This is a genomic window from Streptomyces sp. NPDC058741 (assembly GCF_042746715.1).
In the GTDB taxonomy this organism is placed as follows: Bacteria; Actinomycetota; Actinomycetes; order Streptomycetales; family Streptomycetaceae; genus Streptomyces.
In genome coordinates this window covers 1-55,379 of sequence record NZ_JBHYQH010000040.1, presented here as the reverse complement: position 1 = coordinate 55,379, position 55,379 = coordinate 1, and the positions used below count along the sequence as shown (strand labels likewise).

Sequence of the window (55,379 nt, the reverse complement as noted above, 5' to 3'; positions counted from 1 at the left end):
GATGGCGCCGAGATGCATGACGATGCCCGCCTTGTCATCGGCCGCGCCACGGCCGTAGAGGCGGTTGCTTGACGTATCGACGACCGGGGTGAACGCCTCCTCCCAGCCGTCGGCGGGATGGACGTCGTAGTGGGCGTACAGCAGGACCGTCGGCGTGTCCGGGGCGGCATCCGCACACCGGTGGTCCGCGTAGACGAGCGGCGCGTGCTGCCTGCCGTCGTCACCGACATCGATGAGCTCGGCCTCGACTCCAGCATCCGCGAGCAGCGCAGTGATGTGCTGGGCGGTCTCGCGAACCTTGGACACGTTGCCATCGGCGGAGATCGAGCGATGCCTGATCAGCTCCGTCAACTGCTGGACGAGAGCGTCCATGCCGGTGTCGATCTTTGACGCGAGATCAGTGACCGTTCTCGTGCTGGGGGAGTTCATTGTTCCTCCTGGGGACGAGGGCGAGCTGTCCGGCTGGTGTTCCAGCCCGGCGGGGCTCACGGGGGAACCCGGCTTCGGATCCGGTTGTCGATCACATCCCGTGGCACGCCTCGTGTGCGGCGGTGCAGGGCGTCGGTGCCCAGCCGTGGATCCTCGGGTTTGCCGTGGATTCCGACGACGGTGTGGTCCGGCAGGGCTCTGGCGCAGTCAGCCGGGGCGGCCGCGTCATGCTGTGTGTGCGGTGGCCCCGCGAGTGGCACGTGTCGACCTCTGCGTTTCACTTGTCGAGCCGTGAGACCCCTTGGTTCCGGGGCCGGGGAGTTCACGTTCCGCACACCGCGCAGGAACCTCGCTATAAGCCTGGGAAGAGTCACAGCGTCGACGTGGAACTCCGTTCCGGTCGAACTCCCCGCATCGAGCGAGCGGACTGACGAGAATTCCCCGCACTCGCCTACTACCGCTTGTCGCCTTTCTACCGTGGTATCACGGTGCCTTCAGACAGGCAAAAGGAGCCTCGACGGTTCAAGCCGCCGCTCGCGCCACCCGCATCGTGATCTCCGCGATGCGTTCCGCGGAGACGTCGGGCGGGGCGACCGGCTGGACGAGGTGACTGACCGTCAGGCGGACCACCGCTTCGACGGCCAGGTCACGGGAGTGGGCGTCGATGTCCGGCCAGGCCTCCACCGCGTACGCGGTGAGCATGCCGATGGCGGTGTCGAGGAGGGGCTCGGAGGAGGTCGTCAGATGGGCGAGCAGGCCCTCGTCGCCGCCCCGGCTGCTGGTCAGGATCGCCTTGAGCAGGGCATTGTCGGCGGCCGTGCGCAGGGTGTACCCGATGCCGGCGGTGATGGCGGCCCGCATGTCGCCGGGATGCGCGAGGAGCTCGGCCTGGACGCCGGTGAGGAAGCGTTCCACCTCGCGCATGACCAGTGCCTGGCCGATGGCCGCCTTGGAGCCGAACTCGTTGTAGACGGTCTGCCGGCTCACTCCGGCCGTGGTGGCGACATGGGTCATCTTCAGCCGGTCCCAGCCCTCGGCCGCGACCCGCTCGTAGGCGGCGTCCAGGATCCGTTCCTTGAGCAGGGAGCGGACGGACTCTCGGTAGCGCGTCATCTCGGGATCCATCTTAACGAGCCACGTCCGACTTATTGACGTTCCGGCTCACGACTGTCTCACTATTGGACAGTTCTGGGGCAGAGTGTCAAATGATCACCTGGAGGTGGGTCATGGCGGGGACCTCGTATCCGCTCGGAGTGCCGGTCCCGGAGGTGACGTGGCGGGACGGCAAGCGCTACCTGTGGTTGCTCGGGCTGGTGCTGCCGGCCTTCCCGTTCGCGGCGTGGGGGCTGGCGTCGGCCACGGGCAGCGGTGTCTTCTGGTGGCTTCTGCCGCCGATCGTCTTCGGCGTGATCCCGCTGGCGGATCTGCTGGTCGGCAAGGACTCCGACAATCCGCCCGACCGCGTCCTGTCCTGGCTGGAAGCGGACCGGTACTACCGCTGGTGCACCTACCTGTTCCTGCCCCTCCAGTACGCCGGGCTGGTGCTGGCCTGCCGGCTGTGGACCGACGGCGGTCTGTCGGCCGCGGACAAGGCCGGGCTGACCGTCACCCTCGGCATCGTCGCCGGCTTCGGCATCAACACCGCGCACGAACTGGGCCACAAGAAGGAGGACCTGGAACGCGTACTGGCCCGAGTCGCCCTCGCCCAGACCTGCTACGGGCACTTCTACATCGAGCACAACCGCGGCCACCACGTGCGGGTCGCCACCCCCGAGGACCCCGCGAGCTCCCGTCTCGGCCAGTCCTTCTGGGAGTTCCTGCCGCGCTCGGTGTACGGCAGCGCCCGCTCCGGCTGGCACCTGGAGAAGCAGCGGCTCGCCCGGCTGGGGAAGGGCCCGTGGAGCCCGCACAACGACGTGCTCGGCTCGTGGGCGTTGTCCGTGGTCCTCTTCGGCGCGCTCACCGCCGTGTTCGGGCCGGAGGTGCTGCCGTACCTGGCGGTCCAGGCGGTCATCGGCTTCTGCCTCCTGGAGGTCGTCAACTACCTGGAGCACTACGGGCTGCTGCGGCGGAAGACCCCCTCGGGCCGCTACGAGCGCTGCACCCCCCAGCACAGCTGGAACAGCGACGACATCGCCTCCAACATCTTCCTCTACCACCTGCAGCGGCACAGCGACCACCACGCCAACCCCACCCGCCGCTACCAGGCCCTGCGCCACTTCGAGGAGTCCCCTCAACTGCCCACCGGATACGCCGGGATGATCCTGCTCGCCGTCGTGCCGCCGCTGTGGCGGCGGGTGATGGACCCCAGGCTCCTCTCCCACTACGGCGGCGACGTCACCCGGGCCAACATCCACCCCCGCACCCGGGACAAGGTCCTCGCCCGCTACGGGAGCCGCCGATGAGCCGCCACCGGTGTCCTGTCTGCGCGTACGTGTACGACGAGCGGGCCGGTGCGCCGCGCGAGGGGTTCCCCGCCGGCACGGCGTGGGCGGACGTGCCCGACGACTGGCCCTGCCCGGACTGCGGGGTCCGCGAGAAGATCGACTTCGAGGAGCTGACATGAAGGTCTGGGAATGCCTGGTGTGCGGTTTCGTCTACGACGAGGCGCAGGGCTGGCCCGAGGAAGGCATCGCCCCCGGCACCCGCTGGGAGGACATCCCGGACGACTGGTCCTGCCCGGACTGCGGTGCCGCCAAGGCGGACTTCCAGATGGTCGAGGCCTCCCGTGCCTGAGACCGCGCCCCGCACCATCGCCGTGGTCGGCACGGGGATCGCCGGCGCCACCGCCGCGCTCACCCTGCGCGAGGAGGGCTTCGACGGCCGTGTCGTCCTGGTCGGCGAGGAACCCCATCCCCCGTACCGGCGTCCGCCGCTGTCCAAGGAGTTCCTCAAGCGGGCCCCGGCACCGGAGCGGCTCCGCCTGAGGCCGCCGGCGGCCTGGCGGGAGCTGGACATCGAACTGCTCACCGGCACGAAGGTCACCGGCATCGCCGACGGCGCCCTGGACTGCGCCGACGGAAGCCGGCTGCCGTACGACAGGCTGCTGCTGGCGACGGGCGGACGCGCCCGCGCCCTGCCGTACGCACCCGAGGACGACCATGTGCACACCCTGCGCGGCCTCGACGACGTGCCCGCGCTCCGCGCCGACCTGGTGTCCGGCGGCCCGCTGCTGGTCGTCGGCGCGGGTCTGGTCGGCCTGGAGGTCGCGGCGGGCGCCCGGTCGGCGGGACTCGACGTCACCGTGCTGGAATCCGGAGAAGAACCCCTGCGCCGGGTGCTGCCCGCCCGCCTGCGCCGCGCCGTCCTGGAGCTGCACCGGGCCCGTGGGACGCGGGTGCACACCGGGGTGGAGCTCACCGGCCTCACCCCCCGAGACGGCGTGCTCGTCGCCACCGCCCGGGACGGCAGGAGCTGGAGCGCCCCTACGGTGCTGGTGGCCGTCGGCATGCGGCCCGACGTCGCCCTGGCGGCCCGGGCGGGCCTCGATGTGGAGGACGGCATCCTCGTCGACGCCCTGGGCAGGACCAGTGATCCGCGCGTCTTCGCGGCGGGGGACGTGGCCCGGTGTCCCGACCCGCTCCTGGGGCGGCCGGTGCGCGTCGAGCAGTGGAACCACGCCCAGCAGCACGCCGCCGCCGTCGCGAGGAACATGCTCGGCGCCGGGACGCCGTACACCGCGGTGCCCTGGTCGTGGACCGAGCAGTACGGCGTCATGCTGCAGACGGCCGGTCACCTCTCCGACGCCGACTCCCTGACGGTGCAGGGCGACATCGCCACGTTCGACTTCGCCGCCCTGGCGACCGCGGGCGGGCAGCCCGTGGGAGCCGTGGCGGCCGGCAGACCCCACGACTTCCGCTCCCTGCGCACCCTCCTCGACCGGCAGTGCCCTCCCCGGCCGGACGAGGTGACGGAGAAGCGCGGTCAGGTGGCGTCCTCCCGCTGAATGCCGGCACACCTCGGTGGCCAGACGGGTATTGCCGAAGGACGGTCCCGGGGCAGCGCGTCGGAGTACTCCATGAGCAGCGTGCCGGTGCCGCATGCATAGCCCATGGCCGCGGCAGGGGAGCGCGCGATGGTGACCAGTTCCTCGGAGGAGCAGTCGGCGAGGGCGACCCCGCGCGGGAAGCGCCAGGACAGGCCGGGGTGGAAGGCGAGGAAGCGCTCCATCTCGTCGGCGTAGCCGGCGACGACGACCACCACCTCGTCGCGGTGCTCCTCACGTCCAGGCTGGCGGCGCGTACCTCCCCGCCGACCGGGTCGACCACCACGTCGACCGGCCGGCCGTCCAGGTCCCGCACGAACCTTCCATCAGCTTCAGCAGGGTGTCGACGGCCTCGCGGCCGAAGTCGGGGCCGCCCTTGCCGCTGTCCGCGGTGAGTCTGCTCGCCTCGTCGATGAACAGCACACCGCCGAGGGCCCGCTGGAAGGTTTCGAACGTGTCTGGCTCGAACGCCCCAGGGGCGTTCCGGCGGCACATCGGGGGGGATATTGGCCGCGCATCTCCCGTCTGGAGACGATGCTGAAGGTCCTCGGCGTGTCAGATCTTGATGGCGGTGCCGCCGAAGACCTGCGCGGGGGGTCGGCGCGGGAGACCTCCACGAGGTGCCCGCTGCGCAGCGCCCGGGACGACGGGCCCGCGACCACGCCAAGGGCCTGGCCGCGGACGGCTCCGACACGGTCCTGAACCCCGAGCCGGCCCCGGCCGAGCCCGGTGACTACGTCGCCGAGAACCCGAGCGCGTCCCCGAGCAAGGAGAAGCCGGAAGCCCGCGTCCCCGAAGACCGTCGCCCCACGCCCTGCCGCGACCGCGGCGCGGACCGAACCTTCCCGGACCCCGAGGGGCGGACGGCAGGGTGGTCGTCAGGCAGCACGGCAGGGTCATCTGGTCGACGTGACGCCGCGGACACCGCACACACCGCGGACCCCGCTGGCACCGCGGACACCGCAACCAACGTCAGTCGAGGACCGCACGGCGCAGCGCCCGCCGCTCGCTCGCCGTGGTGGCGCCCCAGACGCCGTCCGTCTCGCCGTGCCCGACCGCCCAGTCACGACAGTCGAGCAGCACCGGGCAGCGTCTGCACACCATGCGAGCCGGGGCCGTGGCCTCCGCCGTCTCCGCCAGGGGGAAGAACAGCTCGGGATCCTCGCCCACGCACAACGCCTGCGCGTGCCAGCCGATGTCACCATTCCAGTGCGCGGGTGAACGCGCCATGCCGCACCTCCAGCAGCCGACCGGTACGTCGGTGTCCCCGCGGCAGCACGAGCCGCGGACCCGGCAGAGGTGAACGTCATGCTAATGCCCGACACGACCGGGTTACTATAGGCAGTCTTTACGGATATGTGGGACACGGTCGATCAGCGCCTGACGCCGTCGGCCGGGCCGCGGCCCCGCCGTCGGCGTCACGTGCGTCCGGCGTCGCGGTACACCCCGGCCAGGGCCTGGGCCATGGGTGCGACGGAGTAGCGGGCGGCCACGGTCTCCTGCCCGGCGCGTGCCAGTTGCCCGCGCCGGCTCTCGGGCAGGGACAGCAGCCGGTGCAGGCCGCGGGACAGGCCGGAGGCGGAGCCGGTGTCGAGCAGTACGCCGTTGACCCCGTCGCGGAGGTAGTGGCTCACCCCGCCGCGCTGCGGGCCGGCGGCCGGCAGCCCGGCCTCCATGGCCTCCAGCACGGCGATGCCGAACTCCTCCTTGGCGCTCGGGCACACGTACCAGGCGCGCACGCCGTGGCCCGGATCGGCGAGGGCCCGCTCCAGGCGGCGTACCCGGTCGTTGGGCAGGGCGGGCAGGAGCGCCAGGCGCCGTGCCGCCTGCGTGCGCCCGGTGACGAGGGCGGCGAGCACGGCGCGCACGCGGTGCTCGTCCGGAGTCGGATGCCGTGTCGCGCCTCCCACCATGACGAGGGTCGCGCGCCGCCACAGGTCCGCGGTCAGCCAGGTGCGCAGCAGCAGCTCCTGCTGCTTGACCGGGTGCAGGCGCCCGACGCACAGCAGCAACGGCAGGTCACGGTCGGCCGGGTCGAGCGCGTCGGGGCGGTCGCCGCCCGCGAACAGGGACTCCAGCAGCGCGTGCCGCCTGTCCTGCTCGTCCTTGGCGGGTTCGTAGGGGGCGATGCCCTCAGGGGGTGCGGGCGGGCCCTCGGGGCCGTAGCGGTGGGTGAGCGCGGGGAAGTGGCGGAGCAGCTGCCCCGTGCCCGATCCGTCGGGTATGCCGATCACGGTGTCGGCGCGTTCGACGAGTCGGTCCGCGAGGAAGATCCGGTGCAGGTCGGCGCGGAGTGCCTCGGTGCCCCCGCTGTCGTCCGCGCCGGTCTCGGCGTGCGTCTCGGCGAGGCGGCGGTGGGGGTCGGGCGTGGCGGTGAAGACGAGGCGGGCGCCGAGCCGCGCGGCCGACTCCGCGAGAGCCAGGCTGCCGTCGTCGGCGTAGCGCACGTGCACCACGTCGCAGGCGCGCGGGAGGGACCCGAGCAGCCGGGTGGCCCACCAGGCGAGGGACGCACGGTGGGCGGGCATCGCGTGCTGCGACGGCGCGGCGGGCGCGTCGACCGGCAGCCGCAGCAGCCAGTGGCCGCCCCGGCGTCGGACGAGCAGACGGCGGTCGCGGTCGAGGTCGTCCCGGCCGGCGAGGACGACGGTGACCACGACCCCGACCTCCTCGGTGCCGGTGAGGGCGTCACCGAGGCCGCCGAGCAGTACGGACAGTCCACCGCTCGCGCCCTCGCCGGGCCGGTCCAGCTGTCCCAGCAGCATCGTCTGGGCCACCACGAGGCCGTCGTCCGGCCATCCGGTGGCGGCCGCCGGGGGCAGCGGGGCGAGCAGCAGGCGCTCGTGGACGTCCCGTGCCTCGGACGCCGGGGGCAGGTGGGCGGGGCCCTCGGGCAGCCCGTGCAGGTAGCGCCACAGGGCGTGACGGGCCGTCCGGCCGGACCGTGCCGCGATGTCCGCGGCCTCGGCCGCGCCGAGTGGTCGCAGGCCCGCCGCCTCGGCGAGGTCCAGCAGCAGCTCGGTGCGCTCCGCTCCGGCCCCGCCGTCCAGCAGCCGGTCCCGCAGGGCCTCCTCGGCCCAGGCGGGCCCGTGCCGGCGTACCGTCGCCGGCCACGTCTCGGTGAGCACGGCGGCCAGGAACGGCCCGCCCTCGCCGTGCGCGAGCAGGGCGTCGGGCGTCAGCGGGACGTCCAGCCGGCAGGCCCGGCGCAGCGAGGCGACCGCCGCGTCCTCACGGGCGGGGGGCCCGGAGCTCCCCGGCGGCAGCAGGCGGGGCAGCGGGCCGTACTCGGCGTCCAGCAGGCAGGTGAGCGCACCGGGAAGACCCGGGGCCGGGTCCGCTCCGCTTCTCTGGGACGCCGGTGCCCCCGCCCTGGTGAAGAACGCGGTCCTGGCCGCGACCAGCGGATCCCACTCGTCGCCGGGCTGCGCCGGACCGACGCCCGGAAGCGGCGGCGGGGCGGGAACGGGTGCGGCGACGGACACGGAGCCTCCTCGGTGCGGACGGTACGTGTCTGTTTCGCCCGTCCTTCCCGGCCCGGATGCACCGGGCGGTAACGGACCCGCGCAGCGGGTACCCGACGCACGGGCGCCCCGGCCGGTCCGGGGTTCCCCGGCACGGACCGTGGCGGCACGGACCGTGGCGGCACGGACAGTGGCCCGCCGACGTGACGGGCCCCGACCCACGTCACGAACCCGGCGTGCCCGCCGCCCGGCCGCCCCCTCTCCGTCGAGTCTCCCGCATCCATCCGCACCCCACCTGGTGAACAAGACACATGCCCCGCATCGTCGTCGTCAGCCCGCCGTTCCACTCCCACGCCACTCCCCTGTCCGCTCTGGCGGGGGCGCTGGCCGCCCGCGGTGCCGAGGTGTTCTTCGCGTGCGCTCCGGCGTTCGAGCCGCTGGCCGACCGCGCCGGGGTCCGGTTCGTGCCGCTGACGGTCACCCGCAACGCCAACACCGGCGTGGCGGAGCGGACCGACCAGGCCGCACGGGAGGCGGAGCGCCTCACCGAGTTCCTCCGGGCCACCCGCCGCGGCCCCGTCGAGACCCTGCTGACCCAGGCACGGCACCGGCGCGCCGACATGCTCGCCGATCCGGAGGGCGTGTACGAGGACCTGCGGGCGGTCGACCGGCGGCTGCGGCCGGACTGGTACGTCGTGGACCAGCTCGCCTACGCGGCCACCCTCGCCCTGCACTGCCTGGGCGTGCCCTACGCCTCGTACTGCCCCGGGCATCCCGGCTACGTGCTCTCCGGCCCCGACGCCTTCTTCGGCCTGCCCCACGACTGGCCGGAGGCGGTGCGCCCGGACCCGTCCCGGCTGACCGCACTGAGCGCCGCCGTGCGGGACAACGACCGGGCCTTCACCGAGCTGTTCGCCGCCTTCGCCCGCGACCGGGTGCCGCCGGCCCCGGATCCGGGCCGGGCCTTCGCGCTGACCTCCGCGCACGCCGTCGTCTACTCCTATCCCGCCCTGCCGTGGCTGCCGGAACGGGCCGAGGGGCCCGCCCACCTGTTCGCCGGGCACATGGTGGGACCGGACGAACCGCCGGCCCCCGACTGGACACGCCGCCTGAAGGGCCTGCGCGAGCGGGCCGACCGGGTGGTGCTCGTGGCCCTCGGGACCTTCCTGTCGGCCCGCGACGACGTACTGCGCACGGTGCTGTCGGGGCTGCTGGACGGCACGGACGACACGGCCGTCGTGGTGGCAGCGGGCGCCCGGGCGGACGCGCTCGCGGACCTCGCGGGGAGCCGTGCCGTGGTGGTGCCGGCGGTTCCGCAGCGGCAGCTGCTGCCGCACGTGGACGCCATGGTCCACCACGGCGGCGGCAACTCCTTCACCGAGTGCCTGCGGGCCGGGGTGCCGGCCCTGGTCCTGCCGATGTCCAGCGACCAGTTCGCCGTGGCGAGGGACGCGGAGCGGGCCGGGGTCGGTGTGGTCCGCGATCCCAACGCGCTGCGACCGCCGGACGTGCCGGACGCGCTCGCGGCGGTCCTGGCGGGCCCCGTGGGCAGACGTGCCCGCCGTATGGCACGCGACCTGCGCGGATACGGTCCCTCGTGGGCGGCCGAGCGCCTGGTGGCCGCCATGGAGGCGGGGCCGCCCCGTCCCTGCTGATCGCGCGGCGGCGCTGATCGCCCCCGGTCTCTCCGGGGGCGCCGGGCGTGCTGCGGCCGTCTCCGTCGTCGGTGCAACCACGAGGCGGTCCCGGACCGAAAACCCTGACGGGACGAAGACGAAGACGGAGACGGACACGAAGGCGAAGGCGAGGATGAGGACGAGGACCGGGCGGACCAGGACCAGGACCAGGCCGGAGTACGGAGTGCGAGCGCGCGTCGAGGAGGACACGGATGGGTGAGCGGCAACACGCGCGACGGGCTACGGGGCGGGCCCCGCGGAGGTGGACCGAGGAGGCCGAGGCACTCAGCCCCGTGCCGCCGCGCCCCCTGCGGCACGTGCTGTTCCGGCAGTTCTGGCGTGACCTGGTGTTCCTGCACTGGGAGGCCGACCCGTTCGACGTCGCCCGCCTGCTGCCGCCGGGATGCGCGCCGGACCTGTTCCGCGGACGTGCCTACGTGGGGCTGGTGTTCTTCCGCATGGAGAACCTGGCCGTCGCGTCCGGGCCGCCGCTGCCCTGGGTCGGCGCGTTCAACGAGGTCAACGTGCGCCTGTACAGCAGGGACGCGCTCGGGCGGCGCGGTGTGGTGTTCCGCTCGCTGGACTGCGACCGGCTGCTGCCGGTCCTCACCGCGAGGGCGGGCTTCGGGCTTCCCTACCGCTGGTCCCGCATCACACGGCAGTGGCACGGGCGGCGCCTGCTCTACCGGACGCGGGGCCGGACGGCGGACGGACCGGGCGGCCACGTGTGGGCGCGGATCGAGGACGAGGTGGTCACCCCGGAGCCCCTGGACACGTTCCTGACCGCCCGCTGGGGCCTGCACGAGCGCGGCTGGGGCCGCACCTACTACTGGCCGAACGTCCACCCCCGATGGACCTTCCGGCGCTGCGACCCGCTCTCCTGGGACATGTCGTCCCTTCTGACGGCGGCAGGGCTCTCACCCCTGCGCGCGCAGCCGGACAGCGTCCTGTACTCCCCCGGCGTGCCGGTGCGGTTCGGGCTTCCCACGCCGCTGCCGCGGGAAGGAGGCCCGGCATGAACCTGTCGGGTTCCCGCGTCCTGGTGGCCGGTGCCTCCGGCGCGATCGGCTCGACCCTGGCGGTCCGGCTGCACCGGGGCGGCGCCCGGCTCGCCCTCGCGGGGCGCGACGCCGAGCGGCTGCGCCGCGTGTCGGAGGCGTGCGCGGGCGCGCCCTGCTTCCGGTTCGACGCCTACGACCTGGACCGCTGCGCCGACGCTCCGGAGTGGGCGGCCGAGGCGCTCGGTGGACTCGACGCCGTGGTGGTCTGTGTGGGGGTCGCGGGCTTCGGACCGGCCGACGCGGTGAGCGATGCGGTCGCCGAGCACCTGTTCACGGTGAACGCCCTGGCTCCCCTGGCGTTCCTGCGCGCCGCGCTGAACCGGGTGTCCCCGCCCGGTGTGCTGGCCGCCGTCACCGGGGTGGTGGTGGACGCGCCGCCGGCCGGCATGGCCGACTACGCGGCGGCCAAGTCCGCGCTCGCGGCCTGGCTCACCGCGGTGCGTCGCGAGCGCCGGCGCACCGGCATGACCGTGCTGGACATCCGGCTGCCGCACGTGGAGTCGGGGTTCGCCGCGCGCGGGGTGGTGGGCGAACCGCCGTCCCTGCCGCGCGGACTGACGGTCGACGAGGCGGCGGGCCGCGTCGTCGCGGAGCTCACCGGCCGGGCGGCGTGAGCGCGCACGGCGCGTTCCGCGGACCGTGTGGCCTGCGCTCCACGCGCCGGACGGCCCGCGGACACACGCCCCACACCGACCTCACGCCCTACGCCGGTCCCATGCCTCACGCCGGCCACGTCCCCCTCCGACCGTGCCGACGACGCACCGCAGCCGGCCGCACCGGCCGCACCGCCCGGGCACACGGGCTCACACGGCGACGTCCGCCCACGCCGTGTGGCCGACGTTGCTGTGCCGGTCCCCCCAGGCGAGGCTGACGGTGTCCACGACGTACAGCCCCCGGCCCCGCTCGGCCAGCCGGTACGAGGGGTGCCGCCACCGGGCGCGCACGGCCTCCGCGTCGAACCCGGGACCGCGGTCGGAGACCTCGACGCGCATCGCCTTCGGCCCCGGCCCGCCGAGCAGCAGGGTGACGGCGACGCGGACGGGCGGCGTGCCGTAGCGGTGCGCGTTGGAGAACAGTTCGCTCAGCACCAGGCACGCGTCGTCGGTCGCCCCGTCCGCTCTCCAGTCGGCCAGCTGCCGCCGCAGCCCGTGCCGCAGCGCGACCAGCCCGTCGGCCCGGTCGGGGATCCAGGTTCGGTCGTGGGAACTGTTCATAGGCCATCGCCTCCCCTGGGTGTTCCGGTGCCGCGGGGCCGATGGATGAGTCCTGGGGGAACATTTTGGCCACCCGCGTGCCTCCTCCCCGTGCCTCAGCCTCCGGCGAGGTCCCGCAGCACCTCCCGGGCCGCCCGTGCTCCGGAGGCGAGCGCGCCCTGGACCGACCCCGTAGCGCGGTGGTCCCCGCAGACGTACCGGCCGGGTGCCGTGCGGCAGGGCCGGGTCAGCGGCCAGGGCGGCGGCATGGCGGGCAGCGCGCCGTGGACCGTGCGCACGGTCAGCAGGTCCCAGGCGGTGGCGTCGGTGCCGTACATCTCGGACAGGGCCCCGGTCACGGCCGTCCGCACGGACCCGTCGTCCCCGCCGAGCACCGAGGTGGCGACGAGCGCGCCGCCCCGCGGGGCGTACTCGGGGGCGACGTCGCTGAGCACGCAGGTGTTCAGGACGCGGCGGCGGGTGTCGACCAGCAGGACGGGCCGGCCGATCGGGGAGCGCGGCGCGACGTGGTAGTAGGTGGTGACCGTGCGGTGCGCGGGCACGCCGAGGCCGGGCAGCAGCGTCGTGGCCGCGTCGGCGCCGGTCGCGACGACGACGGCCCGTGCCTCGATCTCCGCCCCGTCCGCCGTGATCACACCCCGCCCGGCGAGCCGTTCGACCGGCGTGCCGAGCTGTACCGTGCCGTCGGGCAGCGCGGCGGCCAGGGCGCGCGGCACGGACTGCACGCCGAGGGCGGGCAGGCACAGGGAGCCGCGGAGCATGCTCCGCCACACCAGGTGGAACACCCGGCTGGAGGTCTCCAGCGCGTCCTCGAGGAAGACACCGGACACGAACGGCCGGAAGAAGCCCTCCACGAACCCGTCGGAGAAACCGGCCTCGGCCAGGGCGGTGCGCGTGGTGTGCTCCGGCGCGTGCTTGAGCGCGCGGGCCGGGCCCAGGCCGTCGCGGGCGCCGAGCACGGCCAGCGCGGCCACGTCGCGCGGCCGGGCGAGCCGCCCGGACAGCAGCGAGGCCACCGTGTCGGGGCGGCGCCGCGGGTCGGCCAGCAGCACGGGCCGGTCGCCGGTGTGCACCAGGACGCCCGGCAGGAAGGCGCGCGGTTCGAGGAACCGGGCGGGCAGACGGCGGCGCAGCTGCGGATAGGCCGGGTTGACGACCTGGAACCCGCGGTCCACCGTGAAGCCGTCCACGCGGTCGGTCCGCATCCGCCCGCCCACCGCGTCCCCGGCCTCCAGCACCGTGACACCGAGTCCGGCGACGGCCAGGTCCCGCGCACACGCGAGCCCCGCCACCCCGGCACCCACCACGACGACGTCCGTGCCCGCGCCCGCGCCCACGACGGCCACCACCTCTCTCGCACCTGGCCTCCGGGTTGTTTCCCCGCAGCCGGCCGCCACGGATGCGGGGCCACCCGAACGGGGGACGAACGGCCCCCGGCCGCATCCTCCACCGCTCCGGCGGGCGAAACCTCTCCCGAGTCATCCGTCAACGCCGCGATGCGCCCCGAGCGGAACGCGCAGGCACGCCCCGCATCCCCCCGGCCCCCACGAAAGGCGCCCATGACCACTCCCCACTGGCTCTTCGGCGACCAGCTCGGCCCGCACTTCCTCACCCCGGCCGGTGAGGACGGACCCGGCCGGGGGGCGCCCGTGGTGATGATCGAGGCGCGGTCGGTGTTCCGGCGCAGGCGCTTCCACCGCGCCAAGGCCCACCTGGTGCTCTCCGCGATGCGGCACCGGGCGGCGGAACTGGGCGAGCGGGTGACGTACGTACGGGCCGAGACCTACCGGGAGGGCCTGCGCCGCGCGGTGGGCGGGGCGCCGGTGACCGTGTGCCACCCCACCTCGTACGCGGCGCTGCGGCTGGTGCGTTCCCTGCCGCGGGTGCGGGTGCTGCCCGCCCGCGGATTCCTGGTGGGGCACGGGGAGTTCGCGGCCTGGGCCGAGGGGCGCGGCGGGCGGCGGATGCTCCAGGAGGACTTCTACCGCTGGGTGCGCGAGCGACACGACCTGCTGATGGAGGGCGGGCACCCGGCCGGGGGCCGCTTCAACCACGACCACGCCAACCGCGAACCCCCGCCACGCGGCGCCACCGCTCTGGACGTACCGGGGCCGTACCGGCCGCGCGAGGACGACATCGACGCCGAGGTGCGCGAGGACCTCGACCGGTGGGAGCGCGAGGACGGGGTGCGGTTCGTCGGCCGGGACGGCCCCCGCCGCTTCCCCGCCACCCGGCGCGAGGCGCTGACGGCCCTGCGCCGCTTCGTGACGCACCGTCTGGCCTCCTTCGGGCCGCACGAGGACGCGATGCTGGCCGGTGACCCGGTGATGTCCCACAGCCTGCTGTCCTCCTCGCTGAACCTGGGGCTGCTGCACCCCGCCGAGTGCGTGGAGCGGGCCGAGCGGGCCTGGCGGGAGGGCGACGCACCGATCAACAGCGCCGAGGGGTTCGTCCGGCAGGTCGCGGGCTGGCGGGAGTACGTCTGGCAGCTGTACTGGCACTTCGGAGAGGACTACCGGCACGGCAACGCGCTCGGGCACACGGCGGAACTGCCGGATTACTTCACCGAGTTGGACGCGGACGCGGTCACGGCGCGCTGCCTGTCGGGCGTGCTCGCCCAGGTCCGCGACACCGGCTGGACGCACCACATCCCCCGTCTGATGGTGCTCGGCAGCCACGCCCTGCAACGCGGCTGGGACCCGGCCGCGGTGACCGACTGGTTCCACCGCTGCTTCGTCGACGGCTACGACTGGGTGATGCTGCCGAACGTGGTCGGCATGTCCCAGTACGCGGACGGCGGCCGGATGACCACCAAGCCGTACACCTCCGGCGGCGCCTACATCCACCGCATGAGCGACCTGTGCGACGGCTGCGCCTTCCGCCCCACCGAACGCACCGGCCCCCGCGCGTGCCCCTTCACCGCCGGGTACTGGGCCTTCCTGCACCGGCACCGGGACCTGCTGTCGGGCAACGCCCGGATGCGCCGCGCGGTACAGGGCCTGGACCGGCTCGCCGACCTCGACGAGGTGCTGCGCCGGGAGGAGACGCGGGGCGAGGGAGCACCGTGAGACGGGCTCGGGCCTGCCCTGTCCCGAACGGACCGGGCGGGTCCCCGGCCGGTACGGGCGGGCGGGGAGCGCCCCGCGTCTGCCCGGATGCGGCGCGGCCGGGCGCGGAGAACCGCAGCCCGGCACGCGTCCCACCGGTGCCGGGCAGCGGCCCACGGCCACCGGCTCGGCGGTGGCGGGTGCCGCCGGCGGGCCCTCAGCACCCCGAAGGCCGTCCCTCGCGTTCGAGGCCTTCGCCGTCGCGCTGACCGGCGAGGGAGCGGGTGAGCACCCGCCGCCCGGGTGCCACGGCGGCCGGCCCCAGCGGGACGGCCACGACGGCTCCCACCCTCCCGTTGCCCGTGCCGGGGCCACCGCTGGAGGTGGCCAGGTGGAGCACCGCGAGGGCGGTACCGGCCAGGCCCACCACCAGGGCCGACCTCGCAGCGGTGCGCGCGTCGCCGCCGCTGGTCCGTCCGGCGGCGCGAGCCCGGGCCACGAAGCGGCCGGTTTCGAGGTGCTCGCCGTGTCGTACCTGGTCGCGGTGTACGGCGCCGTGCGGGCCGGGCACCGGGCCTTGACCCTGGCGGCGTCCGCGCGGAAGCGTCGTCGCCGGGTGTCACTCGGTGGTGGCTCACGCCCCGGGTCTACGAGCGGCAGACCAAGCAACCGGGCCGGGGCACAAGGCCCTTGGACGGAGCATCGCGACGGGGGAGGAGCATGGGACACCGGGCGGCGGACGGGCGTGTGCGGCAGCCCGGAGGGCGGCGCGAACCGGCGCCGCCTGCGGTCGCCGCCCCCCTGGCGGCGACGGCTTCGCCGACCACGCCGAGGGGATGCCGCGCCCCACGGCCCCGGCGGGCCCGGCCTCGACGCCTTCGGTCCCGGCGGCCGGTCGCCGACCGGGCGGGCTCCAGCGGGGCGACGTTTCGCCCGTACTCGCACGGTTACCCATAAAGCGTCGCACCCGCGCCCCCTCTCCACGGTCGGGACGCCAGGGGGGCCTTCATCCACGGAATAGGAAACGGAGCTCGCATGGCCAGCACCAAGGTGTCCGACCACATCCTCCGGCGGCTGCGCGAGTGGGATGTCGACCATGTCTTCGCCTATGCGGGCGACGGCATCAACGGTCTGCTGGCGGCCTGGGGACGGGCGGACAACATGCCGAAGTTCGTCCAGGCCCGCCACGAGGAGATGGCCGCGTTCCAGGCCGTCGGCTACGCGAAGTTCTCCGGCAAGGTCGGGGTGTGCGCGGCCACCTCCGGCCCCGGCGCCATCCACCTGCTGAACGGGCTCTACGACGCCAAGCTGGACCACGTCCCCGTCGTGGCGCTGGTCGGGCAGACCAACCGCAGCGCCATGGGCGGCTCCTACCAGCAGGAAGTCGACCTCGCCAATCTCTTCAAGGACGTCGCCTCGGACTTCTGCGAGACGGCCATGGTCCCCGAGCAGCTGCCGAACCTGATCGACCGGGCCTTTCGCACCGCCTACGCCAAGCGCACCGTCACCGCGATCATCCTCCCCGCCGACGTGCAGGAACTGGACTACAGCCCGCCCGGCCACGCCTTCAAGATGGTGCCCTCCAGCCTCGGTCTGGGCCGGTACGCGCCGGTCCCGGCCGACGAGGACCTCCAGCGGGCCGCCGACGTGCTGAACGCCGGTGAGAAGGTCGCCGTCCTCATCGGGCAGGGCGCACGCGGCGCGCGCGAGGAGGTCGAGCGGCTGGCGGACGTGCTCGGCGCGGGTGTGGCCAAGGCCCTGCTCGGCAAGGACGTGCTGGCCGACGACCTGCCCTACGTGACCGGCGCCATCGGACTGCTGGGCACCCGCCCCTCCTACAACCTCATGCGAGGGTGCGACACCCTGCTGATGATCGGCTCCAGCTTCCCGTACACGCAGTTCATGCCGGAGCTGGACCAGGCGCGGGCGGTGCAGATCGACATCGACCCGCACATGATCGGCCTGCGCTACCCGAACGAGGTCAACCTCGTCGGCGACGCCCGTGAGACGTTGCGGCGACTGCTTCCCCGCCTGCACCGCAAGGAGGACCGGGCCTGGCGGGAGAAGATCGAGAAGGACGTCTCCCGCTGGTGGCAGGTCATGCAGCGCCGCGCCGCCGTGGACGCCGACCCCGTCAACCCCGAGTACGTCGTCCACGCCCTGGACGGCAAGCTGCCCGACGACGCGATCCTCGCCGCCGACTCCGGCTCGGCCGCCAACTGGTACGCCCGCCACCTGCGGCTGCGCGGCCGCATGCGCGGCTCCCTCTCAGGCACCCTGGCGACGATGGGCCCCGGCGTGCCGTACGCCATCGGGGCGAAGTTCGCCCACCCCGACCGGCCCGCCATCGCCCTGGTCGGCGACGGGGCCATGCAGATGAACGGCATGATGGAGATGGTCACCGCCGCGAAGTACTACCGCGAGTGGTCCGACCCGAGGCTGGTCGTGGCCGTGCTGAACAACGGCGACCTCAACCAGGTCACCTGGGAGATGCGCGCCATGTCCGGCGCACCCCAGTTCGAGGAGTCCCAGCACATCCCCGACCTGCCCTACGCCGACATCGCCCAGCGCATCGGCCTGGACGGGGTGCGGGTGGAGAAGCCCAAACAGGTCGAGGCCGCCTGGGACCGGGCCCTCGCCGCCGACCGGCCCTTCGTCATCGACTTCCGTACCGACCCTGCCGTCCCGCCGATCCCGCCGCACGCCACGCTGGACCAGATCGAGGCAGCGGCCACCGCGATCCTCAAGGGCGACAGCGACCGCGGCTCCATGGTGAAGCAGGGACTCAAGGCCAAGGTGCAGGACATGCTCCCCGGCAGCCGCCACCGCGACGACCGCCCCGGCGCCGGCAAGAACGACAGCACCGAAGAGAACAGGTGACCCGGAAGCCGCCGCGGGACCAGAGGCTCCACGACGGGCCCGTCGTGGAGCGTCTGGCCGTCTCCGTGTACCGGATCCCCACCGATCTGCCCGGCGGCGACGCCACCCTGACCTGGGACGCGACGACCTTGGTGCTGGTCGAGGCCACCGCGGCGGGCGTGACGGGCCTCGGCTACACCTACGGCTCGCCCGCCACCGCGCCCGTCGTCGCGCACGAGCTGGCGGATTTCGTCGTCGGGCACGACGCCTTCGCCGTCCCCGCCGCCAACGACCGGATGAGCCGGGCCCTGCGCAACGCGGGCAGGCCCGGCATCGCCGCCGGGGCCGTCTCCGCCGTCGACACCGCCCTGTGGGACCTCAAGGCACGCCTGCTGGACCTCCCCCTGGTGCGTCTGCTGGGTGCGGTCCGCGACGAGGTCGCGGTGTACGGCAGCGGCGGCCTCACCACCTACGACGACGCCCGACTCGAGCAGCAGCTGCGCGGCTGGACCGGCCAGGGCATCGACCGGGTGAAGATCAAGGTCGCCGAGTCCTGGGGGCGCTGCGAGGCCCGCGACCTGCACCGCACCGCGCTGGCCCGCCGTACCGTGGGCGACGGAGCCGACCTGTACGTGGACGCGAACGGCGGCTACACCCGCAAGCAGGCCGTCCGCATGGCGGCCGCCATGACCGACCTCGGCGTCACCTGGCTGGAGGAGCCCGTCTCCTCCGACGACCTGACCGGGTTGCGCGCAGTGCGTGACGCCGTCACCGCCGACGTCGCCGCCGGTGAGTACGGATACGACCTGCCGTACCTGACCCGGATGGCCGCCTCGGGAGCCGTCGACTGCCTCCAGGCCGACGTCACCCGCTGCGGCGGCATCACGGTCTGGCTCCGCGCCGCGGCCGTGGCCGAGGGACTCGGGCTGCACATCTCGGGCCACTGCGCCCCCCACCTGCACGCCCACGTCGCCGCAGCGGTACCCAACACGCGCCATCTGGAGTGGTTCCACGACCACAGCCGCATCGAGGACATGCTGTTCCACGGCACCCTCGACCCGCAGGGCGGCACCGTACGCCCCGGCGCCTCCGGTGAGCCGGGCCACGGCCTCACACCCGACCGGGCCGCCGCCGACCGCTACCGCACCGCATGAGCCGGCCCGGCACGACCGGCGACGTGGTCACGGCCACGGCGGACAGCCCGTGGACACTGCGCGACTACGCCCTGATCGCCGACGGGGAGCGCGGGGCCCTGATCGACCCGCGCGGAGGGATCGCCTGGCTGTGCGCGCCCGCCTGGCACGACGGCGCCGTCTTCAGCGGCCTCATCGGCGGGCCCGGCCGGTACCGTGTCCGCCCCGCCGACCGGTGGAACGTGTGGGGCGGCTCCTACGAGGACGGCACGCTCGTCCGCGTCAGCCGGTGGGTCACCGCCGGCGGGATCATCTCCTGCCGCGAGGCCCTCGCAGTCCCGGCCCATACAGGACGTCTCGTGCTGCTGCGGCAGATCCGTGCGGTGCGCGGCGCCGCCCTCGTCGACGTCGACCTCGACGTGCGCGCCGACTACGGGCAGCGCCCCATGGCGCGGACGCGGTACGACGACGGCACCTGGCGGGCGCTCACCGGCTCCCTGCACATGAGGTTCACCGGAGCGCAGGACGCCCGTCCCGGCCCCGACGGCGGCCTGCACGCCAGGCTGAGCCTGCCGGAGGGCGGCACGCACGACCTGGTCCTGGAACTGGCCACGGAGCCGCAGAACGCCCCCCTCGATGCGCGTTCCCTGTGGAACGCCACCGAACGGTGGTGGAAGCAGGCCGTGCCGGACTGCTCGGACACCGCCGCCCCGCGCGACACCCGCATGGCGTACGCGGTGCTGAACGGACTGACCAGCACCGCGGGGGGCATGGTCGCGGCGGTCACCACCTCGCTGCCCGAACGCGCCGACACCGGACGCGACTACGACTACCGGTACGCCTGGGTCCGCGACCAGTGCTACGCCGGCATCGCGGTGGCCACGCACGGCCCGCACCCGCTGCTGAACCGCGCGGTGCGCTTCGTCGCGGACCGCATCCTGGAGGACGGCGTCGCACTGCGTCCCGCCTACACGGTGGACGGGGGTCCGCTGCCACCGGAACGCGGCCTGCCGTTCGCCGGCTACCCGGGCGGCAGCGACCGGACCGGCAACCGCGCGGGCCGGCAGTTCCAGCTCGACGTCTTCGGGGAGGCGCTCCAGCTGTTCGCCGCAGCCGCCCGCCACGGCGTCCTGGACAGCCGGGCGGCCGACGCCGCCGCCCTGGCCGCCGAAGCCGTCGCGGACCGCTGGACGCAGCCCGACGCCGGACTGTGGGAGCTGGAGGACCGCTGGTGGACCCACTCCCGTCTCTGCTGCGTCATCGGCCTGCGCGACCTGTCCCGGGAGCTGCGCACGCCCGCGTCGGCGGACTGGTCACGCCTGGCCGATCGCATCCTGGACGCCACCAGGTCGCGTTGCCTGCATCCCGGCGGTCACTGGCAGCGCGCCGACGACGACACCGGGCCGGAGGCGGCCCTTCTGCTGCCGTTGGCCCGCGGGGCGGTACCGCGCACCGACCCCAGCCTCTCCCTCACCCGCTCACAGGTCGTGCGCCGGCTGGCGGAGGACGGCTACGTCTACCGCTTCCGGCACGGGGACGAGCCGCTGGGCGACGCGGAGGGCGCGTTCCTGCTGTGCGGCTTCACGATGGCGCTGGCCGCCCACGCGCAGGGCCTGCACACCGAGGCGGCGCGGTGGTTCGAGCGGACCCGCTCGGCGTGCGGGCCCACCGCACTGTTCGCCGAGGAGTACGACGTGTCGCAGCGCCAGCTGCGGGGCAACGTGCCCCAGGGCTTCGTCCACGCCCTGCTGCTGGAGTGCTCCGCACGGTTCGGCCATGCTCCGGACGCGTTCCCGTCCGCCGGCTGGTGAACGGGGGCGTGTCCGCGGGCGTCCCACGCCACCGCCGGAAGGCGGCGCGGCATGGTCATCGCCGGAGACGGCGCGCGCGGCGCACGCGCCTCAGGCACCACACCGCCAGCGCCGCCGCGGCCGCACCGGTGACGCCCGGTGGCGGGAGAGCACGGGCCCCCGGGGCCTCGGGCCGCTCGGGCACGGCGTCCCGACCCCTCAGCCCGGCCGCCAGCACCTCCGCCAGGTGCAGGGGACTGCGTCCGGTGCCGGCCTGGTCGACCTGGGTGCGGCAGCTGAAGCCGTCCGCGAGCACCAGCGTCGCGTCGTCCGCGTCGCGCACGGCGGGCAGCAGTCCCGCCTCCGCGCACGCCATGGAGACGTCGTAGTGGCCCTTCTCGAAACCGAAGTTGCCGGCCAGGCCGCAGCAGCCGGCGTCCAGGACGTCGGCGTCGACCCCGGCGCGTTGCAGGATCTCGCGGTCGGCGTCGAAGCCCATGACGGCGTACTGGTGGCAGTGGCGCTGGACCACGGCGCGTGCGTCGACGCGTGGCGGCTGCCAGTCCCCGGCCCGTTCGACGAGGAGTTCGGCCAGCGTGCGGGTCTGCTCGCGCAACCGGCCGACGTCGGGGTCCTTGGGCAGGAGCTCGGCCGCGTCCGCGCGGAAGACGGCCGTGCAGCTCGGTTCCAGGCCGACCACGGGCGTGCCGCGGCGCAGGTCCTCGCGCAGCACGTCGATCGTGTGCCCGAGGACCCGCCTGGCGACGTTCAGCTGCCCGGTGGAGATCCAGGTCAGCCCGCAGCACACCGCCGCCTCGGGCACCTTGACCCGGAAGCCGGCCGCTTCCAGCACCTCGACGGCGGCCCTGCCGATCGCCGGGTGGAAGTGGTCGGTGAACGTGTCGGGCCAGACCACGACCTCGCCCCGGTGTCCCGCCCCGCGCGTGCCTCCCCGCTCCCGCCACCAGTCCGTGAAGCGCTGCTCGGCGAAGAGGGGCACGTCGCGCTCCGGGGCGACGCCGCCGAGTGCCTTGACCACGCGGGCCACCCAGGGCATGGATGTCAGCGCGTTGACGGTGCGCGGTGCGAAAGCGGCGCCTCGCGCGACCACGGGCAGCCACCCCATGGAGTAGTGCGCGAGGGGCCGCAGCCGCCCGCGGTAATGGTGGTGCAGGAACTCCGCCTTGTAGGTGGCCATGTCCACGTTGACCGGGCAGTCCGTCTTGCAGCCCTTGCAGGCCAGGCACAGGTCGAGCGCGTCGTTCACCTCACCGGACCGCCAGCCGTCGGTGACCGGTGAGTCGCCGTGGTTGCTGACCATCTCGAAGAGCAGGCGGGCGCGGCCCCGGGTGGAGTGTTCCTCCTCGCGGGTGGCCCGGTAGCTGGGGCACATGACGCCGCCCTCGGAGGAGCGGCACTTGCCCACTCCGACGCAGCGGGCGGCGGCCCGGCTGAACTTGCCCTCGTCGTGCGGGAAGGAGAAGACGGTCTCCGGTTCCCAGGGGAGATGGTCCGCGCCCTCGCGCAGGTCCTCGTCGAGACGGTGGGGCAGGACGATCTTCCCCGGGTTCATGCGGTTCTCCGGGTCGAACAGGCCCTTCAGCCGCTCGAAGCCCTCGATCAGCTCCGGCCCGAACATCTTCACCAGCAGCTCGCCCCGGGACTGGCCGTCGCCGTGCTCGCCGGACAGCGATCCGCCGTAGGACACGACGAGGTCGGCGGCCTTCTCCACGAAGGCCCGCATCCGGGCGATGCCCTCTTCGGACTCCAGGTCGAAGGGGATGCGGGTGTGGACGCAGCCGTGGCCGAAGTGCCCGTACACGGACGGGTGCCCGTAGCCGAACTCCTCGTACAGCCGCTTGAGGTCGCGCAGGTAGTCGCCGAGGCGGTCCACCGGGACGGCCGAGTCCTCCCAGCCCTCCCAGGTGTCGGGTTTGCCGGGCACGTGCGCGGTGGCTCCGAGACCGGACTCGCGGACCAGCCACAGCTCGTGCATGTGCTGCTCGTCCTCGTACCAGGTGTGGTCGACGTCGTCCGGCCTGGCGTCGATCAGCGCCCGTGCCTTGTCCTCGACCTCTTCGCGCGTGTCCCCGACGAGCTGCACCATCAGGTAGGCCCGGCCCCCGGGCAGCTCCTCGAGCGCGTCCGGGTTGAGGTGCTTGACCTCCTGGAAGTGGACCAGCTGGTGGTCCACGCCCTCCAGGGCGGCCGGCTCGTGTTCGAGAACCGCCGGCACGTGGTCGGCCGCCCGGCAGATGTCCTCGTAGCCGAGCACGACCAGGGAGGAGTGCTTCGGCACGGGTACGAGTTCCAGTTCCGCGCGCAGGACGGTCACCAGCGTGGATTCGGAGCCGGTCAGCAGGCCGGCGACGTCGAAGCCGTGCTCGGGCAGCAGCGAGTCGAGGTTGTAGCCGGACACCCGGCGCGGAATGTCGGGGTAACGGTCACGGACCAGGTCGGCGTAGCGGTCCCGCAGGGCCACCAGACCCCGGTACAGCTCCGCCCGCCGTCCCCCGGCGGCGGTCAGCCGCCGCAGTTCGCCGTCGTCGGTCCGCCCGGCCCACATGCGCACACCGTCATAGGTGAGGACCTCTAGGCGGTGCAGGTTGTCGACGACCTTGCCGTACGCCTGGGCCGTCGATCCGCACGAGTTGTTGCCGATCATCCCGCCGAGGGTGCAGTTCGGGTGGGTGGCCGGCCGGGGCCCGTACATGAGCCCGTACTCGGCCAGCTGCCGGTTGAGGTCGTCCAGGACGATGCCCGGCTCGACGACGCAGCGCCGGTTCTCCGGGTCGACCGACAGCAGCCGGTTGCCGTACTTGCTCCAGTCCAGGACGACCGCGGTGTTGCAGCACTCGCCCGCCAGGCTCGTGCCGCCGCCACGGGACAGCAGCGGCGCTCCGTGCTCCCGGCAGACCGCCACCGCCTCGACGGCCGCCTCCACCGTGCGCGGGACGACCACTGCGATGGGTACCTGGCGGTAGTTCGAGCCGTCCGTCGAGTACGCCGCCCGCGAACCCGCGTCGAACCGGACCTCCCCGTCGACCCGCTCGCGCAGGTCGTGCTCCAGAGCGCTCACGTCGATCGGCGCCTGAGGGCGCCTGACGACCGGAAGGGGCAGATCGACCGGATTCATGAACGACACTCCCGTCGGCGAAAGCGGAGGAGACGGCGTACGGCGGACGTCCCGGGCCGTCAGTCCTTGCCACGCCCCGTCAGGGCGTCCCTGACCCGGTCCACCATGCCCGCGCCGGGTGCCAGCAGCTTGTTGGCCGGCGGCGTGTCCGGAGCCGACGGATGCGGCCGGGTGGGGGCGGTCTTCCTGGCCTGACGGACCTCCGCGATGACGTTTCCGCCGTGTCCCATGAGTGCTTCCTCTCCGCGCGCGGACCGCAACGCCTCGACCGTGTATCCACGGCCCCGCACCCGCAAACCGGGCAGGCATTCGGCGCACCGGCCCCACCCCGGGGGCGTCGGGCACGAGGTGATGTGCGCGATCGGCGTGAACGGGCCGCCGACGCCGATGCACCCGCGACGTCGGGCAGCGCGGCGACACGGCTCCGGCCGGCACGTGCGGGCGCGGCCGAAGCGTGGGGCGTGTCGACGGCTCAGTGCCCGCCGCGGCGGCGCAGCAGCGCGAACCCCGCGCCGGCTACCCCCGCCACGGCCGCCGCCTTGCCCACGTGATGGCGGCTCGCCCACAGCTGGGGGTCGAAGGTGTGGGCCCGGTCGTCGAACACGCCGTGGGCTCCGTAGTCCTGCTTCTCGTCCGCCGGTGCGAAGAGGTTGCCGTGCCCTTCGGGCTGCGGATGGGCATCGGTCTGCTGGGCGTCGAACCCGGTGCGGGCCAGGTAGCGGTCGAGCAGGCCGGGGACGACGGCGTTGGCCAGCAGCGTCAGCGCCGTGGACGTCCCGACCCAGTACTCGCGTCGCTGCGGGTGGTCGGCGGCGCGCAGTACGGCGCGGGCGGCGACCTCGGGCTGGTAGATCGGCGGCACCGGCTGGGCGTGGCGCGGCAGGTGGCTGCGCAGCCAGGTGAACTGCGGGGTGTTGACGGCGGGCATCTGGACCATGGTGATCCGCACCCGGGACTTGTCGTGGAGGAGCTCGCAGCGCACGGACTCGGTGAAGCCCTGGATGGCGTGCTTGGCGCCGCAGTACGCGCTCTGCAACGGGATGCCACGGTAGGCGAGCGCGGAGCCCACCTGCACCACCGCGCCGCTGTCCCGTGGCACCATGCGGTCCAGCGCGGCCCGGGTGCCGTGCACATAGCCGAGGTACGTCGACCTCGTGGTCTGCAGGAACTCGTCCGGGGGGACCTCGGTGAACTTGCCGAAGGCCGCCGTGAAGGCGTTGTTCACCCAGACGTCGACCGGTCCGAACTCCTCCTCGACCCGGCGGGCGGCCGTCTCCACCTGGTCCCAGTCCGCCACGTCGGTGACGAGGGGCAGCGCCTGTCCGCCGGCCGCCCGTACGTCGGCCGCGGCCGCCTCCAGGCCCGCACGTCCCCGGGCCAGCAGTGCGACCCTGGCGCCGCGGGCGGCGAACATCGTGGCGGTCGCCCGCCCGATCCCGGCGCTCGCCCCGGTCACCACGACGGTCTGTCGTTCCGTGCCGTTCATCGATCCTCCTCACCGGTCATGCGTACGCTCTCCGTCGCGCGTACGCCGTACTGGACATCGAGAAGCCAGAACACGCGGGACGAGTACCCAGACGCCGGTCGGAAACAGCCGCACGGGCTCATGAGGTCGCTCGGATCGGAGGCCGCCGGGACCAACGGGGCCGTGCGGCCGCGTCCCGCGCCACGGGGAATCCACCCGACCGCGCCCATGCCCGGGCGGGAGAAGACGCCGAGACCCGATCCTCGTGTGATCCCTGGCGCACCCCGTGCGCTGGTGTGATGCGGGGGGACATCCCCCGGCCCCGTCGTCGTTCGGTGAGGCGTCGCGTGGCTGTCATGGGTGTGAAGGGAGCCGTCCGTGGGTGTTGCAGACGGGGCTCAGGGGGCAGCTGCGGCACAGACGGTGCCGTGGTGGGGCGGCCGTGCTCGGGGTGCTGTATGCAGCGGTCGGCCTGGTGCTGCTGGCGCGTCCGTTCCGGTCTCTTGCGGTGCTCCTGGTCGTCGCGGCGGTGGCGGCCAGGCGGCAGCCCGCGGCCTGTCGGCCGTCCCCGGGGAAACGGCGGACGGGGAGTTGTCGCCGACCGACAACGCCCTGACCGTGTTCCTCTCCGTCACCTGCAACGACGTCGAGTGGCCCGAGGACGTCAGCACCTACCGGCGGGGCGTCGCCGAGGACCGCCGGCGCTACCCGCTGTACGGCGCCTTCACCGCCGACATCCCCCCGTGCGCCTTCTGGCCGTACGCCCCCGCCGAACCGCCGGTGCGGATCGACGCCGAGGGCCCGCGCAACATGCTGCTCCCGAGGAACCGGCGGGACGCCTCGACCCCGCGTGGGGGCCGGAAGATGCTGCGCGAGAAGTTCGGCGACCGGGCCCGGTCGGTCACGGTCGACGACAGCGGGCACGGCCTCTACGTCCTGGGCGACAACTCCTGCGCGCTGAACACCGCCGCGCTACCTCGTCGACGGCGGGATGCCCGCGAGGGACACGTTCTGCCGTGCGGACCGACCTTCCCGAAGGCCGTCACGGCCGTCACCGCGCGTCGCCCGTATCGCACAGAAGGGTGTGGAGCCGCCGCATCACGTCGACCTGGGCCGGATTGCAGAGATCGGTGATGGCTTTGCCGAGGGTGCGAGCGGTGTGCTGCCGGCCGCGCGGGGCGTCCGCGGCGAGGTCGCTCAGCCCGGGGTGCCTGCCCCGGAGACCTCGGACGTGGGGCACGAGGCGCTCGGCGAGACTCTGCCGCGTCGGCTCGTCCGCGTCGGCGGGAAGCTCGTCGAGTTCGCGTGCCACCGGCTGCGGCTCCTCATGGAGCGGGTCCGCGTAGGCGTCCATCCCCCTGGGGCCGAGGACCGTACCGAGGACGGTGACGAAAGAGCGGTCGGGGTCGGGGAGCTCCGCCGTCTCGTCCAGGGGGGCGAGGCGGAGGGGAAGATCGGTCGCGCCCCTTCCGCGCATGAGGGCGCCGACCTCGGCGCGGGCGTGTTGCAGGCGTTCGATGGTGGCGGCCGGCTCATCGTCGAGAGCCCGCAGATCGGCGGCTCCGGGTCGGAATCCGGGCCGTCGCTCATGTCCGCGATCTGCGAGAGGGAGAGGCCAAGAGCGGCGAGGCGCTTGATCCGGAGGAGCCGGACGAGATGGCTGACTCCGTACTGCTTGTATCCGTTGGAGCGGCGCTCCGGCTCCTCGAGCAGGCCGATGGTGTGGTAAGGCCGCACGGCCCTGAGGGGCGTGCCGGCCAGCTCCGCCATCTCCCGGGCGCTCCACGCCATCATCGATGTCTCCCTCACCGTCCGGGGCCGTCGGCCGCGGTCGCGCCGTGGGCCCGTTGAAAACCATGACGCGACGGCAGGCCGGAGCAGGGGCGAGCCTACGGAGGCGTGGCCGGTTCGGTTCACGGCCGAGTCGGCCCGGCGGGTGGTGCGGGGCCGGTGGACAGGACGTGGTCGACGGCGGCGTTGAGGGTCTCGATCTCGGCGGTGAGGACGGATTCGCCGGTGGGCAGGGCGCGTTCGACCGAGAGTCCGTTGAGGACGGTGATAAGGAACCTGACGTCGCGGGTGTGGTCCCCCGGGGGCAGTGCGCCTTCCTCGGCGAGGACGGTCAGCCAGTGTTCGACCCGGCGCTCCGTCTCCCGTGCATGGCCGAGGTAGGCGGCGCGTACCTGCTCGGTCGGCTCGGGTTCGATGAAGGTCCGGTAGACCGTGCCCCACGCGGTTCGCGCGTCCTCGTCGGTACCGAGCGGTGCGAGAGCCTGCCGCAGGCAGTTCAGCAGCCGTTCGCGCGGCGGCAGCGTCCGGTCCCGGATCGGGTCGCCGGGCAGCACGGCCTCGTAGATCCGCGCGAGCAGGCTGTCGCGCAGGGCGCGCTGGGTGGGGAAGTGGAACCGCAGCGAACCGGTGCTCACTCCCGCACGCGCGGCGACCGCTCGCACGCTCAGCTTCGCCGTCATGTCCTCGGCGATCATCTCCGCGGCGGCCCGGAGGATCTTCTCGCGTGTTTCCATGCTCCGCTCTCCTTCACTTCTCCCCAGTCTCCTCACTGTACTAGCACGCCGTACTAGTACAGCGTGCTAGTGTTCTTCTAACACGCTGTACTAGTGAGGGTGCGGCTGATCTGCGCAGGAGGGGCGGAGCATGACCTGGAAGCAGTGGGCGGCATCGAGGCGTCTGAAGCCGGGAGACGGCAGGGAACTGCAGCGGTTCCGCTGGTGGCAGCTCCCCCTGCGCTCCCTGTTCTGGCTGCGGCTTCCCGGTGCCGACGGGAGCACCCGCCTGCACGCCGTCGACGTACGACACTGGGCGCGGTTGGACACCAGCAGGATCCGGGCGCATCTGTTCCTGGACGGCAGGCATGTGGCCGAATCGAAGCTGCCCGCGATCTTCCCTGTCGACGGGGGTGTCATCGAGGTGGCGATGAGCACCTACGGCATCAGGCGCTGCCACTACCACCCCTCGGACGGACAGCCGCGGCAGCTCACGCCCGACCCGGCCTCGGCGGAGGGGCGGCGGGCGCGCTTCGGTGCCCGCCATCCGGGCCTGAGCCGGGCGATCGGCGCCGGATCGGTGCTGCTGCTGGTCGTCGGCCTGGGCCTGAACCTGTTGCAGCTCGCCGAACCCGTCTCCCGCATTCCTCCCGTCGCGCAGCGGCTCGGAACCTTCACGTCGCCGGTACACCTGCCGATCTGGCTGAACGTCGCGCTGGGGCTCGGGGCCGTCCTCGCGAGCATGGAGCGCTCGCTCCGCCTGCGGTACTCCCCTCTGCTCGACGCGGCCGGCCGCTGACCCCTCGACGCGAGGAAGGCACGACCACGTCGGCCCCTTCGGCCGGCGTCTCGCGCGACCGGTGCGACCCCGCCCGGAATGACATCAGTACGACGAAAGGAAGATCATCGTGATCCAGTCGAGGCCACGGCCCGCCGCCCGGTACGGGGTGGCGTTCGCCGCGGCCCTCATGGTCCTGACCGGGTGTTCGTCCGGCGCCTCGGGGCCGCGCAGCACGTCCGCGGTGGGCATGTCGGCCTCGGTCCCGTCCCCGGACCCGCTCACCTGGCGCAACTGCGGGAAGAACCTCGAATGCGCCACGATCGAGGTGCCGCAGGAATACACCGAGCCCGACGGCGCGCGGATCCCGCTCGCGGTCATGCGGCACCGGGCCACCGATCCCGACCGCCGCATCGGCAGCCTGGTCTTCAACCCGGGCGGGCCCGGGGTCTCCGCCACCGAAACACTGCGCAGTCTGCCCAAGACGGCCGGCACTCCCGGCTCCTTCTCGCCCGAGGTGCTCGCCCGGTTCGACGTCATCGCGATGGACCCGCGCGGCGTCGGCGGATCGCAGGCCGTTCGCTGCCTGACCGACGAGCAGCGAGCCGACGCCGCCGGCACCGCCTTCGACCCGGCCGTCCCCGGGGGCAAACCCCTGCCGCGGCTGCTGGCCGATGCGGCCGCGTTCACCGGCGGCTGCGTCAAGCACCAGAGCAAAGAGTTCCTGGCCAGCATGTCCACCGACAACGTGGCCCGCGACATCGACCAGGTCCGCTCCGCGCTCGGCGAGGACAAGATCACGTACTACGGCTTGTCCTACGGCACCGTGGTCGGCCCGATGTACGCCACCCTGTTCCCGCACCGCGTCCGCCAGATGGTGCTCGACGCGCCCGTCGACACCAACAAGTGGTTCGGCAACTCCCTCACCTTCCTCAACGATGTCGCCGTGGCAAGCGAGAAGACGCTGAACGCCTGGTTCGAGACCTGCCGCGCCGAGGGGACCGCGGTGTGCCCGTTCGGAGCGGGAGACCCGCAGGCGGCCTTCGACACGCTGATCGACACGCTGGAAGCGAAACCGCTGAAGGTCGCACCCGTCGAGGGCACCACTCCGGGCGGCGAACTCGACGGCGCCATGGCCCTGGAGGCCACCCGGGCCCTGGCCGGGGACCAGAACATCTGGCCGTTGCTGACCTCGGCGCTGCTCGCCGCGCAAGAGGGCAAGGGCGCACCCCTGTTCACCCTGTGGAGCAGCGTCACGGTGTCCCCCTTCCCCGTCCCCACCGCGATGTACGAAGCCCACACCGCGGTACGCTGCGCCGACTGGTGGACCCCGGCCGGCGTCGCCGCGCACAAGGCCGCAGCCACCAGGGCCGTCAACGAGGCCGAGCGGATCGGGACCCGGGCCGCCTACTCCGCCCTGAACTGCGCCCGGTGGCCCGCGCCGAACAAGGACCGCGTCACCAAGCCGCTCACCGGCGCCGGTGCGCCGCCGGCCCTGGTGGTCGCGGGCCGGCTGGACCCCGTCACCCCCCATCACTGGGCCGAGGACATGACCCGAACCCTGGACTCCGCGGTCCTGCTCACGCGTGAAGGAGTCGGACACGGCTCCTACGGCGCCAACTCGTGTGTCAGCAAGGCGGTCGACGCCGCCCTCGTCCGGGGCACCCACCCCGCCGACGGCGCCGTGTGCAAGACGGACACGCCCGCCACCACCCGCCCCCTCGTCGTCGCGAACCGTTGAGTCACAGCCCGTCTTCGCGAAGTGTGCCGTAACGTCACCGGTTTCACCGCTCGAACCCGAGGTAGAAGTCCCGCAGCAAGGCAACGCAGCAGAGAATGCGCTCACCGACATACAGGACAGTGGTGAAATCCCAGCCTTCTGCGTCTTCTCTTTCCGTAAAGGCGATGTGAGGAAAACCGCGGGACAGGGGGGTGAGGGGAAAATCCATCTGCCGCGCGTACCACCTCTTCCCGCGGTAAAAGCCCCCCGTCTCGCAACGGCTGAATCTGAGGAGAACACCGTGCCCACCGGAGCAGGGAAGACCGCCGCGCCGATAAGTCCGACCCCGAGGCGCGTACGGCGGGAAATGCCCCAGGAATTCTGAAGGCAGCACACGACCAGGAGTGATCGATGTCCCATCCCGAAGGCGAGCACGGCCCCTCCCCGATCGACGGCAGGAGCCCCCGGGGCACGCCGCCTCCCGCCCCGCGGCCGCCCCTGCTCGAGGCCATGGGCGGCACGGCGGGATTCGTCTACTCGACCGTCCCGGTGGCGGTGTTCGTGATCGTTCTCGCCCTGCTGTCCACGAAGGCGGCCGTGATCGCGGCCGTCGCCACCGGTGCGGTGCTCACCGTGGTCCGGCTGGTCCGCGGCGAACGTCTGCCCGCCGCCTCCGGCAGCCTGACCGGCGTTCTGGTCGCGGCCGGCATCGTCGCGCTCACCGGTTCCGCCAAGGACTTCTTCCTGCTGGGCATCTGGGTGGCCTTCGCCGGTTTCCTCGCCGCATCCGGTTCGGTCCTCTTCCGCCGCCCCCTGACCGGCGTGGCGTGGAACCTCCTGCACGGGGGCACGTACGCCTGGCGCGAGGACCGTCGGGTTCTGCGGGCACACGACATCGCCACCCTCGCCGCGGCACTCGTTTTCGGAGCCCGGTTCGCGGTGAAGCAGTGGCTCTACGTCCACGACGCCACCGGCTGGCTCGCCGTCGCGAAGATCGCCCTGGGCACCCCCCTGACCGTGGTGGCCGCGCTGGTCGTCGCCTGGGCCTTCCGCACGACGTCGAAGCGCCTGGTGGACGGCCGGCCGGCCGAGGCGATCGCTCGGCAGGAGGCCGCACTCCCGCCCCGCGAGGGTGCGTCCGGGTAGCGACACTGTCACGTCACATCAGCGAAGAAGGGGGCCCTGCATGTCGATGAGCCATACGCACGCGGAGACGGTGAGGGAACTCGGAGCGTTCGAGCGGACCATCGACCTCTCCATGCACCGGAACCCCGTCCAGTTCTCCCTGGTCGCCGAGATCGACCGGAAGGTCTGCGAGCAGACCCTGGCGCGGGCGCTGCGGGAGGTGCGGGCACGGCACCCGTTGCTTCGCGTCTCGGTCGACCGCCGGGCTCCCCGGGCCCGCTACCGCTGGGCGGAGGGGCCGGTCCGGGTGGAGACGGCGGCCGAGGGGACTCCCTGGCAGGCGGTCGTCGCCGGTGAGCAGACGCGCCCCGGCGCACCGGAGTACGGCCCGCTGATGCGGGCCGTACTCGTTCCCGCGGAGACCGGCAGCGTCGAGGATGAAGGTGATGTGCCCCTCCTCCGCGTGCCGGTTCATGTCCTCGATGATCACGACGCCGTCGGGCTTGCAGATGCGGGCGCACTCCTTCAGCGTCTCGACCGGCCGGCGCCACCGGTGCAGCGAGGAGAACGAGAAGACGATGTCCGCGGAGCCGTCCGGGAACGGCAGCCGGTTCAGCTTGGCCATCTCGAACTCGACGTCGCCGGCGCTGTTGGCCCACACGGCCGGTGTCAGGTTGTCCTCGGCGACGTCGACGAGGTTCTGGTTCTCCTCCACCCCGGAGACGGCCAGGTCGGGCAGCTTGCCGGCCACGTGCAGGGAGAGCAGGCCGGTGGTGAAGCCGACCTCGACGAGGTCGGTCATGCCGTCGCGGACATGGGCGAGGATGCGGTCGGTCGGCCGCTTGTACGCCATCAGGGCGGACCGGCGCATGCCGAGGTCGTAGAGCCGCACCTTGGCGATGTCGTCGTGCGGGGAGGATCGCGGGACCCGCTCGGCCAGGTCGAGCAGTCGGGTGTCAGTGGCCACAGCCGGCCTCCTCGCTCTTCGGCCGCGTGGTGATCTGGACGGGAATGCGCTGCTGAAGCAGGACGTGCCGTCGAGGTCGACGATGGTCCCCGAGGCCCGTTCCGCGGCCGGGCAGGAGAGGAGATGCACTGTGGCGGCGACCTCATCCGGGGGGCCGGCTCGCCCGGAAGGGCTCTCCGCGCGCAGACACGGGGTGCGGCTCTCCAGGGTGCGCTGTACCCAGGGTAAGCGCACCCCCCTTCGCCCCTACGGCAGTGCAGTGCGCCGCTCTAGCCTCGACGCATGGACATGGAGAAGGCCCTCGTCGTCGACAGCACGCTGGGAGGTTTCCTCCGTGCGCGGCGTGCCCGCCTGCGTCCCGGCGACGTGGGGATCCCCGCCTCCTCCCGTCGCAGGGTGCCCGGTCTGCGACGGGAGGAGGTGGCCGCCCTGGCGGGAGTGAGTTCCGACTACTACACGCGTCTCGAACAGGGCCGCGAGAAGCATCCGTCCCGGCAGATCCTCGAGGCCGTGGGGCGGGCTCTGCACCTGGACGGTGAGACGATGGTCCACCTGCACCGCCTGGCCGGCCCGGCCACCCGCCGGACACGCCGGGCGCCGCGCGTCGAACGCGTCGCCCCGCAGCTCAGGCGCCTCCTCGACACGTGGTGTGACACGCCTGCTTTCGTCGTGAGCCCCGTACTGGACATCCTGGCCCGTAACCGTCTCGCGAGCGTTCTCTACGCGGACTTCACTCACAGTGACAACCTTGTGCGCATGACGTTCCTGGACCCGGTCGCGCGGCGGTTTCATCGAGACTGGGACCGTGCGGCCGAGTCAACGGTGGCCACATTGCGGCATGCGGTAGGCATCGATCCCGAGGATCCGCGCCTGAGCGAGGTCGTAGGCGAGTTGTCCCTGAAGAGCGCGGACTTCTCCACGCTGTGGGCACGGCATGACGTGCGCGCCAAGAGGCGAGAGGCGAAACGCTTCCACCATGCTCAGGTCGGCGACCTCGAACTGCACTTCGAGTCCTTCACCGTCAACAGCGCCCCCAGGCAGCAACTCGTCGTCTACCAAGCCGAACCAGGCACGCCGGACGCCGACGCACTGTCCCTGCTCGGCTCCCTCGGTGCCGGCCTGGGGGCCGAGCAGCCGGCGGCCGGCGCCGCGCTCGACTGAGTCGCCGCCGTTCAGGCCAGGGCCCGCCGGCCAGGCCACCGGAGAGGAAAGAGGCGGGGGCCGGCCACTCCGTTAGGTTGGAGCAATGAGCGACACCACTGTCTTGGGAGAGTTTCTGAGAGCGCGGCGCGAAGCCCTCAAGCCGCAGGACGTGGGACTTCCGGAGCACGGGCGCCGACGGGTGCCCGGGCTGCGCCGTGAGGAGGTCGCCATGCTCGCCGGGGTGAGCGCCGACTACTACATGCGCCTGGAGCAGGGACGGGAATCCAGCCCGTCCCCGCAGGTGATCGATGCGGTCGCCGCCGCCCTTCGCCTCGGTGACGAGGCGCACGACCATCTGCGCAGGCTCGCCAGGGGGCCCAAGGAGCATCGCGGTGTTCCGGACGGTGACGACAGGGTCCACCCACAGCTTCTGCGGCTGATCGACGGCTGGGCCGACACTCCCGCCTTTGTCCTCGGGCCGGCTCTGGACGTCCTGGCGCGCAACGCGCTCGCCGCGGCCCTGCACAGTGGATTCCAACGGTTCGACAACCTGGCTCGCATGGTCTTCCTCGACCCGGCGGGACGTACCTTCTACCAGGACTGGGACGAGTCCGCCCGCTCGTGCGTGGCCGAACTGCGTGCGGCCTTCGGACACGACCCGAAGTCTCCGCGGATCACCGAGGTCGTCGACACCCTCCGCGGGAAGAGCCCCGAGTTCGCCGGGCTGTGGGCACGGCACGAGGTCGAGAGCAAGACGCGGCAGGAAAAGTACCTGTCGCATCCCGAGGTGGGCGCTCTGGAGATCCAGTTCTCGGCCTTCACCGTCGGGGGAGCCCCGCATCAGCAGCTGGTCGTCTACCAGCCGGAGCCTGCGAGCGACACCGCGGCTGCCTTCGCCGCGCTTCGGTCCGGTGCCGGCAGAGAGGCACCGGTGGAGGTGGTGCGGGAGGTATCGCTGTCGTCCCGCGATAACTGACCGTTGTGCGGCCCCTCCCGTGAAGGGGCCCTGAACGAGAAGGTGGGTCCCGTCAGCCGCGCGACGCCGTGCCGTCCCGCCGGATGCGGTGATCGCCCTCCCGGTAGAGCACCAGGTGTTCGTGGAAGAGGACGCCGTCACGGACGTCCCCCGTGGCGGTGAAGCCCGTGTCGTCGACGTAGTCGATGTGGTCGCCGCTGACGGTGTACCTGCCGGTGTAGGCGCTCCGGCGCCGCCCGCGGGCCTCGTCGTAGCGACCGTTCGGCAGTAGTTCCTGGCGGATGAATCCGTCCGCGGTCACCCACATCCCGACGTACGGGTGCGGGTCACGCGGCATGTCGTTGCTGGTCATGGCTTCACTCTCAGGCCAACGAAGGGAAGCGGCCAGGCCGCCTCGTCCCCGGGTACGGCTTTCCTGGGAGCTGTGCACCCACGATCCCGGCCGGAACCGAGCGGGAACCACGTACCGGGACGGACGACTTCCCGGAGGCTGTGCACGGGGGCTGTGCCGGACTCGTCCTCTCCCCGCCGGCCACGGTGCCGGGTCCCCTTCCCCTCTCCTCCAGCCGCCCATGGGTGGGTGCCGTGCACCCGGGTACACGGCGGCCTGGTTCCGCTTGCACAGCCGGACGAACCTGGTGGTCATGCGGCTGCTGTGACGGCCGAGCAACCGCGACCTGCCCGCAAGCAACTCGCTTCGTTCGCCGGGCAGACCGATGAGCCGAACCCCCGAGGAAAACGATGGCCACCCACACCCACGCCGGTGCCCTGAGCTGGCAGCCGGAAGCGCTCGACGAAATCCTCTCGAACGACGAGGGCCGACCCGTCCTGTTCACCAACGCCCGGATCATGACGATGGACCCGCTGATCGGGACCATGACCGGTGCCGACATCCTGTTCGTCGGTTCCCTGATCGTCGGCGTCGGCCCCGCCATCGTCACCGCAGCACAGGACGACAACGCCATCGTCGTCGACTGCACGGGGACCACCATCGTCCCCGCCGTCGTGGACACCGTCGCCCTGACCGGCGGCCGCGGCCGACGCTCGGAACACGTCGCGACGCTGACGCCCGGCAACAGCACCGACTTCTTCGTCGTACCCGAGGAACTCGCCGCCGACGTACCGAGCGCGGTAGCCACCCTCCTGTCCCGCCCGGAGCAGGTCCGCGCACTGCTCGCAGCCGGCCGTCCCGTCCGATGGTCGGGCACCGAAATCCCCGGTGGGCCCACAGCCCTCCCAACCGGCATTCCCTCCGCTCCGGACCTGACCGGCAGCCCACGGCTCGGCGTCTGGATCGACCGGCAGGACTTCCTGCACCAGGAACTCACCGCCGACGGCCGCTACGACGAGACACGAGGCGGCCGCCCCCACGCCTACCAGGGGCGGTTCTGGATCGACGGCGACCGCATCGACTACCTGGACGACCTCGGCTTCTGGGCCTATGGAGAGTTCAAGGGCGACGAGCTGCACCACGCCGGCTACGTCATGAAGCTGAACTGAACCGCCGACCGGCGACGACCGAGCCGCGTACACGGCGAAGCGACCGTCTCCGAACCGTAGCCTCCGCGCTCTTCGAACCCGGGTGCGCGGCGCCCGGGCAAACGGCGCCCTGATGCCGTGGCCGGCCACGCCAGACCGCACACTCAGCCGCCGGGCGCCCCGACGCCCCACCTCCTCCCCCGACGTACTGAAAGCAGCCTTTCCATGACCAACGTCAGCGGTACCGCCGCCGCGGCCGTCCTCGAGCAGCTCCGCCGTCGCCCTGCGGACCAGCGACGCATCCTGTTCACCGGTGCGACCATCGTCACCATGGACGCCGGCCTCGGTGTCCTGCCCAACGCCGATCTGCTCGTCGAGGGCGACACCATCACCGCCGTCGGTCCCGGTCTCGACGCCGGCGACGCCGTGGTCGTCGACGCCACCGACACCCTCCTCACTCCCGGCTTCGTCGACACCCACCGGCACGCCTGGGAAGCCCAGTTGCGCCGGATCATGCCGGACGTCGACGACCTCGGCGGCTACGTCATGTCCACCCTGGCCGGCTACGCCACGGTCTACCGGCCCGAGGACATGTACACCGGCACCAAGCTGGCCGCCCTCACCGCGATCGACAGCGGCATCACGACCATGCTCGACTTCTCCCACAACTCCCGCACCCCCGAACACTCCGACGCCGCTGTCGAGGCCCTCCGCGACACCGGCATCCGCGGCGTGCACGCCTCCATGGGCCCGCACTTCGGCGACTGGGACAAGCAGTGGCCCGGGGACCTGACGCGCCTCAGGAAAAAGTACTTCAACAGCGAAGACCAACTGCTGACGCTGCGCCTGGCGACGCTCGCCACCGACGAGATCGCCGGCCCGGCACTCGCCTACGGTCCCGAACTCGCCCGAGTCGCCAAGGACCTGGGCATCGGGGTGAGCGTGGACGCGGTCTTCGGCACGGCCTCTTCCGAGGCGATCCTGAACTGGGCGCAGAACGGCATCCTCGACGGTGACGTCACCCTCATCCATGCCACCGGACTGACTTCCGCGGCGTGGAAGGCGATGGGCGACAGCGGCACCACCGTGTCCCTCGCCCCCACCTCCGACGCCCAGATCGGCCTGGAGACCGCCATCCCCGCCGTCGATGAGGCCCTGTCCGTCGGCATCCGCCCCGGGCTGAGCATCGACGTCGAAGTCGCCCTTGCGAGCGACATGTTCACACAGATGCGTACGCTGCACGCCATCCAGCGGATGCGGGCCGTCAACGCCGCCTACGGCACCGACGGGCAGCCCTCCCGCATCACCACCCACGACGTCCTCGACTTCGCCACCCTCCAGGGCGCCCGCACCAACGGCCTGGACGGCGTCACCGGTTCGCTCACCCCGGGCAAGAAGGCCGACCTGCTGGTCATCCAGGCCGAGGACCTCAACAACATGCCGCTCAACGACCCCATCGGCACCGTCGTGCTGGGCTCCGACGCCCGCAACATCAGCGCCGTCCTGATCAACGGTGAGGTGCGCAAGTGGAACGGCCACGTCCTCGACGTGGACCTGCCCGCCCTGCGTCGCGAAGTCCACGCCTCACGCGCGTACGTGCTGAACACCCCCGCAGCCTGAGCAACCCGTCACCGCCCCCGGCCGGCCCCTCGCCGGCCGGGGGCACCCCGGCCCCGGCGCCTGCCATCGGCCGGTCATCCCACACACGGGGCCACCGGACGTTCATTGGGGCTGACATCGCCCTCAGCGCCCCCACCGCACATCATACGCACGCACAAAATTGCAGCTCAGGAGCCCTTGACAGCCGGTTCAAGGGCAAGAAGGCCGGCCTGCCAGTCCACGACGACCTGTTCCGCCGTGACTTCACCGCAGCCTGCGCGAACCGGCTGTGGCTTGCCGACATCAGCGAGCACGCCACCGGCGAAGGCAAGCTCTGTCCCTGCGCGGTCAAGGACGTCTTCAGCAACAGGATCGTGGGCCACTCCATCGACGAGCGGATCAAGTCCCGCCTGGCCGTTGCCGCCCTGGACAATGCCGTGGCCCGGCGTGGAGACGTCGACGGGTGCATTCTGCACAGCGATCGCGGATCGCGATTCCGCTCCCGGACATTCGTCCGGGCGCTCGACCGCCACCGGATGGCCGGATCGATAGGGAGGGTCGGAGCTGCCGGCGACCATGCGGCCATGGAGTCCTTCTTCAGCCCGCTGCAGAAGAACGTCCTCGACCGCCGTGTCCGGGCCCACCCGCGAAGGAGCCAGGATCGCGATCGTGACCTGGATCGAGCGGACCTACCACCGACGCCGCGGACAAGCCTCACTCGGCCGGCTGACCCCCATCGAATGCGAGACCGTCATGACCACACCCGCCCTCCAGGCCGCGTGACCGAACCTGTCACCCGAACCTGCATCAGCCCCGTCCCCCGCACACCCAGCGGCACCACCTACCCCGGATCGGCCGGTGTCTGAACTGGTGCAACAGCAGGGGAACTGACGGGCGAGCCGTACCCTCGGGGGAGCCGGCCCGGCACAGTTTCGTCTTGAGCGGACTCCGGTCCACCTCGGTCAGCAACCGCCTACGGGGAAGACGGTGAACGCGCATCTGACCACGGTCTGCGAGTTCCTGCATTTCTGCGCTGGGCAGGGCTGTATCCCCGCGTCAGGACCACACCAACTGAGCCCGGGCGAAGAGCGGCCGTCACGCGTCATACCCCTGGTTCACGAGTGCGTCCGGCGATATCACGCCCATTTGGCGCGACATTCCCCGAGATGCTTGCCTCCATACGCGTCAACCGGCTGAACGGACGCCCCACCGGACGGGACCAGCACGCCCGGCAGAGTGCCGGCAGTCAGCACCACACACGGAACCTGATGCCGAGCCGGACCTCACGACCTCGAACGTCAGGAGACCGGGAACCAGGCCGAGAGGCGCTTTGCAATGACCGGTACATCGACGTGGTCCTGCGCAACGTCCTCGACGAACGGGCCAGCAACGGAGACGGGCGGCGGGACGATACCGGCACTGACGCCGTTGAACCGCAGGAAGACGCGCATGGCGAGCCAGGCGGTGCGCTCGTTGCCGTCGATCAGCGCGTGGTTGCGGGCGACGGAGTGCAGCAGCGCCGCGGCCTTCTCGTGCAACGTGGGATACAACTCGGCTCGGAACACGTTCGTCCGGGGTCTCTCGATTGCCGACACCAGGAGGCCCATGTCACGCACGCTGTGCTCGGTTCCGTTGACGGTGCGGGCGACGGCCAGGATCTCGTCGATCTGGATGTAACGCACGTCGGTCACTTCAGGTAGTCCAGGATCTCCGCATCGCTGTCCATCAGCTCGGCCAGGACGTCATCGACCTTCAGCTCGGCCCGGTCCTGGGCCTCACGGACGGCCTCGATGGCGAGTTCCTGCTTGCTGCGGCCCTCCCGACGAGCCCACTCGGTGAGCTTCGCGTCAAGGTCGTCCGGGAGTCGGAGTGTCATCGCCATACACCCGGCAGAGACTTCCGCTTCGAGCGTCACCCGAGCATCAAGAATCTCCGAAAGCTCATCTGAACGCATCGCCCATGCGGGCGCCTGCCTCACGAACCCGCAGGTCAGCAAAGTGCAAAGATCGATCCGCCCGCTCGAACCGCAGCACGGAGGGAAACAGGTCGAGCAACTCACCCGGACAACAAGAGCGCAGGTCAGGAACCCTTGCTCGCAGGTTCGAGGATCGCCACGCACTCCACATGCGACGTCATCGGAAACAGATCGAACGCCCGCAGCGTCCGCACCCGGTACCCCCCGTCCCGGAAGTACCCCAGGTCCCGCGCCAGCGCCGCCGGATCGCACGCCACGTAGGCGATCCTGCGCGCCCCCAGCGAGGCCAGGTGCTCCACCGTCCTGCGGCCCGCGCCGGACCGCGGCGGGTCGAGGACGACGAGGTCGACGTCCGTGATGCCCGTGCGCGGCAGGACCGACTCGACCTTGCCCTGCTCGACGCGGACGCGGTCGAAGTCGGCGAGGTTGTGCCGGGCGTCCTCCACCGCGCGCTTGCCGGACTCGATGCCGAGGACCGCGCCCTGGTCGCCGACGCGGTCGGCGAGCGCGCCGGCGAAGAGGCCGACGCCGCAGTAGAGGTCGAGGGCCATGTCGCCCTTGCGGGGGAGCAGGCCCTGCATGACCGCGGTCACCAGGGTGTCGGCCGCCTTCGGATGGACCTGCCAGAAGCCGCCGTTGGCGACCCGGTGGGTGCGGCCGTCGGCACGCTCGCGGACGAACGGGCGGCCGTGGACGCGGTGCACGCCACCGGTGCGCTCGTCGACCCGCAGCACCGACACCGGGCGGTCCAGCTCGACCAGCGGCAGGCGCGCGCCGGGCTTCGGCGTGAGGATCACCTGGCGGTCCTGCGAACCGGTCGCGGCGATCGCCTCGACGGAGTCCATGCCCGTCCAGTCGCGCTTCTCGATGCCGAGCTCGCTGACCCCTTCGGCGGCGATCATGCAGTGGTCGATCGGCTCGACCTCGTGCGAGCGGTGGCGGCGCAGTCCGGCGCGGCCGTCGGCGGTGACGGCGTACTGGACGCGCGTGCGCCACGCCGGGACCTGGCCGGCCGGCACCTTGTCGCCCTCGGCGGGCACCACCGTGCCGTCCCAGCCGGCCTCCTCGGGGGTGAGTCCGGCGAGCCGCTGGAGCTGCTCGGCGATGACGTCGGCCTTGAGGCGGCGCTGCGCACCCGGCTTTGCGTGCTGCCAGTCGCAGCCGCCGCAGCGGCCCGGCCCGGCGAAGGGGCAGGGGACGTCGATGCGGTCCTTGGAGGCGTCGAGCACCTCCACGGCGTCGGCCCGCAGGAACCGCGCGCCCTGCTCGCCCTCGGTCACCCGGGCCACGACCCGCTCACCGGGCAGGGCGTGCCGGACGAACAGCACCTGGCCCTCGGAGGTGCGGGCGATGCAGTGACCGCCGTGGGCGACGGGGCCGACCTCGACCTCGTACTCCTCCCCCACCAGCGACTTCCTCGGTTCTGCCTGCATGGTGGGGTGACTCCAAAACGCGTGAGGGAAGGGACCGTACGGCATACGGCCGGACAACAGCCCACCAGTCTACGTGGCTGCCGCCCGGCCGTTGAACCGAGCCGTCGCTCAGGACTTGCGCTCGGGGGACTCCTTGTGCCGGATCTGCGCCGGCCCCCGCCGCACCGCGCCCGGCGCGTTCCAGTCCTGCTGCCTGCGGGCCCGCCGCTTGGCCGCCTCGGAGGATTGCAACTGGTACGGCACCGAGGTGACCATGATCCCGGGCGTGAACAGCAGCCGGCCCTTCAGGCGCAGGGCGCTCTGGTTGTGCAGCAGGTGCTCGTACCAGTGCCCGACGACGTACTCGGGGATGATCACGGACACCGCGTCGCGCGGCGACTCGCGGCGCAGGTTCTTCACGTACTCGATGACCGGCCGCGTGATCTCGCGGTAGGGCGAGTCCAGGACCTTCAGGGGGACGTCGATGCCGCGCCGGCTCCACTCCTCCTGCAGTGCCCTGGTCTCGGCCGGGTCGACGTTGACGCTGAGGGCCTCCAGGGTGTCCGAGCGCATCAGCTTGGCGTAGGCCAGGGCGCGCAGCGTCGGACGGTGGATCTTGGAGATCAGGACGACGGAGTGGACGCGGGAGGGCCGGACGCTGTCGTCGCTCGGGCCCTCGGGGGCGGCGATCTCGGCGGCGACCCGGTCGTAGTGCTTCCGGATGGCCGTCATCGTCACGTAGAAGATCACCATGCCGAGCAGGGCGACCCAGGCGCCGTGCGTGAACTTGGTGACGAGCACGACCACCAGGACCAGGCCGGTGAAGAAGGCGCCGAAGGCGTTGATCGCGCGCGAGCGGATCATGTGGCGGCGCTTGGCCGGGTCCGTCTCGGTGGCCAGGTTGCGGTTCCAGTGCCGGACCATGCCGGTCTGGCTGAGCGTGAAGGACACGAACACGCCGACGATGTACAGCTGGATCAGGCGGGTGGAGTCGGCGCCGTAGATCCCCACCAGCAGCGCGGCGGCGCCGGCGAGGAGCACGATGCCGTTGGAGAAGGCCAGGCGGTCGCCGCGGGTGTGCAGCTGGCGCGGCAGGTAGCGGTCCTGGGCGAGGATCGAGCCGAGCAGCGGGAAGCCGTTGTAGGCGGTGTTCGCGGCGAGGAACAGCACGAGCGCGGTGGCCGCCGCCAGCAGGATGAACAGGAAGCTGCCCTTGCCGAACACGGCCTCGGCGACCTGGGAGATCACCGGGTTCTGCACGTAGTCCGGGCCGAGCGGGGTGCCGTTGTCGACGAGGTCCTTGGCCGGGTTCTCGGCCATGCGGACGTCACTCGCCATGGCCAGGCCGATGATGCCGCAGAACATGGTGACGGCCAGCAGGCCCATCATCGCGAGGGTGGTCGCGGCGTTCTTCGACTTGGGCTTGCGGAAGGCCGGGACGCCGTTGGAGATCGCCTCGACGCCGGTGAGCGCGGCGCAGCCGGAGGAGAAGGCGCGCAGCAGCAGGAAGACCAGGGCGAAGCCGGCCAGGCCCTGGTGCTCGGGCTTGATGACGTAGTCCGCCGTCGGTGCCCGCATGGTCTCGTCCAGGACCAGTCCGCGGAAGGCACCCCACGCGATCATGGTGAAGACACCCGCCACGAAGACGTACGTCGGGATCGCGAAGAGGGAGCCCGACTCCTTCACCCCGCGCAGGTTCATCAGCGTCAGCAGCACGATCACACCGATCGCGCACAGCACCTTGTGCTCGACGACGAACGGGATCGCGGAGCCCAGGTTCTCGATGCCCGAGGAGATCGACACCGCGACGGTGAGGACGTAGTCCACGAGCAGTGCGCTGGCGACGGTCAGGCCGGCCTTGGGGCCGAGGTTCGTGTTCGCCACCTCGTAGTCGCCGCCGCCGCTGGGGTAGGCGTGCACGTTCTGCCGGTAGGAGGCCACCACGGTGAACATCAGCACGACGACCGCGACGGCGATCCACGGGCTGAAGTGGTACGCCGTCACGCCCGCGATCGACAGCACCAGCAGCACCTCGCCGGGCGCGTACGCCACGGAGGACAGGGGGTCGGAGGCGAAGACGGGGAGAGCGATGCGCTTCGGCAGGAGGGTTTCCCCCAGCCGGTCGCTGCGCAGTGCGCGCCCGATGAGGAGCCGTTTGGGCACGTCGGTCAGTTTGGACACAACAGAGGATCGTAGGCGTTCGTTTGTGCGGTCGACCACCCGCCACCCCTCATCGGGGGTCCCTCTGCCCTCCGAGTGAATTCAGAGGCGCGTGCGGCGGAGGATTACGCAGGTCACGCCGATCCCATGCCTATATGACTGAGCCCGGTCCGACTTCCGCCGTCGTCGCCTCAGGAGGCCTCATGCACGCCGCCGCAGAACTGATCGGCGCCGCGGCCACCTTCGTCGTGCTCGGCGTCCTCACGCTGGCGAGCGTGCGCAGCATCGGCCGCCGTTGAGCAGGCCGGCCACTCCGGCGAGCAGCTGCTCGCGTCCGATGCTGTCGGTGCGGGTGGAGGGGACGGTGCAGGCGTAGGCCCCGGCCACCGTGCCGTGCAGGGCGCAGCGACGGGGTGGTTCGCCGTTCAGCCAGGCGTGCAGGAACGCGGCCGCGAAGGCGTCGCCCGCGCCGTTGGAGTCGACGACCGGGCTCGGGGGCGTGGCGGCGGGTACGTGGGTGAGCTCGCCGTCGGTCAGCAGGTGGGCCCCGGCCGCCCCGGCCGTGGCGACGACGACCCGGGCCCGGCCGCGCTCGGCGATCCGCCGCATGGTCCGCTCGGGGTCGGCCAGTGCCGCGCTGGACAGGAAGACCAGGTCGGCCTCGCGGGCGAAGGACTCGTGGTACGGGTTGGCGCCGTCCCAGTCGTGCAGGTCGGTCGAGATCGTCACGCCCGCGGCGCGCAGCACCGGCAGCGCGTGGTCGCAGGGCTGGGTGATGACGACATGGACGTGCCGGCTGACGGACGCCAGGTCCCGCACGGTGGACTCGGGCAGCCGGTCCGTCTCGGCCGAGCGCGTCGCGTCGTAGAGGGACATCCGTCGGCCGTCCGGGCCGACGAGGTTGACGGCCCGCTTGGTGCCGAGCGGCTGCGGGACGGCGGTGAGCGGGATGCCGCGGTCGCGGTGCAGGGCCCGGACGAGGTCGCCCTCGGGGTCGTCGCCGAGCATGTCGAGGTGGTGGGTGCGCAGGCCCAGGGCGCTCGTGGCCAGTGAGAAGAAGTCCCCGCTCTGCCCGGCGCGCGTGACGATCCCGGGCCGGATCATGTGGCTGTCCGCGAACGTCACGGGTAGTTCGGGTACGTGCACGATCGTGTCCACACCGGCGCCGCCCAGCACCAGGACGTCGATCTCATGGCTCATCCGTGCTCTTCTTCCCCTGTACGAGTCCTGCCCCAAGGTCTCATGAACGTCCCGGCGGGCCCATCGGTTTCCGGCGCGATCGCGGCGCGGCGTCCCGCCGGGTCACCGCCGGGCACGGCAGGCCCGGGCAACCCCCTCGCCCTTGCCGCTACGTTGGAGTCGGGCAGCCGGACGCGGCACCGGCCCCGGAGGGCATCGTGGCGTGATTCCACCGGCATGATGTTGGCTGGCGGCCGGTACTCAGGCCGCGACGTGTTGCCTGGCGAGCCGAAAGAGAGACATGAGCACGACATCCATGAGGGCCGGACGGTCCGCAGGAAGCGCGGTGTGACGCGATGCATATTGTGATCATGGGTTGCGGCAGGGTCGGCTCCGCCCTGGCCCAGAACCTGGAGCAGCAGGGACACACCGTCGCCGTGGTCGACCAGGACCCCACCGCCTTCCGCCGCCTGGGGTCCTCCTTCGGCGGCCGCCGGGTCACCGGAGTCGGCTTCGACCAGGACACCCTGCGCGAGGCGGGCATCGAGGAGGCGGGGGCCTTCGCCGCCGTCTCCAGCGGTGACAACTCCAACATCATCGCCGCCCGCGTGGCCCGCGAGATGTTCGGCATCGAGAACGTCGCCGCCCGCATCTACGACCCGCGCCGCGCCGAGGTCTACCAGCGCCTGGGCATCCCCACCGTCGCGACGGTCCGCTGGACGGCCGACCAGATGCTGCGCCGCCTGCTGCCCTCCGGTGCCGAGCCCCTGTGGCGCGACCCCACCGGTGGTGTCCAGCTCGCCGAGGTCTACACCTCCACCGCCTGGGTCGGCCACAAGATCAGCCGGATCCAGGAGGAGACGGGTGTGCGCGTGGCGTTCCTGACCCGCCTCGGCGAGGCGATCCTGCCCACCTCGCAGACGGTGCTGCAGGAAGGGGACCTGGTGCACGTGATGATGCGCACCGACGAGGTCGACACGGTCGAGGCGGCGTTCGCCAAGGGCCCCGAAGAGGAGGACGGTCACTGATGAGGGTCGCCATTGCCGGTGCCGGCGCGGTCGGCCGCTCGATCGCGGGCGAACTGCTGGAGAACGGCCACGAGGTCCTGCTGATCGACAAGACGCCGACCGCCATCTCGGTCGAGCGCGTCCCGCAGGCCGAGTGGCTGCTCGCCGACGCCTGCGAGATCACGTCCCTGGACGAGGCGGCGCTGCAGCGCTGCAACGTCGTCATCGCCGCGACGGGCGACGACAAGGTCAACCTGGTCGTCTCCCTGCTGGCGAAGACGGAGTACGGCGTCCCGCGCGTCGTCGCCCGGGTGAACAACCCGAAGAACGAGTGGCTCTTCAACGAGTCCTGGGGTGTGGACGTCGCCGTCTCCACGCCGCGTCTGATGTCGGCCCTGGTCGAGGAGGCGGTGAGCGTCGGCGACCTGGTGCGTCTGCTGCGCTTCAGCCACGGCGACGCCAACCTGGTCGAGCTGACCCTGCCGGAGGAGTCGGCCCTGGCCGGCACGCAGGTCGGCGACGTGGAGTGGCCCGAGGACACGTCCCTGGTCACGATCATCCGCGGCACGCGCGTCCTCACCCCCTCCCGCGAGGACTCCCTGGAGGCGGGCGACGAACTCCTCTTCGTGGCCGCCCAGGCCCGCGAGGAGCAGTTGGAGGACCTGCTGTCGGTACGCCGGGACAGTGCGGCGAGCTGAGCGGGCTCCCTCAGGGGAGCAACCGGGAAGAGGCGTCCCGATCCGCCGGGACGCCTCCTTCCGTGCGCGCTGTCCGTCAGCGCTTCGGTCTCACTGCTCGGTGGAGCGGGCCGCGGTCTGCTGCCGCTCCCTCTCCTCGGCCGCCTTCTCCTCCGCCTCCATCTCCGCGAACACGTCGATCGGCGCGGGCGCCTTCGCCAGGAAGACCCACGTCAGCCACACGGCGAGCAGGAACGGCGGGATCTTCAGGGCCACCAGGACCCAGCCCAGCTGCGTGGTGTCGGCCCACCAGTACAGCGGGAAGAGGATCGCGCACTTGGCGAGCAGGATCGCGCCCCAGGCGTAACTGGCCTTCGCGTAGGCCTTCTTGCGGCCCGGGTTCCGCGTGCGCCAGGACAGGTTCTCCTTGAAGACCGGGCCCAGGATCAGCCCGATCAGCGGCACCCCGCACAGCGTGGTGATGATGTAGGCGAGGCCCAGACCCAGCGTGTAGAGCATGCCGGGCAGGTAGAAGTCCTTGGCGTTGCCGGTCATCATCGCGAAGACGACACCGAAGGCCACACCGAAGACACCGCTGAAGGCGTGCTTGACGGTGTCCTTCGTCACCAGCCGGACCACGACCAGCACCAGCGACACGGCCAGCGCCGCGATCGCCGACAGGTGCAGATCCTTGTTGACCGTGTAGATGGTGACGAAGAGCAGGCCGGGCAGCACCGTCTCGACCATGCCACGCACGCCGCCGAACGCCTCGAACAGGGCTGCCTCGGTCACCGCCCGGGCGTCGTCCGCGGCGTTCTCTTCGGTCGGCTTGTCGAGCGACGTCACCGGCTACTCCCGTCCGAGGGGTCTCAGTTCGTACTTGGGATTGAACAGCACCCGGCGGCCCCGGCTCATCGAGATCCGGCCCGATGCGATCAGCTTGCGCCCCGGCTCTATCCCCACGATGGAGCGCCTGCCGAGCCACACCACGTCCAGCGCGGCGGAGCCGTCGAACAACTCGGCCTCCAGCGCCGGGACGCCGGCGCGCGGCCGGAGGGTGACCGTGCGCAAGGTACCAGTAACCGTCACTACCTGGCGGTCCTGGCAGTCTCCGATGCGCGTACAACCGGTGGTCTCGGCGTCCTCCCGCAGTTCCTCTGACTCCAGGTCCTCCTGCGAGGAGGAGAGCCGGTCGAGCATGCGCCGGAACCGGCCCGCCGGTTTCTGCGAACGAGGAACAGCACTCATATCTGAAGCGTACCGGGGTGTGCCGACATCTCCGTACTCCCCTGGTGAGGGCCCTCGCGACTGTCCGCGGCAAGGCCCCTCCCGTCACGTCGCGGGATCGCCCACTCCGGCGAGCGGCGGGTGTCGGACGGGGTTGTCGCGGCTCGGCGGGCGGTGCCGACGCAGGCGTCCGCCCGGCCGCCCGGGGCTCGGGAACGCGGCTCGGGACGGCCTGTTTGCTCGCCGGATCCGGTCGAAGGCACCCTTCCGGGGCCGAACAGGGCCGCACCCCCGGGGTGCGGCCCTGATGTCCCGGTGGTTCAGCGGACCTCGGTGATCTCCGGTCCGCGCTGGAGCTGCCCCATTCCGCCGGCGAAGCGGGAGCCCTCTTCCTGCTGGACACTCTCGGGGACCATCTGGGCGTCGTTCGGCAGCTTCAGGACGATCGGGTCGCGGGGCGCCATCGGGCCCTCGCCGCGGACCACGACGGTGTCCCGGAAGATCTGCTCGAGCAGCCCGGCGGCCTGCGGCTGCACCGCGCCCTGGCCCGAGATGACCCCGCGCAGGAACCAGCGGGGCCCGTCCACGCCGACGAACCGCACGACCTGGAAGCCGCCGGTGCCGTCCGGCAGCTGCACCGGGACCTGGGCGCGCAGCTCCCAGCCCAGCGGGCCCTCGACCTCGTCGACGATGCCGCCCTGCTGGGTGATGCCGGTGCCGATCTCCTCGCGCACCTCGCCCCAGATGCCCTCGCGCTTGGGAGCGGCGAAGGCCTGCAGCTGGATGGCGCTGTCGCGCAGCACGACCGTGGCCGCGACGATCGCGTCGCCCGCGACCTCCACCCTGAGCTCCATGCCGTCCACACCCGGCACGAGCAGGCCGCCCAGGTCGACCCGGCCCTCGGCCGGGTCACGGACCTCGGTGCTGTCCCAGGGGCCGTCGGGGCGCGGCGCCGGCTCTAGCCTCAGGCGCTCGCGCTCTTCGTCCGCGTCAGTGTCGACACCGTCGACGACCTGCTCGGCCTCGCCGGCCGCGTCCTCGGCGGCATCCCTCTTCTTGCGACGTCCGAACACGTCACTGTCCTTCCCGGTCGGATACGACCGAAGCGTATCGATTCCCACCCGCCTGACCGCCCAGGGCGGCCTGACCGCTTGTGCCGCTCGTCCCGTCCACCGCGGCGTGCCCTCCGGTGGACCCGAAGCCCCCCTCGGCCCGCACGGAATCGGGAAGCTCCGCCACTTCCTGGAGGCGGACCCTCTCGACCTGCTGGACGACGAGTTGGGCAATCCGGTCGAAGCGCTCGAACCGCACGGCCTCGCGCGGGTCGAGATTCACCACGATCACCTTGATCTCCCCACGGTACCCGGCATCAACCGTCCCCGGGGCATTCACCAGGGCGACGCCGCAGCGAGCGGCCAGACCGGATCGCGGGTGCACGAAGGCCGCGTACCCCTCCGGCAGCGCCACGGACACGCCCGTGGGCAGCACGGCCCGTTCGCCGGGCGCCAGTTCGCAGGACTCGGTGGTGCGCAGGTCGGCTCCGGCGTCACCGGGGTGCGCGTACGACGGAAGCGGTACGTCCGGATCGACGCGCCGGATCAGCACGTCGACCGGCTGACGGCTCACGGGGCTCGTGGGCGGCGCGGGGGTGATGTGGCTGTCCGCCGGACTCACGGGTTCACCTCGAACGCGCGGGCGCGGCGGACCTGGTCCGGGTCGCTCATGGCGGCCTGGATCTCCTCCTGGCGGCCGTGGTCGACGAAGTGGTCGACCTTCACCTCGATGAACAGTGCGTCGGCACGGACGGCGACGGGACCGTCGGGTCCGCCGACGCGTCCGGTCGCGGTGCAGTAGATCTTCCGCCCGGCCACCGCGGTGACCTCGGCCTCCAGGTGCAGGGTGGTGCCGACGGGGACGGGCCGCACGAAGTCGGTCTCCAGCCGCCCGGTGACGGCGATGGTGCGCAGCAGCCAGGTCAGCGAGCCGAGGGTCTCGTCCAGGGCCGTGGCGAGGACACCGCCGTGCGCGAGGCCCGGGGCGCCCTGGTGCGCGGGCTTCACGACGAACTCGGCGGTGAGGGACACACCCTCGCCGGCCCGTGCCTCCAGGTGCAGCCCGTGCGGCTGGTCGCCGCCGCAGCCGAAGCACTGGCCGTAGTGCGCGCCGAGGAGCTCGCCGGGCGCGGGGGCGTCCGGGTGCCGCACCGGTGGCACGGCGTCGGCCGGGGGCTGGAGAACGGGGGAAGTACCACTCACAGGCGCAGACCTTACCCGCGCGTCGGCCCCTTCCGGACACCGTGTCAAGCTTGGCTCCATGCAGCTCTCCGCCGCCCCCTACGAAGAACGCCTGACCGCCCCGCGGACCTGGTGGCTCATCTCGTTCCTCGTCGGGGTCTCCATGGCCCTGGTCCTGCTCCCGTTCGGCGTGCTCCCGATGCTCGGCGGCCTGGCCGGGGGCACCGCGGTCGCGGCCGTCGCCGCGAGTTCGTACGGCTCGGTCCGCATCCGCGTCGTGGGCGGTTCCCTGATCGCGGGGGAGGCGAGGATCCCGGTGGCGGCCCTGGGCGAGGCGCAGGTGCTGGACGCCGAGGAGGCCCGAGCCTGGCGCACCCACAAGGCCGACCCGCGCGCCTTCCTCCTGCTGCGCGCCTACATCCCGACGGCCCTGCGCGTCGAGGTCACGGACCCACAGGACCCGACCCCGTACCTGTACCTGTCCACCCGCACCCCCGAGCGCCTGGCCGAGGCCCTGAGGGCGGCGAAGACCGCTTGAGCACAGCTGCGCGGAGGGTCACCCGGGGGCTTCGGCTTGCTGCCGCCGGGGGCCTGTCGCGGGCATCACTCGGAAAACGGGAGCGGCCACCTGAAGGCCGAGCCGCGGGAGCTGCCGCCCGAAAGCCGAGGGGGGACTCCCGGGGGCGAGCTCCCCAAGAAGACGGGTGCGCTGCGAACGCTCCGCGGACTCAGCCGTCGCCCTGACCGGGATGTCCGCCGTAGGGCTCGCCATCCCCGCGGCGGCCCAGCGGGTCGTGTGTGATCTCGCCGATCTCCAGGGCGTCCGCCGGACTCTCCAGGGCGGGGAGTGCCTCCAGGGCCTCCCAGGGCACCTGGATCCCGCGCAGGTCGCCGCGGATCCGGCCGGCCAGCTTTCTCGTCTCGCTGCGGTTCATGGCGGCACCCACGGCCGCACCGACCAGGAACGGCATGAGGTTCGGCATGTTGCGGACCATCCGCTTCATGATCCGCTGCCGCAGCTCCCGCTTCATGCGGCTGTTCAGCGCCACGCTGATCGTCGACGGCCTGGTCGCGTCGACGCCGCGCTCCCCCGACCACGAGTCGAGGTACGCGGTGCTGCGCTGCTTGAGGTTCCCGGCGGGCCGCACCCCGTACACCTCGTGAAGTTCCGCGATCAGCTTGAGCTCGATCGCCGCGACGGCGGTGATCTCGGCGGCCAGTTCCGTCGGCATCGCCGGGGGCACGGGCAGCATGGCCGCCGCGCCGACGCCGGCTCCGACCGTCGCCGTCGCCGTCGCCGCACCCGCGACGAGCTTGTCGGCGAGCTCCTCCGGCCCCAGGCCCGGGAACTGTCTGCGCAGGGTCGCCAGGTCCCGTACGGGGACCCTCGGAGCCAGCTCGATGATCCGGTCGGCGAGGTACGCGAGGCCGGCTCGCGCCCTGTCGCCGCCCTTGCGGGCTCCTTCTCTGGCCCGCTCACGGAACGTCCCCGCCCGTCGCTCGGCGACGGATGCGGGGACGTCCACGGACGCCGGGAGGTCACCCCGGTCCGCTGCCGGTTCGAGCGAGGCCGCCCCCGTACCGGTTGAGCCTCGCTCGTCGTCACGCACGCCGTACCTCGGGCCGCCCATCGGCCCTTCGTCCGCTTTCCTCCGGGAAAAGCGGCGCTTCCAGGGAGGGGTCGAGCCAGTCACGGCCGACCCGTCCTCAGTCGCAGTCGCGGCAGATCGGCTGACCGTTCTTCTCCCGGGCCAGCTGGCTGCGGTGGTGCACCAGGAAGCAGCTCATGCAGGTGAACTCGTCCTGCTGCTTCGGGAGCACCCGGACGGCCAGCTCCTCATTGGAAAGATCGGCTCCGGGCAGCTCGAGTCCCTCGGCGGCCTCGAACTCGTCGACATCCACGGCCGAGGCCGACTTGTCGTTTCGCCGGGCCTTGAGTTCTTCAAGGCTGTCCGAGTCGACGTCGTCGTCGGTCTTGCGTGGAGTGTCGTAATCGGTTGCCATATCGCTCTCCCCCTCTGGGTGTCTGCGGTGTCTCCAGCGCACGTAACGCGTGAGAGGCCGGACTTGTGCCCGACCTGAGGCGGAGATTTTGCCTCACATCAAGGTCTGTTACTCAATCGACACCCAACCGGACTCCTCATGAGTGATCGGCTTGGATGGCGATGGGGACCGTACACGGTCCGAATGCCGCACTACAAAGGCGTCTCACCGTGTACTTCCCGTGATCAGGACCCCCGAAAACCGGGATGTTCCCGGCTTTCCGACAGAGTGCGTGATCACGGAGAGTGAATAACGGGAAAAGCGCCCCTGTGATCGATCACACACGGGGCCCGCGCGGCGCGCCCTGCGAAATTCAGCGCAAAGCGAACATCCCCGGGTGCCGCCGAGTTGATCGGCGACATGATCTCAGATCGGCAGCGTGACTCGCATGACGAGTCCTCCTCCCTCGCGCGGCTGGGCGTAGATGTGCCCGCCGTGCGCCCGGGCCACGGACCGGACGATGGAAAGACCGAGTCCGACTCCCTTGTCACTGCCCGTCCTTTCCGTGCGCAATCGCCGGAACGGCTCGAAGAGATTGTCGATCTCGTACGCCGGCACGACCGGACCCGTGTTGGAGACGATCAGGACCCCCTGGCCGTGCTGGACATCGGTGGTGACCTCGACCCAGCCGTCCTCGGGGATGTTGTAGCGCACGGCGTTCTGCACCAGGTTCAGCGCGATCCGCTCCAGCAGCACGCCGTTGCCCTGGACGACGGCGGGTTTCTGCTCGCCGCGGATCGTCACGCCCTTGCTCTCGGCCTCGGCGTGCACCTGGTCGATGGCCTGCTCGGCGACCTCGGCGAGGTCGACCGGTCCCCGCTCGACGATCTGGTTGTCGCTGCGGGCGAGCAGCAGCAGTCCTTCCACGAGCTGTTCGCTGCGCTCGTTGGTCGCCAGCAGTGTCTTGCCGAGCTGCTGGAGCTCCACCGGAGCACCCGGATCGGACAGGTGCACCTCAAGAAGGGTGCGGTTGATCGCCAGCGGCGTTCTCAGCTCGTGCGAGGCGTTGCCGACGAAGCGCTGCTGCGCGGTGAAGGCGCGCTGCAGCCGCTCCAGCATGTCGTCGAAGGTGTCCGCCAGCTCCTTCAGCTCGTCGTCCGGGCCGTCCAGCTCGATCCGGCGGGACAGGTCCGAGCCCGCCACCGCGCGAGCGGTGCGGGTGATGCGGCCCAGCGGCGACAGCACGCGTCCGGCCATGGCGTAGCCGAAGGCGAAGGCGATGACCGCCAGGCCGAGCAGCGCCAGCAGCGAGCGGCTGAGCAGACTGTCCAGCGCGTGCCGTCGCTGCTCGTTGACGCAGCTGTTCATGGCGTCGTTGAACTCGCCGGGAGAGGCCTGGTCGGGCAGGTTGCAGATGGTGCTGGTGACCTTGCCCTCCTCGATCTTGAACGGCAGGTCACTGCCCACGTGCAGGGCCTGTGCGGCCAGCAGGTAGATGATCGACAGCAGCAGGATGCCGGCTATCAGGAACATGCCGCCGTAGAGCAGCGTGAGCCTTATGCGGATGGTCGGGCGCAGCCACGGGAAGGGCGGCAAGGGCCTTCTGGGGTCCCAGGTGGGCTTCGGGGGCGCCTGCGGAGGCGCGGGAGTCGCTGCCACGGTGATCAGATCCGGTAGCCGGAGCCGGGGACGGTGACGATGACGGGCGGCTCGCCCAGCTTGCGGCGCAGGGTCATGACCGTCACGCGCACGACGTTGGTGAACGGGTCGGTGTTCTCGTCCCAGGCCTTCTCCAGGAGCTGCTCCGCCGAGACGACGGCGCCCTCGCTGCGCATCAGCACCTCCAGCACGGCGAACTCCTTGGGGGCGAGCTGGACCTCCTTGCCGTCGCGGAAGACCTCGCGGCGATTGGGGTCGAGCTTGATCCCCGCGCGCTCCAGCACGGGCGGCAGGGGCACGCTGGTGCGCCGGCCGAGGGCGCGCACGCGGGCGATGAGCTCGGTGAAAGCGAAGGGCTTGGGCAGGTAGTCGTCGGCGCCGATCTCCAGGCCCTCGACCCGGTCGCTGACGTCGCCGGAGGCCGTGAGCATCAGCACGCGCGTGGGCACGCCGAGGTCGACGATCTTGCGGCAGACGTCGTCGCCGTGCACGAGCGGGAGGTCGCGGTCGAGTACGACCACGTCGTAGTCGTTGACGCCGATGCGCTCCAGGGCGGCCGCACCGTCGTACACGACGTCGACGGCCATGGCCTCCCGGCGCAGTCCGGTGGCCACCGCATCGGCGAGCAGTTGCTCGTCCTCGACGACGAGTACGCGCACGTTCCTGGTCCTTCCTCATGTCCGCCCGCGTATCGCTGGTGAGGGCGGACGCGGGCAGGGGTCTACGACGGTGTCGGTGTGCTGCCTCCATCCTGCCCTTTTCCGTCATAAGTCGGCGGTAAGGCGGGTGGGCCCTGGCACCGACGGGACCGGACACCACGCTCCGGACGGGAGCGGGAGATTTTCTTTCCGGGTGGAGGTTTCCACGGAAGGGAGCTTGGGGAGACCGGCTTTACATCCCACGATCACGCTCTGCCGGTGCCGCACACCCATGCGGTACGCATCACTCCGCTTTTCCGCAGGGCGGGCGTGGGTGTCCGGCACCGTCGCCGCCCGGCCGAGCGGCGCCGGGCATCCACATGAGACGTGATCGTCCCTTCCGACCGGCACATCCCTGTGCCATCGACCCACGACCCAGGACGAGGGGGCGCAGCATGGACGCTTTCACCGCAGGACTTCTGCAGCGCATAAGGTCGACCGAATCCGATCTGTCCCGGGCTCGCGACGAGGGCGACGACTTCCTCGTCGAGGTGGAGCAGGGTGAGCTCGACGACCTGCGCCGTCTCGCCGCCGAGCACGGTGTGGAGGTCGGCGCGACGCGCGTCTGATCAGGTTGAAGCGAGCGGGCCCCGGCGAATCCAGCGCCGGGGCCCGCTTCGTCGTTCCACCGTGTTCACACACTGTCCGGCGTGCCGCCGGCCCCGCCGTTCGTGCGGGGGTCGGCAGCGGTCGGTCGCCTCTCAGTCGTGCCAGGCGCCGAAGTCCTCCAGGAGGCGCTGGAGGGGCTCGAAGACGCCCGGGGTGCCGGCGACGGTCAGGGCGCCCGACGGGCGCTCCCCCGGACGTCCGCCGGTCAGCGCGCCCGCCTCCCGGGCGATCAGGTCGCCCGCAGCGAGGTCCCAGGCGTGCAGGCCGCGCTCGTAGTAGCCGTCGAGGCGTCCAGCGGCCAGGTCGCACAGGTCGGCCGCGGCCGAGCCGCCGCGCCGGATGTCGCGCAGCAAGGGGATCAGCCGCCGGGCGACCTCGGCCTGGTGGGCGCGGACCTCCTGGACGTAGTTGAAGCCCGTGGAGACCAGCGCCTCGTCCAGCGGCGGCGCCGGGCGGCACGCCAGTCTGCGCTCGCCCTCCCAGGCGCCGGTGGCCCAGGCACCGCCACCGCGCACGGCGTGGAACGTCTCGCCGCGCATCGGGACGGCCACGACCCCGACGACGGTCTCGCCGTCCTGCTCGGCGGCGATGGAGACGGCCCAGGTGGGCAGCCCGTACAGGTAGTTGACCGTGCCGTCGAGCGGGTCGACCACCCAGCGGACACCGCTCGTGCCCTCGGTGGAGGCGCCCTCCTCGCCGAGGAAGCCGTCGTCCGGGCGGTGCTCGGCGATGAGGCCGGTGATCAGCTTCTCGGCCGCGATGTCCATCTCCGTGACGACGTCGATGGGGCTGGACTTGGTCGCGGCGACCGCGAGGTCGGCCGGACGGCCGTCGCGGAGCAGCGCACCGGCGCGGTGGGCGGCCTCCTGGGCGAGGTCGAGCAGGTCCGTGTGCAAGGGGTCCGTCACTGGGTTCCTCACGCGTAGGGGCTGTCGGCGCCCGCCGCGGCGGGCCGGGGGGCACGGGCCGGGCAGCAGCCGACCGGGCAGAGCTGATGGCTCGCCCCGAG

The 55,379-nt window shown here is 72.1% G+C and carries 52 protein-coding genes and 4 pseudogenes (1 of these 56 running past the window's edge); 24 read left to right on the top strand and 32 right to left on the bottom strand.

Annotation, left to right across the window (positions count from 1 at the left end; genetic code table 11):
• Both ACFW6P_RS26070 and ACFW6P_RS26065 read right to left on the bottom strand, forming a co-directional pair.
• On the bottom strand, window positions 1-429 hold the start of the coding sequence (locus tag ACFW6P_RS26070; RefSeq protein ID WP_386424974.1) for a M20/M25/M40 family metallo-hydrolase. Its footprint begins 978 nt before the window's first position; 429 of the gene's 1,407 nt are visible here — the first part of the coding sequence; it begins with the start codon at window positions 427-429; its stop codon lies off the left edge, out of view.
• A 522-nt stretch (window positions 430-951) separates the two neighbouring features.
• Window positions 952-1,542, bottom strand: coding sequence for a TetR family transcriptional regulator (locus ACFW6P_RS26065; protein ID WP_386357935.1), 591 nt, complete (start codon window positions 1,540-1,542; stop codon window positions 952-954).
• Between the two features lie 113 nt (window positions 1,543-1,655).
• On the opposite strand from ACFW6P_RS26065, the gene ACFW6P_RS26060 reads away from it, so the two are divergent.
• From ACFW6P_RS26060 to ACFW6P_RS26045, 4 genes are read left to right on the top strand one after another with little or no spacing between them, the layout of a single operon-like run.
• Entirely contained in the window at window positions 1,656-2,834 is a 1,179-nt protein-coding gene (locus ACFW6P_RS26060) for an alkane 1-monooxygenase (protein WP_386357937.1), read from the top strand.
• On the top strand, window positions 2,831-2,995 hold the full coding sequence (locus tag ACFW6P_RS26055; protein ID WP_386357939.1) for a rubredoxin: 165 nt from the start codon (window positions 2,831-2,833) through the stop codon (window positions 2,993-2,995). The genes ACFW6P_RS26060 and ACFW6P_RS26055 overlap by 4 nt, the downstream gene beginning before the upstream one ends.
• The gene (locus ACFW6P_RS26050) at window positions 2,992-3,165 is read left to right on the top strand and encodes a rubredoxin (RefSeq protein WP_386357941.1); all 174 of its coding nucleotides are present in this window, start codon (window positions 2,992-2,994) and stop codon (window positions 3,163-3,165) included. The genes ACFW6P_RS26055 and ACFW6P_RS26050 overlap by 4 nt, the downstream gene beginning before the upstream one ends.
• Complete coding sequence (locus ACFW6P_RS26045; RefSeq protein WP_386424971.1) at window positions 3,158-4,375, top strand: NAD(P)/FAD-dependent oxidoreductase; 1,218 nt, start codon at window positions 3,158-3,160, stop codon at window positions 4,373-4,375. The genes ACFW6P_RS26050 and ACFW6P_RS26045 overlap by 8 nt, the downstream gene beginning before the upstream one ends.
• A gap of 9 nt (window positions 4,376-4,384) precedes the next feature.
• Here the strand turns inward: ACFW6P_RS26045 and ACFW6P_RS26040 are convergent.
• From ACFW6P_RS26040 to ACFW6P_RS26030, 3 genes and pseudogenes are all read right to left on the bottom strand, one after another.
• Window positions 4,385-4,870: pseudogene (locus ACFW6P_RS26040) on the bottom strand (hypothetical protein); the annotation flags it as partial.
• 516 nt (window positions 4,871-5,386) lie between these two features.
• Window positions 5,387-5,644, bottom strand: coding sequence for a WhiB family transcriptional regulator (locus tag ACFW6P_RS26035; RefSeq protein WP_386357943.1), 258 nt, complete (start codon window positions 5,642-5,644; stop codon window positions 5,387-5,389).
• A gap of 188 nt (window positions 5,645-5,832) precedes the next feature.
• On the bottom strand, window positions 5,833-7,899 hold the full coding sequence (locus tag ACFW6P_RS26030) for a glycosyltransferase family 4 protein (protein ID WP_386424968.1): 2,067 nt from the start codon (window positions 7,897-7,899) through the stop codon (window positions 5,833-5,835).
• Between the two features lie 290 nt (window positions 7,900-8,189).
• Here ACFW6P_RS26030 and ACFW6P_RS26025 point away from each other — a divergent pair, with 290 nt between their 5' ends.
• The 3 genes from ACFW6P_RS26025 to ACFW6P_RS26015 all read left to right on the top strand — a co-directional run bounded on the left by ACFW6P_RS26025 (window position 8,190) and on the right by ACFW6P_RS26015 (window position 11,229).
• Window positions 8,190-9,533, top strand: a complete 1,344-nt coding sequence (locus tag ACFW6P_RS26025; protein WP_386424965.1) for a glycosyltransferase — start codon at window positions 8,190-8,192, stop codon at window positions 9,531-9,533.
• 233 nt (window positions 9,534-9,766) lie between these two features.
• The gene (locus ACFW6P_RS26020) at window positions 9,767-10,573 is read left to right on the top strand and encodes a YqjF family protein (protein WP_386357947.1); all 807 of its coding nucleotides are present in this window, start codon (window positions 9,767-9,769) and stop codon (window positions 10,571-10,573) included.
• On the top strand, window positions 10,570-11,229 hold the full coding sequence (locus ACFW6P_RS26015; protein WP_386357949.1) for an SDR family NAD(P)-dependent oxidoreductase: 660 nt from the start codon (window positions 10,570-10,572) through the stop codon (window positions 11,227-11,229). The genes ACFW6P_RS26020 and ACFW6P_RS26015 overlap by 4 nt, the downstream gene beginning before the upstream one ends.
• A gap of 189 nt (window positions 11,230-11,418) precedes the next feature.
• On the opposite strand, the gene ACFW6P_RS26010 is transcribed toward ACFW6P_RS26015, so the two are convergent.
• Window positions 11,419-11,829, bottom strand: a complete 411-nt coding sequence (locus ACFW6P_RS26010; protein WP_386357951.1) for an ATP-binding protein — start codon at window positions 11,827-11,829, stop codon at window positions 11,419-11,421.
• 95 nt (window positions 11,830-11,924) lie between these two features.
• Window positions 11,925-13,178, bottom strand: a complete 1,254-nt coding sequence (locus ACFW6P_RS26005; RefSeq protein ID WP_386357953.1) for an NAD(P)/FAD-dependent oxidoreductase — start codon at window positions 13,176-13,178, stop codon at window positions 11,925-11,927.
• A gap of 210 nt (window positions 13,179-13,388) precedes the next feature.
• Here ACFW6P_RS26005 and ACFW6P_RS26000 point away from each other — a divergent pair, with 210 nt between their 5' ends.
• Complete coding sequence (locus tag ACFW6P_RS26000) at window positions 13,389-14,897, top strand: cryptochrome/photolyase family protein (RefSeq protein WP_386357955.1); 1,509 nt, start codon at window positions 13,389-13,391, stop codon at window positions 14,895-14,897.
• A 196-nt stretch (window positions 14,898-15,093) separates the two neighbouring features.
• Here the strand turns inward: ACFW6P_RS26000 and ACFW6P_RS25995 are convergent, their stop codons facing one another.
• The gene (locus ACFW6P_RS25995) at window positions 15,094-15,447 is read right to left on the bottom strand and encodes a DUF6223 family protein (protein ID WP_386357957.1); all 354 of its coding nucleotides are present in this window, start codon (window positions 15,445-15,447) and stop codon (window positions 15,094-15,096) included.
• A 464-nt stretch (window positions 15,448-15,911) separates the two neighbouring features.
• Between ACFW6P_RS25995 and ACFW6P_RS25990 the strand changes: the two genes are divergently transcribed.
• The 3 genes from ACFW6P_RS25990 to ACFW6P_RS25980 are packed head-to-tail and all read left to right on the top strand — an operon-like array spanning window position 15,912 to window position 20,679.
• Entirely contained in the window at window positions 15,912-17,756 is a 1,845-nt protein-coding gene (locus tag ACFW6P_RS25990) for a thiamine pyrophosphate-requiring protein (protein WP_386424962.1), read from the top strand.
• Window positions 17,753-18,889 (top strand): enolase C-terminal domain-like protein, encoded by a 1,137-nt coding sequence (locus ACFW6P_RS25985; protein WP_386357960.1) that lies wholly within the window; start codon window positions 17,753-17,755, stop codon window positions 18,887-18,889. Before ACFW6P_RS25990 ends, ACFW6P_RS25985 begins: the two co-directional genes overlap by 4 nt.
• On the top strand, window positions 18,886-20,679 hold the full coding sequence (locus tag ACFW6P_RS25980; protein ID WP_386424959.1) for a glycoside hydrolase family 15 protein: 1,794 nt from the start codon (window positions 18,886-18,888) through the stop codon (window positions 20,677-20,679). Before ACFW6P_RS25985 ends, ACFW6P_RS25980 begins: the two co-directional genes overlap by 4 nt.
• Window positions 20,680-20,734: 55 nt before the next feature.
• Here the strand turns inward: ACFW6P_RS25980 and ACFW6P_RS25975 are convergent, their stop codons facing one another.
• From ACFW6P_RS25975 to ACFW6P_RS25965, 3 genes and pseudogenes are all read right to left on the bottom strand, one after another.
• The gene (locus ACFW6P_RS25975) at window positions 20,735-23,794 is read right to left on the bottom strand and encodes an FAD-binding and (Fe-S)-binding domain-containing protein (protein WP_386424956.1); all 3,060 of its coding nucleotides are present in this window, start codon (window positions 23,792-23,794) and stop codon (window positions 20,735-20,737) included.
• Between the two features lie 59 nt (window positions 23,795-23,853).
• A pseudogene (locus ACFW6P_RS25970) lies at window positions 23,854-23,997 on the bottom strand (hemerythrin domain-containing protein); the annotation flags it as partial.
• A gap of 269 nt (window positions 23,998-24,266) precedes the next feature.
• Window positions 24,267-25,280 carry an SDR family oxidoreductase gene (locus ACFW6P_RS25965; protein ID WP_386357966.1) on the bottom strand — a complete coding sequence of 338 codons (1,014 nt, stop codon included), beginning with the start codon at window positions 25,278-25,280 and terminating at the stop codon, window positions 24,267-24,269.
• A gap of 570 nt (window positions 25,281-25,850) precedes the next feature.
• On the opposite strand from ACFW6P_RS25965, the gene ACFW6P_RS25960 reads away from it, so the two are divergent.
• On the top strand, window positions 25,851-26,393 hold the full coding sequence (locus ACFW6P_RS25960; RefSeq protein ID WP_386424954.1) for an alpha/beta hydrolase: 543 nt from the start codon (window positions 25,851-25,853) through the stop codon (window positions 26,391-26,393).
• Here the strand turns inward: ACFW6P_RS25960 and ACFW6P_RS25955 are convergent.
• From ACFW6P_RS25955 to ACFW6P_RS25945, 3 genes and pseudogenes are all read right to left on the bottom strand, one after another.
• Complete coding sequence (locus ACFW6P_RS25955; protein ID WP_386424980.1) at window positions 26,311-26,736, bottom strand: hypothetical protein; 426 nt, start codon at window positions 26,734-26,736, stop codon at window positions 26,311-26,313. The genes ACFW6P_RS25960 and ACFW6P_RS25955 overlap by 83 nt on opposite strands.
• Before the next feature lie 170 nt (window positions 26,737-26,906).
• Window positions 26,907-27,029 (bottom strand): annotated as a pseudogene (locus ACFW6P_RS25950) (MerR family DNA-binding transcriptional regulator); the annotation flags it as partial.
• A gap of 143 nt (window positions 27,030-27,172) precedes the next feature.
• The gene (locus ACFW6P_RS25945; protein WP_386357970.1) at window positions 27,173-27,784 is read right to left on the bottom strand and encodes a TetR/AcrR family transcriptional regulator; all 612 of its coding nucleotides are present in this window, start codon (window positions 27,782-27,784) and stop codon (window positions 27,173-27,175) included.
• A 130-nt stretch (window positions 27,785-27,914) separates the two neighbouring features.
• Here ACFW6P_RS25945 and ACFW6P_RS25940 point away from each other — a divergent pair, with 130 nt between their 5' ends.
• Window positions 27,915-28,562, top strand: a complete 648-nt coding sequence (locus tag ACFW6P_RS25940; protein WP_386357972.1) for a hypothetical protein — start codon at window positions 27,915-27,917, stop codon at window positions 28,560-28,562.
• 84 nt (window positions 28,563-28,646) lie between these two features.
• Here ACFW6P_RS25940 and ACFW6P_RS25935 read toward each other — a convergent pair whose 3' ends face one another.
• A complete protein-coding gene (locus tag ACFW6P_RS25935) occupies window positions 28,647-28,793 on the bottom strand; it encodes a hypothetical protein (protein ID WP_386357973.1) in 147 nt (48 codons plus the stop codon).
• Between ACFW6P_RS25935 and ACFW6P_RS25930 the strand changes: the two genes are divergently transcribed.
• The gene (locus ACFW6P_RS25930) at window positions 28,792-30,282 is read left to right on the top strand and encodes an alpha/beta hydrolase (RefSeq protein ID WP_386424952.1); all 1,491 of its coding nucleotides are present in this window, start codon (window positions 28,792-28,794) and stop codon (window positions 30,280-30,282) included. The genes ACFW6P_RS25935 and ACFW6P_RS25930 overlap by 2 nt on opposite strands.
• Before the next feature lie 390 nt (window positions 30,283-30,672).
• Window positions 30,673-31,407, top strand: a complete 735-nt coding sequence (locus ACFW6P_RS25925) for a DUF3159 domain-containing protein (RefSeq protein ID WP_386357977.1) — start codon at window positions 30,673-30,675, stop codon at window positions 31,405-31,407.
• Between the two features lie 13 nt (window positions 31,408-31,420).
• Here the strand turns inward: ACFW6P_RS25925 and ACFW6P_RS25920 are convergent, their stop codons facing one another.
• Window positions 31,421-32,353: a class I SAM-dependent methyltransferase gene (locus ACFW6P_RS25920; RefSeq protein ID WP_386424949.1), complete on the bottom strand. Its 933-nt coding sequence runs from the start codon at window positions 32,351-32,353 to the stop codon at window positions 31,421-31,423.
• A gap of 282 nt (window positions 32,354-32,635) precedes the next feature.
• On the opposite strand from ACFW6P_RS25920, the gene ACFW6P_RS25915 reads away from it, so the two are divergent.
• A complete protein-coding gene (locus ACFW6P_RS25915; RefSeq protein WP_386357980.1) occupies window positions 32,636-33,514 on the top strand; it encodes a helix-turn-helix transcriptional regulator in 879 nt (292 codons plus the stop codon).
• 85 nt (window positions 33,515-33,599) lie between these two features.
• Window positions 33,600-34,472 (top strand): helix-turn-helix transcriptional regulator, encoded by an 873-nt coding sequence (locus ACFW6P_RS25910; protein WP_386357982.1) that lies wholly within the window; start codon window positions 33,600-33,602, stop codon window positions 34,470-34,472.
• A gap of 52 nt (window positions 34,473-34,524) precedes the next feature.
• On the opposite strand, the gene ACFW6P_RS25905 is transcribed toward ACFW6P_RS25910, so the two are convergent.
• Window positions 34,525-34,824 (bottom strand): Atu4866 domain-containing protein, encoded by a 300-nt coding sequence (locus tag ACFW6P_RS25905; RefSeq protein WP_386357984.1) that lies wholly within the window; start codon window positions 34,822-34,824, stop codon window positions 34,525-34,527.
• A gap of 389 nt (window positions 34,825-35,213) precedes the next feature.
• Here ACFW6P_RS25905 and ACFW6P_RS25900 point away from each other — a divergent pair, with 389 nt between their 5' ends.
• The 3 genes and pseudogenes from ACFW6P_RS25900 to ACFW6P_RS25890 all read left to right on the top strand — a co-directional run.
• Window positions 35,214-35,972 (top strand): Atu4866 domain-containing protein, encoded by a 759-nt coding sequence (locus ACFW6P_RS25900; RefSeq protein ID WP_386357986.1) that lies wholly within the window; start codon window positions 35,214-35,216, stop codon window positions 35,970-35,972.
• A 204-nt stretch (window positions 35,973-36,176) separates the two neighbouring features.
• Window positions 36,177-37,571, top strand: coding sequence for an amidohydrolase family protein (locus tag ACFW6P_RS25895; protein ID WP_386357988.1), 1,395 nt, complete (start codon window positions 36,177-36,179; stop codon window positions 37,569-37,571).
• Between the two features lie 203 nt (window positions 37,572-37,774).
• A pseudogene (locus ACFW6P_RS25890) lies at window positions 37,775-38,333 on the top strand (transposase); the annotation flags it as partial.
• A gap of 515 nt (window positions 38,334-38,848) precedes the next feature.
• On the opposite strand, the gene ACFW6P_RS25885 reads toward ACFW6P_RS25890, so the two are convergent.
• From ACFW6P_RS25885 to ACFW6P_RS25865, 5 genes are all read right to left on the bottom strand, one after another.
• Window positions 38,849-39,241, bottom strand: coding sequence for a type II toxin-antitoxin system death-on-curing family toxin (locus tag ACFW6P_RS25885; protein ID WP_386357990.1), 393 nt, complete (start codon window positions 39,239-39,241; stop codon window positions 38,849-38,851).
• A complete protein-coding gene (locus ACFW6P_RS25880) occupies window positions 39,238-39,432 on the bottom strand; it encodes a ribbon-helix-helix protein, CopG family (RefSeq protein ID WP_386424947.1) in 195 nt (64 codons plus the stop codon). Before ACFW6P_RS25880 ends, ACFW6P_RS25885 begins: the two co-directional genes overlap by 4 nt.
• A gap of 197 nt (window positions 39,433-39,629) precedes the next feature.
• Window positions 39,630-40,958: a class I SAM-dependent RNA methyltransferase gene (locus ACFW6P_RS25875; RefSeq protein ID WP_386357994.1), complete on the bottom strand. Its 1,329-nt coding sequence runs from the start codon at window positions 40,956-40,958 to the stop codon at window positions 39,630-39,632.
• A gap of 108 nt (window positions 40,959-41,066) precedes the next feature.
• Window positions 41,067-43,118, bottom strand: a complete 2,052-nt coding sequence (locus tag ACFW6P_RS25870; protein ID WP_386357996.1) for an APC family permease — start codon at window positions 43,116-43,118, stop codon at window positions 41,067-41,069.
• Between the two features lie 240 nt (window positions 43,119-43,358).
• On the bottom strand, window positions 43,359-44,297 hold the full coding sequence (locus tag ACFW6P_RS25865; protein ID WP_386357998.1) for a PfkB family carbohydrate kinase: 939 nt from the start codon (window positions 44,295-44,297) through the stop codon (window positions 43,359-43,361).
• A 335-nt stretch (window positions 44,298-44,632) separates the two neighbouring features.
• Between ACFW6P_RS25865 and ACFW6P_RS25860 the strand changes: the two genes are divergently transcribed.
• On the top strand, window positions 44,633-45,304 hold the full coding sequence (locus ACFW6P_RS25860; protein ID WP_386358000.1) for a potassium channel family protein: 672 nt from the start codon (window positions 44,633-44,635) through the stop codon (window positions 45,302-45,304).
• Complete coding sequence (locus ACFW6P_RS25855) at window positions 45,304-45,981, top strand: potassium channel family protein (protein ID WP_386358002.1); 678 nt, start codon at window positions 45,304-45,306, stop codon at window positions 45,979-45,981. The genes ACFW6P_RS25860 and ACFW6P_RS25855 overlap by 1 nt, the downstream gene beginning before the upstream one ends.
• Window positions 45,982-46,071: 90 nt before the next feature.
• Here the strand turns inward: ACFW6P_RS25855 and ACFW6P_RS25850 are convergent, their stop codons facing one another.
• From ACFW6P_RS25850 to ACFW6P_RS25830, 5 genes are all read right to left on the bottom strand, one after another.
• Window positions 46,072-46,806, bottom strand: coding sequence for a DUF3159 domain-containing protein (locus tag ACFW6P_RS25850; protein ID WP_386358004.1), 735 nt, complete (start codon window positions 46,804-46,806; stop codon window positions 46,072-46,074).
• Between the two features lie 3 nt (window positions 46,807-46,809).
• A complete protein-coding gene (locus ACFW6P_RS25845) occupies window positions 46,810-47,208 on the bottom strand; it encodes an OB-fold nucleic acid binding domain-containing protein (protein ID WP_386358005.1) in 399 nt (132 codons plus the stop codon).
• A gap of 299 nt (window positions 47,209-47,507) precedes the next feature.
• Window positions 47,508-48,260 carry a DUF3710 domain-containing protein gene (locus ACFW6P_RS25840; RefSeq protein WP_386358006.1) on the bottom strand — a complete coding sequence of 251 codons (753 nt, stop codon included), beginning with the start codon at window positions 48,258-48,260 and terminating at the stop codon, window positions 47,508-47,510.
• 1 nt (window position 48,261) lies between these two features.
• The gene (gene dut / locus ACFW6P_RS25835; RefSeq protein WP_386358023.1) at window positions 48,262-48,813 is read right to left on the bottom strand and encodes a dUTP diphosphatase; all 552 of its coding nucleotides are present in this window, start codon (window positions 48,811-48,813) and stop codon (window positions 48,262-48,264) included.
• 44 nt (window positions 48,814-48,857) lie between these two features.
• Entirely contained in the window at window positions 48,858-49,442 is a 585-nt protein-coding gene (locus tag ACFW6P_RS25830) for a PaaI family thioesterase (protein WP_386358008.1), read from the bottom strand.
• Window positions 49,443-49,500: 58 nt separating this feature from the next.
• Between ACFW6P_RS25830 and ACFW6P_RS25825 the strand changes: the two genes are divergently transcribed.
• Complete coding sequence (locus tag ACFW6P_RS25825) at window positions 49,501-49,959, top strand: DUF3093 domain-containing protein (RefSeq protein ID WP_386358010.1); 459 nt, start codon at window positions 49,501-49,503, stop codon at window positions 49,957-49,959.
• 190 nt (window positions 49,960-50,149) lie between these two features.
• On the opposite strand, the gene ACFW6P_RS25820 is transcribed toward ACFW6P_RS25825, so the two are convergent.
• The 4 genes from ACFW6P_RS25820 to ACFW6P_RS25805 all read right to left on the bottom strand — a co-directional run bounded on the left by ACFW6P_RS25820 (window position 50,150) and on the right by ACFW6P_RS25805 (window position 53,722).
• Window positions 50,150-51,115: a hypothetical protein gene (locus tag ACFW6P_RS25820; protein WP_386358012.1), complete on the bottom strand. Its 966-nt coding sequence runs from the start codon at window positions 51,113-51,115 to the stop codon at window positions 50,150-50,152.
• Window positions 51,116-51,128: 13 nt separating this feature from the next.
• The gene (locus ACFW6P_RS25815) at window positions 51,129-51,425 is read right to left on the bottom strand and encodes a DUF4193 domain-containing protein (protein ID WP_003993510.1); all 297 of its coding nucleotides are present in this window, start codon (window positions 51,423-51,425) and stop codon (window positions 51,129-51,131) included.
• A gap of 405 nt (window positions 51,426-51,830) precedes the next feature.
• Entirely contained in the window at window positions 51,831-53,063 is a 1,233-nt protein-coding gene (locus ACFW6P_RS25810) for a sensor histidine kinase (protein WP_386358014.1), read from the bottom strand.
• Between the two features lie 5 nt (window positions 53,064-53,068).
• Window positions 53,069-53,722, bottom strand: coding sequence for a response regulator transcription factor (locus ACFW6P_RS25805; protein WP_386358015.1), 654 nt, complete (start codon window positions 53,720-53,722; stop codon window positions 53,069-53,071).
• Between the two features lie 434 nt (window positions 53,723-54,156).
• Between ACFW6P_RS25805 and ACFW6P_RS25800 the strand changes: the two genes are divergently transcribed.
• Window positions 54,157-54,330, top strand: coding sequence for a hypothetical protein (locus ACFW6P_RS25800; RefSeq protein ID WP_386358017.1), 174 nt, complete (start codon window positions 54,157-54,159; stop codon window positions 54,328-54,330).
• A gap of 132 nt (window positions 54,331-54,462) precedes the next feature.
• Here the strand turns inward: ACFW6P_RS25800 and ACFW6P_RS25795 are convergent, their stop codons facing one another.
• Window positions 54,463-55,278 carry an inositol monophosphatase family protein gene (locus ACFW6P_RS25795; RefSeq protein ID WP_386358018.1) on the bottom strand — a complete coding sequence of 272 codons (816 nt, stop codon included), beginning with the start codon at window positions 55,276-55,278 and terminating at the stop codon, window positions 54,463-54,465.
• Window positions 55,279-55,379 lie beyond the last annotated feature (101 nt).

Coding starts and splice junctions, on each gene's coding strand:
- ACFW6P_RS25935 (WP_386357973.1), bottom strand. CDS start 28,793: ATGCCCACCGCGGACGTGCTGCGCGGCCCCGAGGCGCCGGACGAACAC.
- ACFW6P_RS25825 (WP_386358010.1), top strand. CDS start 49,501: ATGCAGCTCTCCGCCGCCCCCTACGAAGAACGCCTGACCGCCCCGCGG.
- ACFW6P_RS25860 (WP_386358000.1), top strand. CDS start 44,633: ATGCATATTGTGATCATGGGTTGCGGCAGGGTCGGCTCCGCCCTGGCC.
- ACFW6P_RS25895 (WP_386357988.1), top strand. CDS start 36,177: ATGACCAACGTCAGCGGTACCGCCGCCGCGGCCGTCCTCGAGCAGCTC.
- ACFW6P_RS26050 (WP_386357941.1), top strand. CDS start 2,992: ATGAAGGTCTGGGAATGCCTGGTGTGCGGTTTCGTCTACGACGAGGCG.
- ACFW6P_RS26000 (WP_386357955.1), top strand. CDS start 13,389: ATGACCACTCCCCACTGGCTCTTCGGCGACCAGCTCGGCCCGCACTTC.
- ACFW6P_RS25905 (WP_386357984.1), bottom strand. CDS start 34,824: ATGACCAGCAACGACATGCCGCGTGACCCGCACCCGTACGTCGGGATG.
- ACFW6P_RS25910 (WP_386357982.1), top strand. CDS start 33,600: ATGAGCGACACCACTGTCTTGGGAGAGTTTCTGAGAGCGCGGCGCGAA.
- ACFW6P_RS25815 (WP_003993510.1), bottom strand. CDS start 51,425: ATGGCAACCGATTACGACACTCCACGCAAGACCGACGACGACGTCGAC.
- ACFW6P_RS25900 (WP_386357986.1), top strand. CDS start 35,214: ATGGCCACCCACACCCACGCCGGTGCCCTGAGCTGGCAGCCGGAAGCG.
- ACFW6P_RS25845 (WP_386358005.1), bottom strand. CDS start 47,208: ATGAGTGCTGTTCCTCGTTCGCAGAAACCGGCGGGCCGGTTCCGGCGC.
- ACFW6P_RS26055 (WP_386357939.1), top strand. CDS start 2,831: ATGAGCCGCCACCGGTGTCCTGTCTGCGCGTACGTGTACGACGAGCGG.
- ACFW6P_RS25980 (WP_386424959.1), top strand. CDS start 18,886: ATGAGCCGGCCCGGCACGACCGGCGACGTGGTCACGGCCACGGCGGAC.
- ACFW6P_RS25965 (WP_386357966.1), bottom strand. CDS start 25,280: ATGAACGGCACGGAACGACAGACCGTCGTGGTGACCGGGGCGAGCGCC.
- ACFW6P_RS25880 (WP_386424947.1), bottom strand. CDS start 39,432: ATGGCGATGACACTCCGACTCCCGGACGACCTTGACGCGAAGCTCACC.
- ACFW6P_RS25865 (WP_386357998.1), bottom strand. CDS start 44,297: ATGAGCCATGAGATCGACGTCCTGGTGCTGGGCGGCGCCGGTGTGGAC.
- ACFW6P_RS26015 (WP_386357949.1), top strand. CDS start 10,570: ATGAACCTGTCGGGTTCCCGCGTCCTGGTGGCCGGTGCCTCCGGCGCG.
- ACFW6P_RS25800 (WP_386358017.1), top strand. CDS start 54,157: ATGGACGCTTTCACCGCAGGACTTCTGCAGCGCATAAGGTCGACCGAA.
- ACFW6P_RS26065 (WP_386357935.1), bottom strand. CDS start 1,542: ATGACGCGCTACCGAGAGTCCGTCCGCTCCCTGCTCAAGGAACGGATC.
- ACFW6P_RS25975 (WP_386424956.1), bottom strand. CDS start 23,794: ATGAATCCGGTCGATCTGCCCCTTCCGGTCGTCAGGCGCCCTCAGGCG.
- ACFW6P_RS25915 (WP_386357980.1), top strand. CDS start 32,636: ATGGACATGGAGAAGGCCCTCGTCGTCGACAGCACGCTGGGAGGTTTC.
- ACFW6P_RS25875 (WP_386357994.1), bottom strand. CDS start 40,958: ATGCAGGCAGAACCGAGGAAGTCGCTGGTGGGGGAGGAGTACGAGGTC.
- ACFW6P_RS25940 (WP_386357972.1), top strand. CDS start 27,915: ATGACCTGGAAGCAGTGGGCGGCATCGAGGCGTCTGAAGCCGGGAGAC.
- ACFW6P_RS26025 (WP_386424965.1), top strand. CDS start 8,190: ATGCCCCGCATCGTCGTCGTCAGCCCGCCGTTCCACTCCCACGCCACT.
- ACFW6P_RS25955 (WP_386424980.1), bottom strand. CDS start 26,736: ATGCGCGGAAGGGGCGCGACCGATCTTCCCCTCCGCCTCGCCCCCCTG.
- ACFW6P_RS25925 (WP_386357977.1), top strand. CDS start 30,673: ATGTCCCATCCCGAAGGCGAGCACGGCCCCTCCCCGATCGACGGCAGG.
- ACFW6P_RS26010 (WP_386357951.1), bottom strand. CDS start 11,829: ATGAACAGTTCCCACGACCGAACCTGGATCCCCGACCGGGCCGACGGG.
- ACFW6P_RS26060 (WP_386357937.1), top strand. CDS start 1,656: ATGGCGGGGACCTCGTATCCGCTCGGAGTGCCGGTCCCGGAGGTGACG.
- ACFW6P_RS25855 (WP_386358002.1), top strand. CDS start 45,304: ATGAGGGTCGCCATTGCCGGTGCCGGCGCGGTCGGCCGCTCGATCGCG.
- ACFW6P_RS25945 (WP_386357970.1), bottom strand. CDS start 27,784: ATGGAAACACGCGAGAAGATCCTCCGGGCCGCCGCGGAGATGATCGCC.
- ACFW6P_RS26020 (WP_386357947.1), top strand. CDS start 9,767: ATGGGTGAGCGGCAACACGCGCGACGGGCTACGGGGCGGGCCCCGCGG.
- ACFW6P_RS25930 (WP_386424952.1), top strand. CDS start 28,792: ATGTCGGCCTCGGTCCCGTCCCCGGACCCGCTCACCTGGCGCAACTGC.
- ACFW6P_RS25990 (WP_386424962.1), top strand. CDS start 15,912: ATGGCCAGCACCAAGGTGTCCGACCACATCCTCCGGCGGCTGCGCGAG.
- ACFW6P_RS26035 (WP_386357943.1), bottom strand. CDS start 5,644: ATGGCGCGTTCACCCGCGCACTGGAATGGTGACATCGGCTGGCACGCG.